At 71.1% G+C, this 56,768-nt stretch carries 53 protein-coding genes and 2 pseudogenes (1 of these 55 running past the window's edge); 36 read left to right on the top strand and 19 right to left on the bottom strand.

Features of this window, described 5'->3' with window-relative positions:
- Positions 1-348: 348 nt before the first annotated feature.
- Entirely contained in the window at positions 349-705 is a 357-nt protein-coding gene (locus ABZS66_RS05250; protein WP_354755341.1) for a helix-turn-helix domain-containing protein, read from the bottom strand.
- Between the two features lie 85 nt (positions 706-790).
- Here ABZS66_RS05250 and ABZS66_RS05245 point away from each other — a divergent pair, with 85 nt between their 5' ends.
- A complete protein-coding gene (locus ABZS66_RS05245) occupies positions 791-1,150 on the top strand; it encodes an integrase core domain-containing protein (RefSeq protein ID WP_354755400.1) in 360 nt (119 codons plus the stop codon).
- Positions 1,151-1,794: 644 nt separating this feature from the next.
- Here ABZS66_RS05245 and ABZS66_RS05240 read toward each other — a convergent pair.
- Genes ABZS66_RS05240 through ABZS66_RS05230 form a run of 3 tightly spaced genes read right to left on the bottom strand, consistent with a single transcriptional unit; the run spans position 1,795 to position 4,433 of the window.
- Positions 1,795-2,601 carry a hypothetical protein gene (locus tag ABZS66_RS05240; protein WP_354755339.1) on the bottom strand — a complete coding sequence of 269 codons (807 nt, stop codon included), beginning with the start codon at positions 2,599-2,601 and terminating at the stop codon, positions 1,795-1,797.
- Positions 2,598-3,098 (bottom strand): hypothetical protein, encoded by a 501-nt coding sequence (locus ABZS66_RS05235; RefSeq protein ID WP_354755338.1) that lies wholly within the window; start codon positions 3,096-3,098, stop codon positions 2,598-2,600. The genes ABZS66_RS05240 and ABZS66_RS05235 overlap by 4 nt, the downstream gene beginning before the upstream one ends.
- 33 nt (positions 3,099-3,131) lie before the next feature.
- Complete coding sequence (locus ABZS66_RS05230) at positions 3,132-4,433, bottom strand: ISAs1 family transposase (protein ID WP_354755336.1); 1,302 nt, start codon at positions 4,431-4,433, stop codon at positions 3,132-3,134.
- 654 nt (positions 4,434-5,087) lie between these two features.
- Between ABZS66_RS05230 and ABZS66_RS05225 the strand changes: the two genes are divergently transcribed.
- From ABZS66_RS05225 to ABZS66_RS05205, 5 genes are all read left to right on the top strand, one after another.
- The gene (locus ABZS66_RS05225; RefSeq protein WP_354755335.1) at positions 5,088-7,961 is read left to right on the top strand and encodes a family 43 glycosylhydrolase; all 2,874 of its coding nucleotides are present in this window, start codon (positions 5,088-5,090) and stop codon (positions 7,959-7,961) included.
- 77 nt (positions 7,962-8,038) lie between these two features.
- On the top strand, positions 8,039-10,432 hold the full coding sequence (locus ABZS66_RS05220) for a family 43 glycosylhydrolase (protein ID WP_354755333.1): 2,394 nt from the start codon (positions 8,039-8,041) through the stop codon (positions 10,430-10,432).
- 35 nt (positions 10,433-10,467) lie between these two features.
- On the top strand, positions 10,468-11,100 hold the full coding sequence (locus ABZS66_RS05215) for a hypothetical protein (RefSeq protein ID WP_354755331.1): 633 nt from the start codon (positions 10,468-10,470) through the stop codon (positions 11,098-11,100).
- Between the two features lie 7 nt (positions 11,101-11,107).
- Positions 11,108-13,237, top strand: a complete 2,130-nt coding sequence (locus tag ABZS66_RS05210) for an immunoglobulin-like domain-containing protein (RefSeq protein ID WP_354755329.1) — start codon at positions 11,108-11,110, stop codon at positions 13,235-13,237.
- Between the two features lie 84 nt (positions 13,238-13,321).
- Positions 13,322-14,353: a hypothetical protein gene (locus tag ABZS66_RS05205; protein WP_354755327.1), complete on the top strand. Its 1,032-nt coding sequence runs from the start codon at positions 13,322-13,324 to the stop codon at positions 14,351-14,353.
- A 306-nt stretch (positions 14,354-14,659) separates the two neighbouring features.
- Here ABZS66_RS05205 and ABZS66_RS05200 read toward each other — a convergent pair whose 3' ends face one another.
- From ABZS66_RS05200 to ABZS66_RS05190, 3 genes are read right to left on the bottom strand one after another with little or no spacing between them, the layout of a single operon-like run.
- Positions 14,660-16,633 carry an FAD-dependent oxidoreductase gene (locus tag ABZS66_RS05200; RefSeq protein ID WP_354755326.1) on the bottom strand — a complete coding sequence of 658 codons (1,974 nt, stop codon included), beginning with the start codon at positions 16,631-16,633 and terminating at the stop codon, positions 14,660-14,662.
- 24 nt (positions 16,634-16,657) lie between these two features.
- Positions 16,658-17,188, bottom strand: a complete 531-nt coding sequence (locus ABZS66_RS05195; protein WP_354755324.1) for a nuclear transport factor 2 family protein — start codon at positions 17,186-17,188, stop codon at positions 16,658-16,660.
- A complete protein-coding gene (locus tag ABZS66_RS05190) occupies positions 17,181-17,546 on the bottom strand; it encodes a hypothetical protein (protein WP_354755322.1) in 366 nt (121 codons plus the stop codon). Before ABZS66_RS05190 ends, ABZS66_RS05195 begins: the two co-directional genes overlap by 8 nt.
- Positions 17,547-17,629: 83 nt before the next feature.
- Here ABZS66_RS05190 and ABZS66_RS05185 point away from each other — a divergent pair, with 83 nt between their 5' ends.
- The 7 genes and pseudogenes from ABZS66_RS05185 (at position 17,630) to ABZS66_RS05155 (ending at position 23,462) form a co-directional block, all read left to right on the top strand.
- Positions 17,630-18,832, top strand: a complete 1,203-nt coding sequence (locus ABZS66_RS05185; protein WP_354755321.1) for an acyl-CoA dehydrogenase family protein — start codon at positions 17,630-17,632, stop codon at positions 18,830-18,832.
- Complete coding sequence (locus tag ABZS66_RS05180; protein ID WP_354755319.1) at positions 18,829-19,857, top strand: LLM class flavin-dependent oxidoreductase; 1,029 nt, start codon at positions 18,829-18,831, stop codon at positions 19,855-19,857. Before ABZS66_RS05185 ends, ABZS66_RS05180 begins: the two co-directional genes overlap by 4 nt.
- Positions 19,857-21,014 (top strand): acyl-CoA dehydrogenase family protein, encoded by a 1,158-nt coding sequence (locus ABZS66_RS05175; RefSeq protein WP_354755317.1) that lies wholly within the window; start codon positions 19,857-19,859, stop codon positions 21,012-21,014. The genes ABZS66_RS05180 and ABZS66_RS05175 overlap by 1 nt, the downstream gene beginning before the upstream one ends.
- 23 nt (positions 21,015-21,037) lie before the next feature.
- Positions 21,038-21,247 (top strand): annotated as a pseudogene (locus ABZS66_RS05170) (acyclic terpene utilization AtuA family protein); the annotation flags it as partial.
- Between the two features lie 25 nt (positions 21,248-21,272).
- A pseudogene (locus ABZS66_RS05165) lies at positions 21,273-22,373 on the top strand (acyclic terpene utilization AtuA family protein); the annotation flags it as partial.
- Positions 22,374-22,375: 2 nt separating this feature from the next.
- Positions 22,376-22,693: a hypothetical protein gene (locus tag ABZS66_RS05160; RefSeq protein WP_354755405.1), complete on the top strand. Its 318-nt coding sequence runs from the start codon at positions 22,376-22,378 to the stop codon at positions 22,691-22,693.
- Positions 22,680-23,462 (top strand): enoyl-CoA hydratase-related protein, encoded by a 783-nt coding sequence (locus tag ABZS66_RS05155; RefSeq protein ID WP_354755315.1) that lies wholly within the window; start codon positions 22,680-22,682, stop codon positions 23,460-23,462. The genes ABZS66_RS05160 and ABZS66_RS05155 overlap by 14 nt, the downstream gene beginning before the upstream one ends.
- A gap of 4 nt (positions 23,463-23,466) precedes the next feature.
- Here ABZS66_RS05155 and ABZS66_RS05150 read toward each other — a convergent pair whose 3' ends face one another.
- Genes ABZS66_RS05150 through ABZS66_RS05120 form a run of 7 tightly spaced genes read right to left on the bottom strand, consistent with a single transcriptional unit; the run spans position 23,467 to position 31,008 of the window.
- Entirely contained in the window at positions 23,467-24,270 is an 804-nt protein-coding gene (locus ABZS66_RS05150; RefSeq protein ID WP_354755313.1) for an SDR family NAD(P)-dependent oxidoreductase, read from the bottom strand.
- Positions 24,267-25,292: an LLM class flavin-dependent oxidoreductase gene (locus tag ABZS66_RS05145; RefSeq protein WP_354755311.1), complete on the bottom strand. Its 1,026-nt coding sequence runs from the start codon at positions 25,290-25,292 to the stop codon at positions 24,267-24,269. Before ABZS66_RS05145 ends, ABZS66_RS05150 begins: the two co-directional genes overlap by 4 nt.
- The gene (locus ABZS66_RS05140; RefSeq protein WP_354755309.1) at positions 25,289-25,597 is read right to left on the bottom strand and encodes a DUF4387 family protein; all 309 of its coding nucleotides are present in this window, start codon (positions 25,595-25,597) and stop codon (positions 25,289-25,291) included. The genes ABZS66_RS05145 and ABZS66_RS05140 overlap by 4 nt, the downstream gene beginning before the upstream one ends.
- Positions 25,598-25,599: 2 nt before the next feature.
- Positions 25,600-27,015: an acyclic terpene utilization AtuA family protein gene (locus tag ABZS66_RS05135; protein WP_354755398.1), complete on the bottom strand. Its 1,416-nt coding sequence runs from the start codon at positions 27,013-27,015 to the stop codon at positions 25,600-25,602.
- 2 nt (positions 27,016-27,017) lie between these two features.
- Positions 27,018-28,529, bottom strand: a complete 1,512-nt coding sequence (locus tag ABZS66_RS05130) for an AMP-binding protein (protein ID WP_354755307.1) — start codon at positions 28,527-28,529, stop codon at positions 27,018-27,020.
- Positions 28,526-29,791 (bottom strand): cytochrome P450, encoded by a 1,266-nt coding sequence (locus ABZS66_RS05125; protein ID WP_354755306.1) that lies wholly within the window; start codon positions 29,789-29,791, stop codon positions 28,526-28,528. The genes ABZS66_RS05130 and ABZS66_RS05125 overlap by 4 nt, the downstream gene beginning before the upstream one ends.
- Positions 29,788-31,008 (bottom strand): cytochrome P450, encoded by a 1,221-nt coding sequence (locus ABZS66_RS05120; protein WP_354755304.1) that lies wholly within the window; start codon positions 31,006-31,008, stop codon positions 29,788-29,790. The genes ABZS66_RS05125 and ABZS66_RS05120 overlap by 4 nt, the downstream gene beginning before the upstream one ends.
- 148 nt (positions 31,009-31,156) lie before the next feature.
- Between ABZS66_RS05120 and ABZS66_RS05115 the strand changes: the two genes are divergently transcribed.
- The 6 genes from ABZS66_RS05115 (at position 31,157) to ABZS66_RS05090 (ending at position 36,543) form a co-directional block, all read left to right on the top strand.
- Positions 31,157-31,525, top strand: a complete 369-nt coding sequence (locus tag ABZS66_RS05115) for an acyclic terpene utilization AtuA family protein (RefSeq protein WP_354755302.1) — start codon at positions 31,157-31,159, stop codon at positions 31,523-31,525.
- Between the two features lie 355 nt (positions 31,526-31,880).
- A complete protein-coding gene (locus ABZS66_RS05110) occupies positions 31,881-33,062 on the top strand; it encodes an ABC transporter substrate-binding protein (protein WP_354755300.1) in 1,182 nt (393 codons plus the stop codon).
- A gap of 83 nt (positions 33,063-33,145) precedes the next feature.
- Positions 33,146-34,036 (top strand): branched-chain amino acid ABC transporter permease, encoded by an 891-nt coding sequence (locus ABZS66_RS05105; RefSeq protein WP_354755298.1) that lies wholly within the window; start codon positions 33,146-33,148, stop codon positions 34,034-34,036.
- Entirely contained in the window at positions 34,033-34,980 is a 948-nt protein-coding gene (locus ABZS66_RS05100) for a branched-chain amino acid ABC transporter permease (protein ID WP_354755296.1), read from the top strand. The genes ABZS66_RS05105 and ABZS66_RS05100 overlap by 4 nt, the downstream gene beginning before the upstream one ends.
- Positions 34,977-35,834, top strand: a complete 858-nt coding sequence (locus tag ABZS66_RS05095; RefSeq protein WP_354755294.1) for an ABC transporter ATP-binding protein — start codon at positions 34,977-34,979, stop codon at positions 35,832-35,834. The genes ABZS66_RS05100 and ABZS66_RS05095 overlap by 4 nt, the downstream gene beginning before the upstream one ends.
- On the top strand, positions 35,827-36,543 hold the full coding sequence (locus ABZS66_RS05090) for an ABC transporter ATP-binding protein (RefSeq protein WP_354755293.1): 717 nt from the start codon (positions 35,827-35,829) through the stop codon (positions 36,541-36,543). The genes ABZS66_RS05095 and ABZS66_RS05090 overlap by 8 nt, the downstream gene beginning before the upstream one ends.
- Positions 36,544-36,583: 40 nt before the next feature.
- Here ABZS66_RS05090 and ABZS66_RS05085 read toward each other — a convergent pair whose 3' ends face one another.
- Positions 36,584-37,336: an FCD domain-containing protein gene (locus ABZS66_RS05085; protein WP_354755291.1), complete on the bottom strand. Its 753-nt coding sequence runs from the start codon at positions 37,334-37,336 to the stop codon at positions 36,584-36,586.
- Positions 37,337-37,435: 99 nt separating this feature from the next.
- Between ABZS66_RS05085 and ABZS66_RS05080 the strand changes: the two genes are divergently transcribed.
- The gene (locus ABZS66_RS05080; RefSeq protein ID WP_354755289.1) at positions 37,436-38,224 is read left to right on the top strand and encodes an enoyl-CoA hydratase/isomerase family protein; all 789 of its coding nucleotides are present in this window, start codon (positions 37,436-37,438) and stop codon (positions 38,222-38,224) included.
- A 17-nt stretch (positions 38,225-38,241) separates the two neighbouring features.
- On the opposite strand, the gene ABZS66_RS05075 is transcribed toward ABZS66_RS05080, so the two are convergent.
- From ABZS66_RS05075 to ABZS66_RS05065, 3 genes are read right to left on the bottom strand one after another with little or no spacing between them, the layout of a single operon-like run.
- Positions 38,242-39,003, bottom strand: a complete 762-nt coding sequence (locus tag ABZS66_RS05075; RefSeq protein WP_354755287.1) for a crotonase/enoyl-CoA hydratase family protein — start codon at positions 39,001-39,003, stop codon at positions 38,242-38,244.
- Between the two features lie 6 nt (positions 39,004-39,009).
- Entirely contained in the window at positions 39,010-39,768 is a 759-nt protein-coding gene (locus ABZS66_RS05070; protein ID WP_354755285.1) for an SDR family NAD(P)-dependent oxidoreductase, read from the bottom strand.
- A 32-nt stretch (positions 39,769-39,800) separates the two neighbouring features.
- A complete protein-coding gene (locus ABZS66_RS05065) occupies positions 39,801-40,958 on the bottom strand; it encodes a thiolase family protein (RefSeq protein WP_354755284.1) in 1,158 nt (385 codons plus the stop codon).
- A gap of 84 nt (positions 40,959-41,042) precedes the next feature.
- On the opposite strand from ABZS66_RS05065, the gene ABZS66_RS05060 reads away from it, so the two are divergent.
- From ABZS66_RS05060 to ABZS66_RS05005, 12 genes are all read left to right on the top strand, one after another.
- Complete coding sequence (locus ABZS66_RS05060) at positions 41,043-42,188, top strand: acyl-CoA dehydrogenase family protein (RefSeq protein WP_354755282.1); 1,146 nt, start codon at positions 41,043-41,045, stop codon at positions 42,186-42,188.
- Positions 42,185-42,712, top strand: coding sequence for a hypothetical protein (locus ABZS66_RS05055; protein WP_354755280.1), 528 nt, complete (start codon positions 42,185-42,187; stop codon positions 42,710-42,712). Before ABZS66_RS05060 ends, ABZS66_RS05055 begins: the two co-directional genes overlap by 4 nt.
- A gap of 5 nt (positions 42,713-42,717) precedes the next feature.
- Entirely contained in the window at positions 42,718-43,491 is a 774-nt protein-coding gene (locus tag ABZS66_RS05050; RefSeq protein WP_354755278.1) for an SDR family NAD(P)-dependent oxidoreductase, read from the top strand.
- Positions 43,488-43,952, top strand: coding sequence for a nuclear transport factor 2 family protein (locus tag ABZS66_RS05045; RefSeq protein ID WP_354755276.1), 465 nt, complete (start codon positions 43,488-43,490; stop codon positions 43,950-43,952). The genes ABZS66_RS05050 and ABZS66_RS05045 overlap by 4 nt, the downstream gene beginning before the upstream one ends.
- The gene (locus ABZS66_RS05040) at positions 43,949-44,695 is read left to right on the top strand and encodes an SDR family oxidoreductase (RefSeq protein ID WP_354755275.1); all 747 of its coding nucleotides are present in this window, start codon (positions 43,949-43,951) and stop codon (positions 44,693-44,695) included. Before ABZS66_RS05045 ends, ABZS66_RS05040 begins: the two co-directional genes overlap by 4 nt.
- A 10-nt stretch (positions 44,696-44,705) precedes the next feature.
- The gene (locus ABZS66_RS05035; RefSeq protein WP_354755273.1) at positions 44,706-45,746 is read left to right on the top strand and encodes an LLM class flavin-dependent oxidoreductase; all 1,041 of its coding nucleotides are present in this window, start codon (positions 44,706-44,708) and stop codon (positions 45,744-45,746) included.
- A gap of 65 nt (positions 45,747-45,811) precedes the next feature.
- Positions 45,812-47,461 (top strand): AMP-binding protein, encoded by a 1,650-nt coding sequence (locus ABZS66_RS05030; RefSeq protein WP_354755271.1) that lies wholly within the window; start codon positions 45,812-45,814, stop codon positions 47,459-47,461.
- On the top strand, positions 47,445-48,611 hold the full coding sequence (locus tag ABZS66_RS05025) for an acyl-CoA dehydrogenase family protein (RefSeq protein ID WP_354755269.1): 1,167 nt from the start codon (positions 47,445-47,447) through the stop codon (positions 48,609-48,611). The genes ABZS66_RS05030 and ABZS66_RS05025 overlap by 17 nt, the downstream gene beginning before the upstream one ends.
- Positions 48,611-49,471, top strand: a complete 861-nt coding sequence (locus ABZS66_RS05020) for a CoA ester lyase (protein WP_354755267.1) — start codon at positions 48,611-48,613, stop codon at positions 49,469-49,471. The genes ABZS66_RS05025 and ABZS66_RS05020 overlap by 1 nt, the downstream gene beginning before the upstream one ends.
- Positions 49,468-49,938 (top strand): MaoC family dehydratase, encoded by a 471-nt coding sequence (locus tag ABZS66_RS05015; protein WP_354755265.1) that lies wholly within the window; start codon positions 49,468-49,470, stop codon positions 49,936-49,938. The genes ABZS66_RS05020 and ABZS66_RS05015 overlap by 4 nt, the downstream gene beginning before the upstream one ends.
- Positions 49,935-51,404: an aldehyde dehydrogenase family protein gene (locus tag ABZS66_RS05010; protein ID WP_354755263.1), complete on the top strand. Its 1,470-nt coding sequence runs from the start codon at positions 49,935-49,937 to the stop codon at positions 51,402-51,404. The genes ABZS66_RS05015 and ABZS66_RS05010 overlap by 4 nt, the downstream gene beginning before the upstream one ends.
- Entirely contained in the window at positions 51,392-52,600 is a 1,209-nt protein-coding gene (locus ABZS66_RS05005; protein ID WP_354755261.1) for a CoA transferase, read from the top strand. The genes ABZS66_RS05010 and ABZS66_RS05005 overlap by 13 nt, the downstream gene beginning before the upstream one ends.
- A 30-nt stretch (positions 52,601-52,630) precedes the next feature.
- Here ABZS66_RS05005 and ABZS66_RS05000 read toward each other — a convergent pair whose 3' ends face one another.
- A complete protein-coding gene (locus ABZS66_RS05000) occupies positions 52,631-53,392 on the bottom strand; it encodes a glucose 1-dehydrogenase (RefSeq protein ID WP_354755259.1) in 762 nt (253 codons plus the stop codon).
- 141 nt (positions 53,393-53,533) lie between these two features.
- Between ABZS66_RS05000 and ABZS66_RS04995 the strand changes: the two genes are divergently transcribed.
- The 4 genes in view from ABZS66_RS04995 to ABZS66_RS04980 are tightly spaced (at most 29 nt apart) and all read left to right on the top strand, a layout consistent with a single transcriptional unit that may run on beyond the window.
- Positions 53,534-54,715 (top strand): acyl-CoA dehydrogenase family protein, encoded by a 1,182-nt coding sequence (locus ABZS66_RS04995; protein ID WP_354755257.1) that lies wholly within the window; start codon positions 53,534-53,536, stop codon positions 54,713-54,715.
- Complete coding sequence (locus ABZS66_RS04990) at positions 54,712-55,500, top strand: amidohydrolase family protein (protein ID WP_354755255.1); 789 nt, start codon at positions 54,712-54,714, stop codon at positions 55,498-55,500. The genes ABZS66_RS04995 and ABZS66_RS04990 overlap by 4 nt, the downstream gene beginning before the upstream one ends.
- Positions 55,497-56,645, top strand: a complete 1,149-nt coding sequence (locus ABZS66_RS04985; protein ID WP_354755253.1) for an acetyl-CoA C-acyltransferase — start codon at positions 55,497-55,499, stop codon at positions 56,643-56,645. Before ABZS66_RS04990 ends, ABZS66_RS04985 begins: the two co-directional genes overlap by 4 nt.
- A 29-nt stretch (positions 56,646-56,674) precedes the next feature.
- Positions 56,675-56,768, top strand: the beginning of a protein-coding gene (locus ABZS66_RS04980; protein ID WP_354755251.1) for a ferredoxin. 116 nt of this gene lie beyond the right edge of the window; only the first 94 of its 210 coding nucleotides appear in the window; it begins with the start codon at positions 56,675-56,677; its stop codon lies beyond the right edge, outside the window.

Below are 56,768 nucleotides of genomic sequence, written 5' to 3'. Positions count from 1 at the left end.
ACGTTGATGTGTGTCAACAACGTGAGGCGCGGGGCGGCCGGGTTCGGCGCCGATCGTTGCTGATCGCGCTGCACGGTGGGCTGTTCCGAGCCGATACGGATGACTTCGCCGGCGAATCGGTTCGAGACAGTACCCCGGCGATGTGCAGGGTGCCGGAGGCGGCGCCGATGCGGAGCCCATGTCGGCCACCGGGGCGATGCCGGGCAGGCTGTGCCCCCAGCCGCGCCCCGACCGGTCAACAAGTCCGGGCTGCGGCCGCCGGGTCCATGGTTGTGCCGGTTTCCCGGTTGCCGTTCCTGTGCGCCGGGCCCGCCGGAGCAGGGACGCCGACGGCCGTCGGGTCCTCGATCACGTGGTCGAGGACCAGGAGGGCTCCGCCGCGTGACCTCGATGCCCACGGCGCCGACGCCGGTGCTCGGCGCGATGCCACGCCCCGTGCGGTCGGCGGCCCCGGACTGCCCCGCCCCGATCTCGCACCAGCCGACGTGCCAGCAACTCGTCGACGAGGCTGGAGACCGTCGCCTTGTGCAGACCGGTCGCCGCCGCGATTGCCGCCTGCGAGCGTGGACCCGTGGCCCGGATGCGCCGCAGTGTGCGGGTCAGGTTGGCGCGGTGCAGCGCAAGCTGGTCGATCGGCTCGGTGGCCGAGCCGGCCACGGCCGGTTCCCTGCCAGGGCCCCGGCAAAGTCGTTTAGCCACCGTCATCGACCTGGCCTCGCGCCGCGTTGTCGGGTGGGCCGTCGCTGAGCACCTGCGCACCGACCTCGTTGACACCGCCCTCACCTAGGCCCTGCATCGGCGGCGGCCCGCGTCAGGGCTGATCTTCCAGTCCGACCGCGGCTGTCAGTATCGAGCGATCCGCTACAGCCAGCGGCTCGCCGACGCCGGCGCCGTCGCCTCGGTCGGCTCCAAGGGCGACTCCTACGACAACGCCATGGCCAAGGCGTTCAACTCCCTCTACAAGGCCGGACTCGTCCGCAACAAAGGGCCCTGGCGCGGGCTCGACGACCTGGAGATGGCCACCGTCGAGTACATCGACTGGTACAACAACCGGCGCCTGCACGGCGAACTCGGCCACATCCCACCCGCCGAACACGAAGCCCTACACGCGATGACCCATCCGGTCACCGCACCCCTGGAAACCAGATAACCCACCCTCCAGCAAACCCGGGGGCTTGACAGCCCGAGGCGTTATGCACCACCGAGACGATCGGTCTGCGTGACCCCGACCTGGAGCAGATCGAGGCTCAGATCGCGTTGGAGCGTGCGGCCGGGCGGGTGCCCGGCGGCTGATGCGACGCACGGCGGCGGGCCGCCCGTGACCTGACGAGGACGACGACGGCTGCGGCCGGCGGGTCAGGAGGCAGAGCAGGCACAGGGCGGCCTGCCCGATCGCCGACCAGCGGGCGGGCAGCATCGCCGGGGCGGGCACGGGACCGTTGAGCCGGCCGTTGCGGAGCAGGTCCTGTGCGATGTCGATGGACGTGACGTCGGTCGGCGGGTCGAGGATCACGTCCGCTGCGGCGGCGCCGGGGCGAAGTGCGAGCACGCGGACGTGCCGGATGCCCCACGGGTCCGTTTCGCCGGTGGCCGCGTCGACGTCGGACACCGACTCGTACCGCACGACGACCAGTGCGTCGCCGTTCCAGCCGAGGGCGCGCACGGCCGCGCCCGTCAGGTCGGGCAGGGTCGGGCCTTCGCTGTCGGTACCGTCGCCGGCGTCGATGAACGAGGCGCGCCATCGCCGGGCGTCGCGCTGGTCGTGGTTGCACTGGAAGGGGCACTCGTCGGCGGTCAGCAGCGCGAGCGTCGCGCCGTCCGAGGTGTAGGCGCTGGTGCCGGCCAGTCAACGGCCGCCGATGTCGCGGGTCCACAGTCGGCGGCCGGTGGCGTCGTAGGCGCGCAGCTCGGTGCCGCCGGTCGGCGTGCCGTGACGAACCCGTGCCCGTCGGGGGCGAACGCGGCCGCCCACGCCGTGGTGGACCAGTCCCGCCGAAGCCTGTCGTCGATGGGCGTCACAGCGCCGCCGGCCAGGTCGACCAGGACGTACTGCGCCGGCGGGCCGGCGGTCAGGTAGCCGCCGGCGGCCTGCAGCACCAAGACGGCGCCGTTGTCCGGCCGCCAGGCCACCACCTGTGCGCAGCAGCTCGTCGCGCTGCCGACGTAGTCGCGGCTGCGGCCGGTGCGCAGGTCGGTGACCAGCAGCCGCCACCCGGGCGGGTCGCCGACCTCGACGGTCTCCGCGAGCAGGTTGCCGTCCGGCGACAGCTGCACGTCCTGCCCGGCGCGCCCGCCGTGGTCGGGGAAGCGCAGCGCGCGGTAGTCGCCGTTGCGGCCGAGCACGGCGAGCCTGCTGCTCTCACCCTCGAAGACGTCCTCGTCCAGTCCCAGGCCGTCGCCGCCGAACAAGACCGAGGCCGCGCCCGGCGGCGCCATCTCGACCGTCGCCTGCCAGAAGTATGGCAGCTCGACGCTGCGCGGGACGGCAGCGCCGCCGGGTTCGGCACCGGGACCGGACAGCACGGCCACGACCGCACCGAGCAGCGCCACCGCGGCGACGGGGACGATCCGGCGCCGGTGCCGAACCCGGCCGCGGGTCACGTCGACGGTGACGGTGATGGCGTCCGCGATGGGCGGTTGCCGAGCTGCGTCGCGTAGGCCTCCACGTCCCAGGAGGTGACGGTGGCCTCCGCGTCGAAGATCACGGTGTAGGGGCCGCCTTCGTGGGGGTTGTCGTCGTGGCGGAAGGGCGGGAAGAAGTTGCTGTCGAGCAGCCACTTGCCGGTGCATTGCGGCACTTTGCCCCACTGGTTGAAGGCCTTCCCGCGCACGCTGAACGACAGCGTGCCGGTGCCGGAGCACCGCGCCCGGAAGCGGAAGTCCCATTCACCGGAGGGCATCGGCTGCTCCAGCATGATGCCCTCCAGGTGCAGGGAGTCGGTCATCGTCGAGTGCCACTCGCCGACCAGTTTCTCGTACGACGCGGGTGTCTGATCCGTTGTCGGCACCGGCACCGGCACGGGCTGCGGCTGCACGGGCTTGCCGCACGCCGTCAGCGCGACGAGCGAGACAAACGCGACCGACGCAAGAGTTCGCATGTTCCTCCGAACGTGCACAGCAGGAGATCCTAGTTAGGTGATGCCGAGTAGGGCGAGTGGGCGGTTGGCGTCGCGGGCGTGGTGGCGGTTGGCGGCGGCGATGTTGGTGGCGCCGGCGAGGCGGAGGGCGCCGATGGCGGCGTTGCGGAGGGTGGCCATGACCTGTGGTCCGGTGCCGGTGCGGATCTGGGATCGGTCTTCGTCGTAGGTGACGTCGCGGACCCAGTGGGTTTTGTTCTCGATGGACCAGTGCCCGCGGATCCAGTCGGCGAGGTGGAACGGTTTTGCTTGGTGGGCAAGGAGATCGGTGATGGCATAGACGGTTTCGGTGCTGAAGCGTCGCGGTTCGTCGAGCCGGCGTCGGCGCCGCCGGATCCGTATCGCCTGGGCGGCGTGGGGGAAGTCGATGCCGGTGGACACGGACAGGATCTTCAGGGTGCGGATCTCGCGGCGTCCGTGGCCGCGTGCGGTGTCGCGGTCGGCGTCGGGGACCAGGTTCCAGGGCAGCGCGGCCAACTGGTGGTGGAGGCTGGGCTGGTTGCCCTTGACGGTCAGGACCCAGTGCGCGCCTCGCCGGTTGAGGTAGGCGACGTGGTCTCGCTGGCAATGCAACGCGTCTGCGGTCACCACGACACCGTGCAGGTTGTCGAGCTGGTCCAGCAGGGCGGTGAAGCGGGTGATCTCGTTGGTCTTGGTGTCAACGTCGACGCTGGCCAGGACGACACCGGTGTGCTGGTCGGCTGCGGCCAGGACATGCCGGGCGGTGGTGTCACGGGATCGTGAGCCGCGCAGGGTCTTTCCGTCCACGGCGAGGGCCTGCCTGCAGCCCGGTGCTGGTGCGGGAATCCTTGCGGCGAGCCAGGTTCCGATCGCTGTGGCGAGCAGTTCGGGATCGACGGCCTGCAGCAGCCGGCGGATCATCGCCTCGGACGGTCGGCGGTCCGCAGCGATACCCAGCAGCACCGCCGTATCGGTGGGAAGATCCGCGACCCATTCGCCGATCGCGGTATAGGAGCGGTAGCCGGCCACGACCGCGCAGACCGCTGCGGTGCCGACAACTGTGAGTTGATGACGGATGCCGCGGCGGGCGCGTGGATCCGGCACTCGGGCCAGGGCTGTGGGCAGGCCGTAGGCCAGCTCCTGCGCGCAGGGCCCGGCCGGTGCGGCCGACAACGAGGCGATCAGCAATCGATCAACAAGGCGTAGAGGACCTCGATGATCTTCTGAACCGGTCATGCCCGCCCTGCTGCCTCCAGCACGGGCGCGTCTATACCAACCATCCCAAGCCGGACACCCATCACGACTTTGCCGGGCCCTGGGTTCCCTGCTGATCATCAATGCCGCCCCGGCGTGGCAACCGGGAACCGCGCCGGGGCACTGCGGCGTTGGCTGTCGCGGCAATTGAATTTGCGCGGCGCGTGCCGGCGCTTCGAGGGGTGATACCCGGACGAACGCGCGACCGTCCGGCCGCTGCCTGCATAACACAAATTCGAGAATCTCTGTCTCCTGGCGACCGTCCGGGCGCCACCGGCATAACAACAATACTTCCACGAAAAATGTGTTACGGCTGGGCGGTCTGCCGGGTCGCCCAGCAAATTGACGTCGGCGCGCATTCCACAATGAATCGACGTGGTTAAGTCTGGTGCCGGCGTATGCCCAGTTCAAGGCGGAATCGAACGCGTAGAGGACTGCCATGCGGCAGGCGTGCGGCGTGTGGGAGCGTTTCCAGAATTGCCGAACAACTGTTTCGCACAAATTTCCACACGGTATCGACAATCTCTTGACTTCTTGATGTTAGCGGTCACATCATGAAGGCCCGCCGCATTCGTGTCCGGAGCGATCGTCCTGTCGGTGCCCATCGACCTGGTCTCTCCGGCCGGTGCCCCGTGTCCGAATCACCCCGGAGCCGCCGCTATGTTCATAGTGTTCGCCGCCGCATTGAAACGCATTGCCGCCGCGCCCGGCCGTAGGCGCACGATTCCGTCCGTCATGGTCGGGGCGCTGCTGTGTGCCGGTCTGATGTCCGCCGGTGGCGCGGCGCACGCCGCGGACGGGTGGTCGCCACGCTCCTCCTACACATCGACCGACAAGGGCGACGGCACGTACTCGGTGCCGCTGCTGAACGCCGACGTGCCCGACATCAGCGTCGAGCGCGTCCCGGCCGCGGCCAACCGCGAGGGCCGCGACGTCTACTACATGATCAGCACGACGATGCACCTGAGCCCGGGCGCGCCGATCATGAAGTCGTACGACCTCGTGAACTGGGAGATCGTCAACTACGTCTTCGACCGGGCCAGCATCGGCGACGGCTTCTCCTTGCGCAACGGGCAGAACTCGTACGGCCAGGGCCAGTGGGCCTCGTCGCTGCGCTACCACGACGGCATGTACTACGCCGTCTTCAACACCAACAACCTCGGGGGCGCGTACCTCTACCGCACCGACGACATCGAGAACGGCGCATGGCAGCGGACCGCCCTGGGGCGCGCGCTGCACGACCCGTCGCTGTTCTTCGACGTGGACGGCACGCCGTACATCTTCTACGGCTCCGGCGGCACCAGCGCCGTGCGGCTCAACGCCGGCCTGACGGCCATCGCACAGGACTACCCGAACATCTTCACTGCGGCCGACTACGCCGGCCGGCCGTTCATCGGCGGCCTGTTCGAGGGCGCCCAGTTCTACTACATCGACGGCTACTACTACTGCGTCATCATCACGTGGCCGTCGGGCCAGGGGCGCCAGGTCGTCATGTTCCGCTCCCCGGACCTGCTCGGGCGGTACACCTCGGCCGGGGGCGTGAACACCTACGAGGCGCGTGGCGTACTCAACTCGAACGGCTTCGCCCAGGGCAGCCTCGTACCGATCGCCCGCCAGGGCGGCGGCACCGACTGGTACGGCATGTTCTTCCGCGACACGTTCCCGATCGGGCGCATCCCGGCGCTCATTCCCGCCACCTGGCAGGACGGCTGGCCGACCTTCGGCACCAACGGGGTCGTGCCCGTGAACGGCGTCTTCAACAAGCCGATCAAGCTCAGCCCGGAGCAGGAGGTGTTCGAGCGCCAGAAGGGCATCGTCGCCTCGGACGACTTCGACAACGACGCGCCGCACAAGGCGTACATGGACGAGCAGTGGACGATCCCGGCGGCGCCCACCTACGACGCGTCGCTCATCGGCGTCGAGCTGGTGCAGAACCCGGGCTTCGAGGCCGGGACCGTCGAGCCGTGGGCAGCCCAGTTCGGCGCTTCCCTCGCCCTGGACACCACCGACCCGGCGGCCGGGGCGACGGCGCTGCGGGTCAGTAACCGCACGCTGAACGGTTCGGGTCCGAACCAGTCCCTGAACGGCAAGATGCAGCAGGGCCTGACCTACACCGTGTCGGCGAAGATCAAGTACACCTCGGGTCCGAGTACCATCCAGTTCAACCTCGCCGCGGACTGGGGCTCGGGCGTCCAGGTGATGGCGTCCAGGAGCGTGCCGGTCGGACAGTGGACGACGGTGACCGGCCAGTACACGGTCCCGGCGACGGCGAACATCAACAACTTCAAGTTCGCCGTGGAAACGCCGTGGGCCAACCCGCAGCCGGCGTCGTCGAGCGTCGAGTACCTCATCGACGACGTCTCGATCGTCGGGCAGCCGGTGACGACCGAATACCCGACCGAGGCGGAGATCGCCCCGAACGGCTCCCGGCTGGACACGGTGTGGGAGTGGAACCACGCCCCCGACAACCGCTACTGGTCGCTGACCGACCGTGACGGCTGGCTGCGGCTGACGAACGGCAAGGTCGTCACCGGCAAGTACATCTACACGAAGCTCTCCAACCGATCCGAGCTGGCCTGGCTGGAGGAGGCCCGGAACATGCTCACGCAGCGTACGTTCGGGCCGCGGCAGTCGGCCGAGACCAGGATGGACATCGCCGGCATGAAGGACGGTGACGTCGCCGGCCTGGCCGCCTACAACCGTGGCTTCTCGTACGTGGCGGTCAAGCGCTCCGGCGGCGTGAACACGCTGGGCGTCGTCAACCGGGGCCAGCCGTTCGCCGTCGACCTCGACCAGACGACGCTCGAGAGCTTCGTGCCCGGCACGACAGTGCCGCTGGGCAACGCGACCCAGGTGTACGTGAAGGCGGACCTCGACTTCGCCTCGCCCGTCGGACAGCTGTGGACGACGTTCTCCTACAGCCTCGACGGGCGGCAATGGAGCCAGCTGGGCAACCGCGTCGGCCCGCAGGCACTGGACGGCAGCCTTGCCCACTTCATGGGCCACCGGGTCGGCCTGTTCAACTACGCGACGCAGCAGACCGGCGGACGCGTCGACTTCGACTACTTCAACCTCAGCGACACGCTGAGCGCCCAGAACCGGCCGCTCGACACGAGCGCCCTCGACGCGGCCATCGCATACGCGGGGATGCTGGACCCGCGGTTCTACCCGCCGGACGCCTGGGCCGCGATGCAGGACGCACTCGCCGACGCGGCGGCGGCGCGCGCCGGGCAGTTCGGCACCCAGAACCAGATCGACGCCCCGGAACGGAAGCTCAGCTACCAGTTGGCCCGGCTCGGCGTGCTCAAGGCCGATCCCGCCCTGCCCGTCACGGTCTCGGCGCAGGCCCGGTGCGTCGCCGGCAAGGCGTACATCGCCGTGCAGGCCCGCAACGACCACGACGCGCCGGTGAACCTCACCCTGCAGACCCCGTACGGCGAGCGGTCGTTCACGGCCGTTGCGCCAGGCGGCAACGCGTACCAGCAGTTCGCCACGCGTGCTGGGTCGGTGCCGGCCGGCACGGTCACCGTCCGCGCCGTCGGGACCGTCGGCGGCAAAGAGGTGACGACGGTCCGGACGGCTCAGTACACCGCCGTCAGCTGCGCCTGACCCGCATCCGTTGCCCGGGGCCGGTCGACGGCCGGCCCCGTGGTACCGCACACCCCAGAAGACCAAGGAGGATGTACATGGTCCATCGCTTCCGAAGAGCGGCGGCCGTGGGTGCCCTGCTCGCCGCTGGCCTCGTCGCCGCGGCCTCTCCGGCCCGGGCCGCCGACGAGAACCTCATCGTCAACGGCGGGTTCGAGAACGGCCTCACGAGCTGGTTCGTGAACAACGGCAACGCCACCGACACCGCCACGCTCTCATCGACCTCGGACGCCTACTCCGGCGCCAGCGCGGTGCTGGTCACCAGCCGCACGACGACGGGATCCGGGCCGATGCAGGACCTCAGCGGCAAGGTGCAGGCCGGGCAGACCTACACCCTGAACGCGCGGATCAAGTACGAGAACCCCAACAGTCCCGCGACGAAGCAGTTCTTCGCCACGATGCACTATGGCGGCGGCACCTACACCAACCTGGTCAGCGTCACGGCAACCAAGGGCCAGTGGGCCCAGTTCGCCGGGACGTTCACGATCCCGTCCAGCCAGAACGTGTCGACCGCGCGGCTGTTCTTCGAGACGCCGTGGACGTCGACCCCGTCGTCGGCGCCCGACACCCACCTCATGGACTTCAAGCTCGACGACGTGTCCGTGGTCGGCGCGCCGCCACCCCCGGCGCCGTCGAAGACCATCGAGGTCGTCGGCAAGCTGCCCGGCGAGCACAACCCGCTCATCGGGCACAAGTTCGGCGCCGACGGGTTCGGCTTCGTGCACAACGGCCGGGTGTACATGTACATGACCAACGACACCCAGGGCTACGCACCTGACCCGGTCACCGGCGTCTCCGCGGCCATCAACTACGGCAGCATCAACCAGATCACGCTGATCTCCTCCGACGACCTCGTGAACTGGACCGACCACGGCGAGATCCAGGTCGCCGGCCCCACCGGCGCCGCGCCGTTCACCAGCAACTCGTGGGCTCCCGGCATGGCCCGCAAGGTGGTCAACGGCCAGGAGAAGTTCTTCCTCTACTACGCCAACGGCGGAGGGTCGAGCAACGTCGTCACCGGGGCGTCGCCGCTCGGGCCGTGGACCAGCGAACGCACGACCACGCTGATCAACGGCAGCACCCCCGGCGCGGAAGCCGTCGCCTGGAAGTTCGACCCGGCGCCACTCGTCGACGACGACGGCCAGGCCTACCTGTACTTCGGCGGCGGCCCGGCCGCGACGAGCATGCCGGCCGCCGAGCGCTTCAACAACCCGAAGAACATCCGCGCGATCGAGCTCGGCGACGACATGGTCTCCACGCAGGGGTCGGCCGTCGTGGTCGACGCGCCGGTTGCATTCGAGGCCGGGCACGTCTTCAAGCGCCAAGGCAAGTACTACCTCTCCTACTCCTCGCACTTCGGCGGCAGCGACTTCGGCGGCAACCAGACACCGCTGCCCGGCTACCCCGGCGGCGGCCAGATCGGGTACATGATGTCCGACAGCCCGATGTCGTGGCCCAAGGAGACGTACGCGGGTGTGCTGTTCCCGAATCAGTCGCAGTTCTTCGGCGCAGGCACGGGCGGCAACAACCACCAGTCGGTGTTCGAGTTCGAGGGCAAGTACTACTTCACCTACCACGCCCCGACGCTCAACAAGCGGATCAACGGCAACACCACCCAGGGATACCGCAGCCCCCACATCCAGGAAATGACCTTCAACCCGGACGGCACGATCCGGCAGGTCGTCGGCACCTACGCGGGCGTGGACCAGGTCCGCAACTTCAACCCGTACCGGGTGTTCGAGGCCGAGACGCTCGGCTGGAGCAAGGGCATCGCCACCGCCAAGATCGACGGCGGGTCGGCCCAGTTCGGTGCCTCGGCCCCGAACCTGGTCGTGCGTGACGTCGACAACGGCGACTGGACGGCCCTGTCGGCCGTCGACTTCGGCACGGGCGGCGCCAAGACCGTGACCGCGAAGGTGCGCACGCTGGCGGCCGGGGCGCGGATCCAGGTGCGCCTCGACAGCGTCGCCGGTCCGGTGGCCGGCACGATCCAGGCCGGCACGCCGAGCGGCGAGTGGGCCGAGGTGACCGCCGCCCTCGACGGCGCCACCGGCGTGCACGACGTCTACTTCACCTACGAGGGCCCGGCCGGCCAGGACCTGTTCGAGCTCGACTCCTGGAAGTTCGACCGCCGGGCCGACCTGCCGGTCACCGTGAACGCCCAGGCGCGGTGCACCTCGGGGAAGGCGTACGTCGCCGTGCAGGCCCGCAACGACCACAACGCTCCGGTGGACATCACGCTGGAGACGCCATACGGCACCCGGTCGTTCGCCGGCGTCGCGCCGGGCGCCAACGCCTACCAGTCCTTCGCCACGCGGTCGACCTCGGTAGCTGCCGGACCCGTCACGATCCGCGCCAAGGGGACCTTGGACGGCAACGATGTCACGACCGTCATCACCGCAGAACACACCGGCGCGAACTGCGCCGCCTGATCCCCCATCGAACGAGGAAGACAACGGAGCATCGCATGAACACAAGGAATCGCAAGCGTCTGCTCGCTGCGAGCGCCGCAGGCGCAGTCCTGGCCGGGACGATGGCGTTGCCGTCGCCCGCGATGGCCGAGGACGGTGACGGTGCCGACGTGCAGGTGACGGTCGACATCGAGGAGATCCGCGAGCCGGGCGTGCTCGCCCTGTCCATCGCGGGCAACTCCGTCGCGCTGTCCGAGGACGGTTCAACCCTGCTGGTCCGGCAGTTCGTCGGCACCCTGCCCACCGTGACCGTCACCGACACCCGCACCGCCGACGAGGTGCCCGCCGGTGCGGCCTGGGCCGTGCTGGGCAGCGCGACCAACTTCGTCGGCACCGCGGGCCAGGCCCCGATCAGTGCCGACCACCTCGGCTGGAAGCCGCACCTCATCGACGGTGGCGGGACTGGTCTGGTGACCGAGGGCGAAGAGGTCGTGACCGTCCTCGACGAGCCGACTCAGCCCGGCAACAACGTGGGTCTGACGGACCAGGAACTGCTGGTCTCGACGTACGACTCCGAAGCCGTCGCCGGTGACTCGTACTCCGTGAATGCCGACCTGTACCTGCGCACCCCGGCTGAGGTGGCCGCAGGCCAGTACACCTCGACGCTGACCCTGTCGCTGTTCGAGTAATGCACGAGTGGGGGCCGCGCCGCAGCGGCCCCCACTCTTCGATCGTTTCCGCCAAATGCGGCTAGACGGCACACCTCCAGTAAAGAAGGAAGACAGCATGCCGATGAAAGCTCGGTGGCGGCGGCACTTCACGGCGTCGTCAACGGCAGCGGTGCTCGTAGGCGTGGGCCTGGTTGCGGGGGGTGGCCAGGCAGCACATGCCGAGGTTCTTGCGGCGACCCAGGTCGCGGAGCAGGCATTGGCCGGGATCACCATTCCCGGCGCTGATGATGTGCGGGGGAATGTGACGTTGCCGACGGCGGTGGCGGTGGTGCCGGGTGCGGTGGTGCGGTGGACGTCGTCGCGCCCGGCCATCGTCTCGGACACTGCGGATGGTGCGGTCGCGGCAGGTGTGGTACATCGCCCGCCGGCCGGTGCCGCGCCGGCGGTGGTGACGTTGACGGCGTGCATCAACGTCGATGGCGTTGAGGCGTGCCGTGACTTTGCGCTGACGGTGCGCGCTGCGGTGCAGCCAGCCCAGTTCTCGCGGTATGGCATGGTGAACTTTGCCAGGTCGAACAGTCAGGCGGGACAGCAGGTCTACATGGCCTCGAGCGTCGGCAACGACGCGAGCCGCTGGGTGGCGGTCAACAACGGGCAGGTGGTCCTGCCGTCCACGAAGGGTATGCACGCCGTGCGCGACCCCTCCATCGTCCGTTCGCCGGACGGGGACAAGTTCTATCTCATCGCCACCGACCTGAACGTCGACGGCACGGCGTACGGGTGGCGAGGCTGGGACTGGGCGCAGAGCGATGCCAGTCGATACATTGAGGTCTGGGAGTCGACGGACCTGCGGACCTGGTCGGAGCAGCGGCATGTGCGGGTCGCTCCGGACGAGGCGGGAATGACGTTCGCCCCGGAGGCGATCTGGGACGGGTCGATCGGGGCGTTCGTCGTGTACTGGACGTCGTCGATGTACCGGGCCGGGACGTACTACACGCCCGACCGGAATGATCCGAACGGCCGCTACCCGCTCACGAGAAACCAGACCCTCTACACCACGACGCGAGACTTCGTGACGTTCACCCCGCCGCAGGTGATGATCGGTCGGCCCGGTCACGGGACGCTCGACGCCGTCATCATCAAGGACGACAAGGATGGGTACTACCACCGGCTCGTCACTGACCGCACGTCCACCGGCGTCGGGACCACCAAGTACGTCCCCTCGTGCGGCTCCGAGGACATCTACCAGGAACGGGCGACGTCGATCCTCGCACCGCCTGAGCAATGGGAGCTCGTCTCGAGCTGCATCACCCACGACGCGATGAACACCACGTATGCCGAGGCGCCGATGGTCGTCAAGGCAAACCCCGGAGACATGCGCGGGCAGGGCTACTACATGTACGCGGACCAGAAGTGGCTCGGCTCACCGTCGGGCACCCGCCTGGAGGAACAGCTCCACCCCTACTGGGGTGATCTCACCTCGGGCGAGTGGACGCCCATCAACTGGACGCAGAAGCCGAACTACAACCTGGCGCTCGGCGTCATCCGTCACGGGAACATCTTCGCGCTGACCCAGGCAGAGCACGCCGCCCTGCGCGGCGCGGACCTGTCGTCGATCGCGGTCCAGGCGCCCCCGGCCAAGACGACCTACTCCGTCGGTGAGTCCCTCGACCTGGCCGGACTCGTGGTCACGGCCGACTACACCGACGGCGTGCAGGCCGAGGCCCTGGCCCAGGGGTACGGCGGGTACTCGGTGTTGGGATACGATCCGGCCACGCCCGGGACGCAGACCATCACCGTGTCGTACACGGTGGTCGGCAGCACGAAGACCGCTTCGTTCCAGGTCGACGTCCAGGGGCCGACGCTGCCTGTCACGATCACCGCGCAGGCACGTTGCGTCGCCGGTAAGGCGTTCGTCGCCGTGCAGGCGCGCAACGACCACGGCTCGGCGGTGGACATCACCCTGCAGACCCCGTACGGTGAGCGGTCGTTCACCGGGGTCGCGCCCGGTGCGAACGCCTACCAGCAGTTCGCCACGCGGGCGGCTTCTGCCGCGGCCGGCGTAGTCACCGTGAGGGCCACCGGAACCGTGAACGGCAAAAGCGTGACATCCGAGTTCACCGCCGAACATCTCGGCGTCAACTGCGCCGGATGACTCCCGCATGATCCCTGCATAACCCCCAAGGTATGAGTCGGTGGGGGCCCGCAACGGCCCTCACCCCGTGGAAGGACTGTCGTCATGACCGTCACCCTGCTGCGCCGGTGTCTTGCCGTGCTCGCCGTCGTGCTCCTCGCTGTGCCGGTCACGCCTGGCGTCGCCGGGGCGGAACCTGCGGGGGCGACACTCACCTGGACGGTGCAGCCGGCCTCCCCGAGTGGTCCGGACGGGCGCCGGTGGATCGAGCGGACCCTCGATCCCGGGCAGGCAGTCACCGAGTATCTAGCGGTGCGGAACTTCAGCGACGCAGCCGTCGTGTTCTCCCTGAAGGCCGCCGACGGCTACCTCACCGACAAGGGACGTTTCAACATGCTTGCGTCCGACCGCCCCTCCGTCGACGGCGGGACGTGGATCGCGGTGCACGATAAGGTCACCGTCGGGGCGAAAGCGACGACGGTGGTGCCGTTCACCATCACCGTGCCGAAGGGCGCCGCCCCCGGCGACCACCCGGCCGGCATCGCGGCAACGATCACGAGCGCCGGCGGCACCGTCAACGTCGAGAGCCGGGTCGGGTTCCGGGTCATGATGCGGGTCACCGGCACGGTTACTGCGACGCTGCCGGTCAAGGACTTCAGCGCAACCTACACACCCTCGTGGAACCCGTTCTCCAGCGGCACGATCCGGGTCCGGTACACGGTGGCCAACGACGGTAACATCTGGACCGCCGGGAAGAGCCGGGTGACGGTCGCCGAACTGTTCGGCTTGACCGGCCAGGATACCACCACCGACGTCGAGGAACTGCTGCCCGGCGGCACTCGGACGGTCGAGTCCCGCATCGGCGGCGTATGGGCGCTCGGCCACCTCCGCACCACCGTCGAGGTGACCCCGTCAATGCTCGGCGGTGACCTGGCCGGCGCCGACATCCGCCGTACCTCGGCCACCGTGACGACCTGGGCGCTGCCCTGGTCGCAACTGGCGCTGGCGCTGCTCCTTGCCGCGCTCGTCCTCGGCATCCGGACCGTCCGCCGGCAACGCCGGCAGCGGCTCGCGCTGCTGCTCGACCGTGCCCGCGATGAGGGCCGGGCGTCGGCTGTCGCGGCGAAACATTCGTGACGGCTGCCGGATGGGGCCGGCGGCCACCTCGGGGTTGTGGGGCGCGCAGGCTCAGACGAAGGCACAACGGATTGGCGCGGATACCTGATCATGATGCAGGTCTTACGGCGTCCGGTTGGTGGGGGAGTGGGCCTGTCGGCAACGGTGGATCTGGCCGCGCGCAGGTTCGACGTCAAGTAAGAGGGCCGCTCTGCCGAGCGCTCCCTGAACTCGACTCCACCGCGGACGGCCCGCTCGCGTTGCGGCCCGGCTGACCACGGCCTGCGCGGCGGCCGCATGTCCCGACCTTGCCGGATAGCCTGTCGATCACGCGGATGCGGGTACCAGTAGCCGCGCCAGCGCGTACGCCTGCCGGGTCGCGAATACGAGCCGCCTGGGTGCGTAAGCGTCGCCGAGGATGTGGACCTCCGACCGCCGGTGCTTGAGCCCGGCGAACAGCGCCGAGTCCGAGACGCTGCCGCAGGCGAGCACCACCGAGTCGAAGGTCCCGAGCGTGCGGGTCCGCATCGAGTAGACGTTGCGGGTCTGCACAGTGTCGGCGCCGATGCCGACGACCTCCTCCATGAAGTGCATCCGGACGTCCTGGTGGCTCAGCCGGCCCAGGATGCCGCCGATGATGTAGCGGCCGAGCAGCGGCGCCGGGCCCTGCGTGGCGTACACCATCGTCACCTGGTGACCGCGCTCGGACAGGAAGTCGGCCACCGACAGTGGGGCCACATGGTCGTCCTGCGCGATGACCAGCACCCGGCGGCCGGGCCGCGCGGTGCCCAGCAGGACGTCGCGGATGTCCAGGACGTGAGCCCCGCCGACCCCCGGGATGGCCGGGGTCCGCGGCGAGGCGCCGGTGGCGACCGCCACGATGTCGGCGCCGGCGGCCAGCACGTCGCCGACGTCGGCGCGCCGGCCCAGTGTGACCGCCACGCCGAGGTGCGCCAGGCGCCGGCGCTGCCAGTCCAGGTACTGTTCGTAGCCGGCGTGCTGCGGTGCCTTGACGACGTAGCGCAGCTGCCCGCCGAGCTCGTCCGCCGCCTCCCACAGTTCGACCTCGTGGCCGCTCTCGCGGGCGAGCGCCGCCAGCTCCATCCCGGCGGGGCCGCCGCCGACCACGAGCAGCGTCCGCCGGCGGGCCGGCGCCGGCCACGGACCGTCGACCTCGTTGCTGGTGTGCGGGTTCACCGCGCAGCCGAACGGCAACCCTTCCACGTAACGGCGGCTGATGCATTCGTTGCCGCCGACGCAGGGGCGGATGTCCGCGAGCCGGCCGTCACGGGCCTTCAGCAAGAGGTCCCCGTCGGCGATGTGCGCGCGTGCCATGCCGACGATGTCGGCGTTGCCGGTCGCGAGGACCCGCTCGGCCACCTCGGGGCTGTTCACCCGCCCCGTGTGGATGACGGGCAGCCTGAGCGCGCGCTTCAGCTCGCCCGCGAGGTCGGCCCACTGCGCGGGCTCGTAGTAGGTCGGCTGGATGTAGCTCGGGTTGCCCCAGGGGCTGCCGACGACGCCGTGGACGTAGTCGATCAGGCCGGTCGACTCGAAGTACTGCGCGAGCTCGACACCGCCCTGCACGTCATATCCGCCCGGGAGCTCCTCCCGGATGTTGAGCCGGATCCCGAGCGTCATGGTGTCGCCGATGACCTCTCGGATCGCCCGCAAGGCCTCGACTGAGAAGCGGGCGCGGTTCTCCAGCGACCCGCCGTAACGGTCCGTGCGCTTGTTGGTCAACGGCGACAGGAACCACTCGTGGAGGTCGTCGTGGTTGAGGTGCAGCTCGACACCGTCCGCCCGGGCCGCCTGCGAAAGCTTGGCCGACTCGGCGTACTCCCGGACGAAGGCGGCGATGTCGTCCTCGTCCATGACGTGCGGCATCAGGTTGATCGTCGGCGCGCTCATCACGGGTGACGGGCCGTGGGGCATCCCGCCCTGGTGGACCATCTGCACGGTCACCGCGGTGCCGAGCGTGTGCATCGCGTCGCTGAACTGCTGGACGCGCTCGACGAACCACGGCAGCCGGAAGAATCCGGTGGTTGCCGCCCCCACACCGGTGGGCTCGAAGCCGGGAATGAGGGCGTTGCGCAGATGCGTGGACAGGCTGCCGATCCACGCGACACCGGCCCGGGCGCGCTGCTCGAAGTACGCGATGTTGCGGGCCGCTTCGTCGTCGGTGCCGAAGATGTTGCCGATGGCCGAGGCGTGCGGCGGCATCATGACCCGGTTGCGTAGCCGCATCGTGCCGACCGTGATCGGCGAGAACAGGTGGGGGAACCGCTCGGTCTGCATCATGGACCTACCTTCCTCATTCGGCGGTTACAGTCCGGCCGGCCAGTCCGCCGGTTTCCAGTCGGCCTCGGTCTCGCCTGTGCGCACGCGCAGCTTCGCGCCGAGCGCCTCGGGATACTGCCGCACGTCGACGAAGTACAGGTACGCCTGGGTGCGGGACAGGAACCGCCAGCCCTCGGGCTTCTTGACGTACGTGTCCAGGTAGCGCAGGGCGGTCAGCATCGGCCGGCCGTCGCGCCAGACCTCAGCGTGTGCGGCGACCCGGCCGTGGGCGATTGCGGGGTCGGCTGGGTCGAAGTCGATCACGTGGTCGTGGGTGAAGTGGTGGGTCGGACCGAGGACGGCGAACCGGCCGGCGAAGTAGTCGCCCACCGCGTCGACGCCCTTGCCTTTGCTCGGCCCGCTCGCCGTCTGCAGGCTGCCCTCCGTGGCGAAGAGCACCTTGACGCCGTCGAGGTCGCGATCGTCAATGGCGAAGCCGTAGCGGGCGACGAGGTCCCGGATCGCCTCGACGTCCTCCAGGCGGGTGAGCCGGGCCTCGACGTCGACGTCACGCATCGTTTGCCTCACCGGGCAGCGGGATACCGTGGAAGTCGCCGATCTGCACGTACACGTTGCGGTAGAACGTCTTGGCCTTGGCCTTCATGCGCTCGGTCGTGCTGGTGGCGCTGCGGTAGTTGGCGAGGTAGGCCGAGTCCTCGATGACGGAGATGTCCTCGAGCTCGTAGACGGCGAGGTAGTTCGGCCGGCCGTCGAGCGCCTTGTAGCGGCGCGCCCGCAGGAACCCGGGGACGCGGCCGACCTTCTCCGGGATGTGCTCCTCGTCGTACCAGGCGTTGAACTCCTCGTCGAGCGCCTCGGGGATGTCGAACATCGCGATCATCACGCCGGGCTGCCGTTGTGGTGCTGCGGTCACGTCCGCTCCTCTCGTCGTGGCCCCGTTGACTGTCGGATAATGGTATGTAACATTAGCATTGAATCTGGCGGTAGGGAGCGTCGATGACTGCGGTGGCGGAGACGACCGATGAGGACCTGGCTGCCTTGCGGCGGCTCGTCCACCAGTGGGGAGTCGACCGGGTCCGCCCGCGGTTCAAGGAGCTGGAGGACACGGGCGAGTTCCCGCGCGAGCTCTACCGGCAGATGGGCGAGCTGGGCTTCTTCGGCTGCTGCTTCCCCGAGTCGCTCGGCGGCACGGGCGCTGGGTTCCGGGCGCTCGCGGCCGTCGCCGAGGAGCTGGCCTGGGTCTACCCGCCATTGTCGGCCGGCATGAACCTGCAGGCCGCCACGGTGCCGCTGACGATCGCCAACTGGGGCTCGCCCGACCTGGTCGAGCGCTACGTGCCGCGGCTGGTGACCGGCGAGATCCTCGGCTGCAACGCCATGACCGAGCCCGACGGCGGCTCCGACTTCCTCGGCGCCATGCGCACCCGGGCGGTCCGCGACGGCGACGATTACGTGCTCAACGGCGCGAAGATGTGGATCACCAACGCCAACGTCGCCGACGTGGCGATCGTCTACGCCAAGACCGACCCGGCGGCCGGCCACAAGGGCGTCTCGGCCTTCGTCGTGCCGGCCGCGACCCCGGGATTCCAGCCGACGCGGGTGCCCTGCCGGGTGCTCGGCAGGCTCATGCCGACGAACGCGATCGCACTCGACGACGTGCGCGTCCCTGCCGCCAACCTCCTCGGCGCGGAGGGGCAGGGCTTCGTCGTCGCGATGAACGCTATGGACTTCGGCCGGCTCTCGGTGGCCGCCCGGTCCGTCGGGCTGGCACAGGCGTGCCTCGACGCCGCCGTCGCCTACGCCGACACCCGTGAGGCGTTCGGCGCGAAGATCGGCACGTTCCAGCTGATCAAGAAGCAGATCGCCGACATGACCTGCGAGGTGGCGGCGGCCCGTGCTCTGGTGGCGGGGGCTGCGGCGCGGTACGAGATGGGCGATATCGCCACCCGGGAGAGCTCGATCGCCAAGTACTTCGCCGGCGAGGTGTGCAACAGGGCGGCGCAGGCCACCGCGGAGATCTTCGGTGGCGCCGCGTTCAGCGACGAGCTGCCGATCAGCACGTACCTCAACTACGCCAAGCTGTGGCAGACCGGCGAGGGATCGGCCAACATCCAGGCGCTGCTCATCGCCGACGATGCGCTGGGCTGGAAGCGGATGGACCGCCACCGCACCGTCCTGCGCGCCGGGGTGGCGGCGTGAACGGGCTCCACTTCGGCATCCTGCCGACACCCATCTACGGTGCGGAGACGCCGTACCAGAAGCAGCTGGCCGAGCACCGCGAGCTCGTGCGCGCGGCCGAGGAGTTGGGCTTCGACCACATGGTGTGCGGCCAGCACTTCCTCGGCGCCGAGCTGCGCTACTACCAGCCGGTGCCCTACCTGACCTGGCTGTCCTCGGCGGCGCCGACGATGACCGTGGTCACCGGGATCATCCTGCTGTCGATGGCCAACCCGGTCGACATGGCTGAGCAGGTCGCCACGCTCGACGTGCTCACCGGCGGCCGGACCGTCTTCGGGGTCGGCCTCGGCTACTCGGAGCGCGAGTTCCGCGCGTTCGGCATCGACGGGCGGACGAAGGTGCGCCGCTTCGAGGAGGCTCTGTCCTTCATCCGCGACCTGTGGTCCGGTCGGCCGGTCAACCGCACCGGCCGGTTCTGGCAGGTCGAGGACGTGCTCCCGGCCGTGCAACCCACCCGCCCCGGCGGGCCGCCCGTGTGGGTGGGCGGGCAGTCCGAGGCCGCGGTCCGTCGGGCCGCCCGGCTCGGCGACGCCTGGTACGCCCCGCCGTTCCCGAGCCACGCCGGCCTGGCCGCGCTGCGCGCGGCGTTCCTGGAGGAGCGGGCGGCGCACGGCCTGCCGACCGACGGCGCCTTCCCGCTGCGGCGGGAGCTGATCGTCGCCGACACCCGCCGGGAGGCCGAGGAGTTGGCCCGCCGGCGAAGCGCGCTGCGGTACCAGACGTACCGGTCGTGGGGGCTCGGCGGCGAGCACACACCGACCGCGACCGCGCAGGCGGGTACCGGCGTCGGCATCGACGTCGAGCAGCAGTTCATCGTCGGCTCGCCCGACGAGTGCGTCGACCGGCTCGGCGCGCTGCGGGACGAGCTCGGCATGACGCACTTCATGTTCAAGGCCCACTGGCAGGGCCTGCCGCACGCCGACGCCATGCGACAGCTGGAGCGGTTCGGCATCGAGGTCCTGCCCAAATTGTGCGGGAGCGCCTGATGTCTGACGAGCCCTTTGAGCTCCCGCCGGCCTACCGGGACCTGCAGGCGCAGGCCCGGGCGCTCGCCGCGTCGGTGCGGCCGTTCGCCGCCGAGGCCGACGAGTCGTCGCGGGTCCACGAGGCGACCCGCGCCGCGCTGGTCCGCAGCGGCCTGGCCGGCGTCGTCGTCCCCGCCGCCTACGGCGGGCGGTTCGAGCGGGTCGACTCGCTCGCCGTCACGGTCGTGCGGGAGGCGCTGGCTGCCGAGAGTGCACACCTCGACTCGCTGTTCGCGATGCAGGGGATCGGGTCGTTCGCGATCTCGCACGCCGGGTCGGCCGAACTGCGCTCGCGCTGGCTGCCCCGGGTCGCCGCGCTGGAGGCGGTCGCGGCGCTCGCGCTGACCGAGCCTCAGGTCGGCTCCGACCTGCGCGCGATCGCCACCACCGCGAAGCCGGACGGCGACGAGCTCGTCGTGACCGGCCACAAGTCGTTCATCACCAACGCCGGCGACGCCGGGCTGTACTGCGTGCTGGTCCGCGAGGGCGACGGCTACTCCCTGGTGCTCGTGCCCGCCGACGCGCCGGGCCTCACCACCAGCAGCCCGCACCAGATCATCGCGCCGCACGTCCTCGGCGACGTCGTGCTCGACGGAGTGCGGGTGCCGGCCGGCAACCGCATCGGCGACCCGGGCGGCGGGTTCCGCCTGGTGCTCGCCACCCTTGCCACGTTCCGGGTCTCCGTCGCGGGCGCCGCGGTCGGCCTCGCCGATGCCGCGCTGGACGAAGCGGTCCGGCACGCTGCCGGACGGGAGCAGTTCGGCACGCCGCTCGCCCGGCTCGGCGGCATCCCTGGCGCGCTCGCCACCTGCTGGACCGAGATCGAGATGGCGCGGGCGCTCACCTACCGCGCTGCGGCCGCTGCGGCCCGTGACCCGCTCGCGAACCTGCACCTGTCGTCGCTGGCCAAGGTCGGCGCGACCGAGGTCGCCGGCCGGGTCGTCGACCGGGCGGTGCAGGTGATGGGGCGGTTCGGGCTGGTCCGGGGCAGCCGGATCGAGCGGTTGTACCGCGAGGCCCGGCCGATGCGCATCTACGAGGGCGCGACGGAGGTCATCCTCGACTCACTCGCCCGCAAGCTGGTCAAGGACCGCACCGCGGGGGAGGCGCGCCCGTGAGGACCGTGCGGCTCGGCGCGGGCATGGCGTTCTGGGGCGACAGCGTTCAGCCGGCCATCGACATGGTGCGGCGCGGCGACGTCGACTACCTCTGCTGCGACCACCTGGCCGAGCTGACGATGTCGATCCTGTCGAAGCAGCGGGAGAAGAACCCGGCCCACGGCTACACCCGCGACGTCGTCGACCTGCTCCGCGGCGCGCTGCCGGCCTGCGTGGCGAAGGGCGTCAAGGTCGTGACCAAAAGCCGGCGGCGCCAACCCGGTCGCGTGCGCCGACCGGATCGCCGAGCTGGTCAAGGAGCTCGGCCTCGGCAACGTGCGCATCGCCGTGGTCACCGGCGACGACATCCGGTCCGACATCGACCGGCTCATGGGCCTCGGCGTCCCGTTCACCAACCTGGACACCGGTGCCGAGCTGTCCACAGTGCGGGACCGGCTGACACACGCCTGCGTCTACACCGGAGCCGAGGGCATCGTCGAGGCACTGGGCCGGGGCGCCGACATCGTCGTCTGCGGGCGGGTCACCGACATCGCGCTGTACCTCGGCCCGCTCATCCACGAGTTCGGCTGGGCGCCCGACGACTGGGAGCGACTCGGCCGGGCGACCGCCGCGGCCCACGCGGTCGAGTGCGGCGGCCAGGCGACCGGCGGGCTCTACGCCGGCGGCTGGCAGGACATGCCCGGACTCGAGACGCTCGGCTACCCGATCGCCGAGGTCGCCGAGGACGGCTCGGCGGTCGTCACGAAGACGCCGGGCAGCGGCGGCCGGGTCGACGTCGGCACGGTCAGCGAGCAGATGGTCTACGAGATTCACGACCCGGCCAATTACCTCACCGCGGACGTGACGGCGGACTTCAGCGGGCTGACGCTCACCCAGGAAGGCCCCGACCGAGTCCGCATCGGCGGCGTCACCGGCCGGCCGCGCCCGGCCACGCTGAAGGTGAACATGGGCTACCGGGCCGGGTTCGTCGGCGCGGCTGTGTTCACGTACACCTGGCCGGACGCCTCCGCGAAGGCTCGGCGCGGCCTTTCGTTCCTGCGCAGCCGCCTGGCACGGGCCGGCTTCGTCCACGAGGACGACCTCGTGGAGTACATCGGCCACAACTCGATGTGGGGCAGCCGGATCCCGCCGCCCGACGATCCCGAGTTGCCCGAGGTCGTCGTGCGGTACGCGGCCCGCTGCCGCGACGCCGCCGAGGCCCGCAAGGTGTTCACCGAGAGCGTCCCCCTCTACAACAACGGCCCGGCGGGGGTCGCCGGCGTCGGCACCCGCCCACCGCTCAAGGAGCTGTTCGCGATCTGGCCGTGCCTGATCCCGCGGCAGCTCGTCACCCAGTCCGTGCGTCTGCTGGAGGTCTGAGAATGGTCCGCGTCGCCGATCTCGCGCACGGCCGCTCCGGCGACAAAGGCGACGTGTGCAACGTCGGCCTCGTCGCCTACGACGACGCCGGCTACGCGATCCTGCGCCGAGCGCTGACCGCCGAGCGGGTCAAGGCGCACTTCGGCGACCTGGTGAAGGGCACGGTCGACCGGTACGAGATGCCCGGGATCCGGGCGCTGAACTTCGTCCTCGCCGGGGCTCTCGACGGCGGCGGCACGATGTCGCTGCGCTCCGACCATCTCGGCAAGGTGATGTACGCCTGGCTGCTGCGGATGGAGCTGGACGGTGCGGACGCCTGACCCGGTCCTGGTGAGCCGCCGGGGGACGGTGGCGCTGGTGACCCTCAACCGGCCCGAGGACCGCAACCCCCTCGACCGCGACAGTGCCGCAGCCCTGCGCGACGTGTTCGGCACGCTGTTCGAGGACCCGGCGGTGCGCTCCGTCGCGGTGACCGGCGCGGGACCGGCCTTCTGCGCCGGCGGCGACCTTCGGCAGATGGAGCGCTTCGGCCGGATGCCGGTCGAGGAGGCGTACGCCTGGCCCGAGGCGATCGTCGACCTGCACAAGCTCATGCTGCGGGCGCCGAAGCCCGTACTGGCCGCCGTCAACGGCCCGGCGTACGCGGGCGGCATGGGCCTGGCCGGCATGTGCGACGTCGTCCTGGCCACGCGCGGTGCCCGGTTCGCGATGCCCGAGGTCAAGGTCGGTCTCTTCCCGATGATCATCGTCGCGCAGCTGGCCCGGTCACTGCCCCGCAAGCTGCTGCTGGAGATGATGATGACCGGCGAGCCGCTGAGCGCGGACGACGCGCACCGGGTCGGCTTCGTCAGCCGGGTGTACCCCGACGCTGACGCACTGCTCGCCGGCGTGGACCACTACGGCGAGCTGTTCGCCCGCACCAGCCCGCAGGCGGTGCGGCTGGGCAGGGCGGCGTTCCAGCTGCTGTCGGAGATGCCGGCCGGTGCCGCGATCGACGCCGCCCAGTTCCTGAACCTGCCGCTCTTCCTCGGCGCCGACCTGCGGGAGGGTACGGCGGCCTTCTTCGAGCACCGCCCGCCCCGCTGGTAGGCGCTCACGGCAGGCAGCGCTCCACGCGGGCGTGGCGGGCCCGCACCTCGGCGGCGTTTTCCGGGTTCGTCAGCAGGTACGGCCGGTCCGCCTCGACGGCGGCGACAATCTGCGCCGCCGCGTCGTCCGCCGAGATCGACGGCGCCGCGTTGGTGAATGTCGGCGGCGTCACCGGGGTGCCACCGCCCAGCGCCACCGGCCGGTTCCGCTCGGCCTCGCGGATCCGCGTGGCAACCGGGCCCGGGCACACCACGGTCACGCCGACGGTTGGGGCGACCGCGTCCAGCTCGACCCGCAGCGTCTCGCTGAGCCCGACCACGGCGAACTTGCTCGCCGCGTACGGGGCGTTGCCGCCGCCAGCGATCGGCGCGAGGCCGGCGATCGAGGCGACGTTGACGACGTGAGCGCTGCCGCGAGCGAGCAGCATCGGCAGGAACGCGCGCAGCACATTGGCCGGCCCGATCAGGTTCACCTGCAGGATCCACTGCCAGTCGGCGGGACGCTGCTGCCACGTCGGCACGCGGGGGCCGACCACACCGGCGATGTTGCAGACCAGGTCGGCCCGGCCGAAGCGGGCCTCGACGGCGGCCGCGAAGCCGTCGACGGCGGCCGGGTCGGCGACGTCGAAGGCGGCGGCGAGCACCGAGGCCGTCCCGGGCAGGCCGGCCACGGTGCCGTCGAGGGCGGCCGCCTCGACGTCGGTGAGCGCGAGGTCGAGCCCGCGAGCCGCGAGCCCTGTGGCCAGGGCCCGGCCGATGCCGCTCGCCGCACCGGTAACGACCGCGACCATGCCCGGTTCGAGCCTCATGCCGCGCCGCCCCGGTTCGCCGCGAACAGCGGCATGACCTGTGTGCCGAACTGCTCCAGCTGGCGCATCGCCTCGGCGTGCGGCAGGCCCGGCCAGTGCGGCTTGTAGACGAAATGGGTCATGCCCAGTTCGGTGCGCAGCCGGTCGAGCTGCTCCGCGCACTCCTGCGGCGGGCCGAGGACGAACCGGTCGGCGATGTCGGTGCGCACCTGTTCGCCGCCCGCACCGACCGGTGTGTTCTCGCCCTGCAGGCCCCATTTGCGGTAGATCTCGTACCGTGCGCGGTAGCGCTCCAGCGCCGCCGCGAGCCCGGCCTGCCGGGTCGGCGCGATGAGTAGCTCGCGGCGTACCGGAAACTCGCCCGCGACCGGCCGGCCGGCCTCCTGCCGGGTCCGCAGGTACAGGGCACGCAGCCGGGCCAATTCGTCGTGGGTGGGGAACGGCGGGGCGTACCAGGCGTCGCCGAGTCGCGCCGCGCGCTGGACCGCGCCGGCCGCCTGGCCGCCGATCCACACCGGCGGGCCGCCGGGTTGCAGCGGCAGCACCGCCGGTCGGGCCTCGGTGACGCTGAAGAACCGGCCGTGGAAGTTGACCGTCTCGCCGCTCCACAGCCGCCGGATCAGCGCCAGAGACTCCTCGAACCGGGCGACCCGGGTGCCGGGCGCGACCCCGAACGCAGCGAACTCGTGGTCGCTGTAGCCCAGGCCGACGCCGAAGACCGCCCGCCCGTCGCTGAGCACGTCGAGCGTGGCGAGCTGCTCCGCGGTCTCCACCGGATTCACCAGCGGCAGCAGGATGATGCCGGTGGCGGTGCGCAGCCGCGGACCGAACCGGGCCATGTGGGCAAGCCACGGCACGGGCTGGAAGTAGCGCAGCTCGGCGCCGAGGAAGTGCTGGCCGGCCACCATCACGTCGAAGCCGAGTTCGTCGGCAGCCTGCACGAGCTCCTCGTGCTCGCGCCGCTGGACCCGCGGGTCGGACGCTCCACTGTGGATGGTGGTGAGCAGGATGGCGCACTTCACGCGAGGACTCCGGCGGCCAGCGGGGTGTGCAGGTGAGCGCCGAACAGGTCGGCGCAGAACCGGTCGGTGCTCGACGACCAGCGCAGCAGCGACACCTTCGCCGCGAGGATCCTCTCGTCCCAGTAGATGCCCTTGACGGTGTCGGGCGCCACGCCGTACGCCTCGGCGACCCCGGCGGCGGTGAGCAGCCGCGAGCCGCGTGCGAGAGCGAACATCGCCGGGTCGTCGAAGAAGATGTCGACCGTCACCGTGAACGGTCCGGCGTTCTTGCTGCGGATGATCGCCGCGCAGTCGTACAGCCGCACGGTTACACCCCCTCTCGGCGATCGTCGCGGCCGCGCGGGAACCGGGTCACGGCCGCCGGGAACGGCGCGACCGGGTCGGTGAGCGGCAGCAGGTGGTAGATCGAGAACGAGTAGACCTCGGAGACCGGGATGACCACCGGCATGAAGGGCGCCGCCGCGTTCCCGGCCGTCGTCTTGCGCTGCGGGTACGGGCCGATGAAGAGCCGGATGAACCCGAAGTACGCGGCCTCCTCGGCGAGGGCTCGGTCCTCGGCCACCACGTCGAGGACGACCGCGGCCTCGTGGCCGGTGACCATCTTCTCCGGCTCGGCCGGGCCGAGCACGCCGTCGAGGCCGAAGATGCGGGTCGACACCCGCAGCCGGCCGTCGTCGATCGCGCCGGCGAAGCGCACCGACTCGCGCAGGGTCTTCTCGGCCGCGTCGGTCCAGTCGCGTACCTGCGCGAGCAGCGCGGGCTCGCGCACCCCGAGCATGGAGATCGCCCGGAACCCCTCCCGCTTCGCGCCTTCCAGCAGCACCGTGTACGGCCGCTCGATCCACCGGGCGCCGGTGCACCGCACACCGGTGACGGTCGGCTCGTAGCGGGCGTCGGCGAGGTCGAGGCAGCCGCCCGGGTTCTCCTCCAGCGTCGGGTGCGCCCGCTCGTAGAACGTGTGCGACACGAGCGAGCGGACGCTCGCGGTGGCGGCCGGGTTGGGCGAGCGGACCTCGAAGCCGTCGGCGTCGAGGCTCGCCCAGATGCACTGCCCGGAGTCGCCCGGCGACAGCGCGAGCCCGCCGCACTCCAGCAGCTTGCCGGCGTGCGCGGCGACCGCGGGCGGAATACCACGCAGCATCGGCAGCGCCATGAACAGCCCGATGTCCAGGGCCCGGCCGGTGATGACGCCGTCAACCCCGCGCTCCAGCGCCGCCATCACCGGCTCCGGGCCGATCAGCGCCACGATCCGGTCGGCGGCCTCGACGTCGGCGACGCTCAGCCGGCCGGCCGGCCCGGCGCCGTCGGAGGCCGGCACCACCTCCGCGCCGGCAGTGAGGGCGGCCGTCAGGTACGGCTTCGCCAGCTCCGAGCGGACCACGCCGATCGAGACGTCCCAGCCCTCGGCCGCGCACAGCGCGTCGAACTGGGCCAGGCAGGCCTCCAGGTGGGCGTCGGCGCCGGCGATGCCGAACGAGAACACGAACGGCACCCCGTGCGCGAGCGCCGCCTTGACGTAGGGTCTGACGTTCGCGGCCTGGTTCGCGGCGACCTGCTCGCCCGAGCCCAGCCAGTACGGCCCCCAGTCGCTGCCGGTGCCCTGGGCGACGACGACGTCGACGCCCCAGCCGAACGCCGTCGCGATGTGCGTCTCGATGTCCGCCGCCGGTGCGATGTGGTTGACGAACCCGAGGATCCGCACCGGCTGATGTGGTTCTGTCATGCTCACGTCGCCTCCGTCGCGGCAATCTGGGCGACCAGCCGGTGCTTGAGCACCTTGCCGGTCGCTGTGCGGGGCAGCGACGCCACGATGCGGGCGCGCCGCGGGCGCTTGTAGCCGGCGAGCCGGCCGTGGGCGTAGGCGAGGACGTCCGCCTCGGTGAGCGCGCGGCCGGGGCGGGGCACGACCACGGCGGTGACGACCTCTCCCCACGACCGGTCCGGCAGGCCGACGACCGCGACGTCGGCCACGTCGGCGTGCTGGCGGAGCACCTCCTCGACCTCGCCCGGGTTGACGTTCTCGCCGCCGGAGATGATGAGGTCCTTGATCCGGTGCGTGACGAACAGGTAGCCGTCGGCGTCGAGGTAGCCGCCGTCGCCGGTGCGCAGCCAGCCGCCGGGGCCGTACAGCTCGGCGGTGGCGGCGTCGTCGCGGTGGTACCCCGGGGTGTTCTGCGCGGACCGGGTCCAGATCTCGCCGGGCCGGCCGGGCGGCAGCTCCGCGCCGGTGCGCGGGTCACGCACCGAGATCGCCACCCACGGGTACGGGCGGCCGACCGACCCGGTGCGCGGGTCGAGCGGGTCGACCTCGCCCGCGTCGAGCTGGGTGATCGCGCCGGTGGTCTCGGTCAGCCCGTACACATGCAGCAGGCGGCAGCCGAAGACGTCGGTGGCGGCCCGGCGGGTGCGCGGGTCGATCGGCGCCGCGCCGTAGATGATCGTGTGCAGGTCCGGGAGTCGCGTGGTGCCGGCGAGCGCACACATCCGCTCGATCATCGTCGGCACCAGGAACGTGTGCGTGATCCGCTCGGTCCGCAGCGTCACCAGCAGATCGGTGGGCGCCGCCGACGTGGCCACGATCGTCCTGGCCCCGGCGTGCAGCCCGGCGAGGCCCCAGCCGAGCCCGCCGACGTGGAAGAGCGGGGTCGCCAGCAGGCTCACCGAGCCGGCGCCGAGGTCCCAGGCCAGTGCCGCCCGTGGTACCTTCGCGGCGAGATTGGCGGCGGTCAGCAGCACGCCCTTGGGCGCGCCGCTCGTGCCCGAGGTGTAGATCTGCAGCACGACGTCGCCGGGTGCCGGCTCGGGCCGCCGCGCCTCGGCCGGCGGGTGCTGGTCGGCGAGCCATCGCTCGTACCAGTCGGACGGGCCGATCCGCAGGTGCGCCCGGCCGCTGGTGCGCTCGAGCAGTGCCGCCGCCGGGCCGGCGTACGCCTCACCGCTGACGAGGGCCGTCGCGCGGGCGTCGCGGGCAACGGTCAGCAATTCGTCCTCGGTGAGCCGCCAGTTCATCGGGACCAGCACGAGCCCGGCGCGGACGCAGCCGAGCAGCAGTTCGAAGAGCTCGATGCCGGGTGGCAGCAGGGCGAGGACCCGGTCGCCGGGCGCGCATCCGGCGGCGACGAGCCCGGCGGCGACACGCTCCGCCCGGTCGTCGAGCGCCGCGAATGTGAGCGACCGGTCGCCGAACACCAGCGCGGGGTCCTGCGCCCGGCCGCCGAGCCACCCGTACGAGGTCATGCCCGGCTCACGCCGAGGTCGGTCGGCAGGTGCTGGATTGCCCGGAGCATCGCGCTGCCGCCGTAGGCGATGTCGCCGGCGCGCAGCCGCGCCCGGGGGAACCGCGTGACGAGCGTGGTGAACACGATCTCGCCCTCGAGCCGGGCGAGCGCCGCGCCGAGGCAGTAGTGCGGGCCGAAGGCGAGCGACAGGTGCTCGGCGCGGTTGGGGCGGGTGATGTCCAGCCGCCCCGGGTCGTCGAACACCTCAGGGTCGCGGTTGGCGGCGCCCATGACGACGATGACCGTCTCGCCGGCGTGGATCGGCTCGCCGGAGATCTCGAAGTCGGCGGTGGCGAGCCGGGGCAGGTAGTGGTGCGGGCTGTCGTAGCGCATCAGCTCGTCGATCGCGCCGCGCACCAGACCCGGGTCGGCGACGAGCATGTCCCACTGCTCGCGATGCCGCTGCAGCGCCAGAAACCCGTTGCCGAGCAGGTTCGTGGTGGTCTCGCTGCCACCGAAGAGCAGCACGAGGTACGTGGCGATGAGCTCGTCCTCGGTCATCGCCTCACTGTCGCGGCCGTCGAGGAGCAGCCGCGCAAGTTCCGGGCCCTCGCCGGTTGTCCGCACCCGGTCGATCATGGCGGTGAGGTAGCCGATGAACGCGTCGAGCGCCGCATCGGCGCGGCGCAGCGAGCCCTCGTCGACGCTCATGAACGCGGCGATGGCCGTGGACCAATCCTTGATCATTTCGCGGTCGTGCTGCGGCACGCCGATGAGGTCGCAGATGACCCGGACCGGCAGCTGGTCGGCCAGCTCGGTCTTGAGGTCGGGGTCGTCGTGCGCGAGCATGTCGGCTACGAGGTCGTCGACGTGTGCCTGGATCGCGTCGCGCAGCTCGGCGATCCGCCGCGCGGTGAACGCCCGCGACGAGATCCGCCGCAGCCGGGCGTGGGTCTCGCCGTCGGTCCGGCTCATGAACAGCGCCTCGAAGTCCATGATCTTGAAGAAGATCTCGTGGTGCGCGAGTGGCAGCCGGGAGATGATGCCGTCGGGCAGCGTGCCGTGCCGGTAGCCGTTGTTGCTCAGCGGGTAGGCGCCGCCCATCACGGCCTTCACGTCGCGGTGGCGGGTCAGCACCGTGGCCGGGCCGCCGGACCAGCGCACGATGCCGGTGCCCCGCTGCCACCGCTCGTACATGGGGTACGGCCAGGCGATCGTCGCCGGGTCGGCGGCGAAGAACGCGGTGATCTCCTCGTCGCGCTGGGCCAGCGTGGCGGTCATCGCAGCACCAGCGCCTCGCCGCGGCGCGGGCCGGGCGTGAACGTCGCCGGGATCCGCCGCCAGCCGGTGTTGGTGCCCTGGTGCGGGTACGGTTCGACGCGGTCGAGGTCGATCACGTAGTCCGGCATCCGTCCGAGGACCTGACCGATCAGCTCGCGGGCCATCGCGCGGCCCAGGTGGGAGCCGGCGCAGCGGTGCACGCCGACGCCGAAGGCGGTGTGCCGGTTGGGCCACCGCTCGATGTCGAGTGTGTCGGGGTCCTCGAATTGGCTCGGGTCGCGGTTGGCGGAGGCCCAGGCGAGCAGCACCCGGTCACCGGTGTGCACCGGGCAGCCGTGGAACTCGGCGTCCTTGGCCACAGTCCGCGCGAGGGCCTGGGTGGGGGAGAAGTACCGCAGGAACTCCTCGATCGCCCGCTCCTGCTTCTCGGGATGCTCGATCAGCGTCTGCCGCACGTCCCGGTGCTGGTAGAGCCATACGAGGGTCTGGCTGACCAGGGACGCGGTGGTGCCGACGCCGCCGGCGAGCAGCAGCTCGACCATCGAGAAGACCTCTTCGTCGCTGACCGGGCGGTCGTCGACCTCCTGGTGCACGAGGTAGCTGATGACGTCGTCACGCGGCTCGGCCCGGCGTGCCGCGATGACCTCGCGCATCTGCTGCGAGCAGTAGGGCATCTCGACGGTCGTCGCCTTGACGTACTCGTCGCTGCCCGGCACCGCGGTCAGCGTCGCGTGGTGCAGGAACGAGTAGCGGTGCCAGTCGGCCACCGGCAGGCCGAGCCAGTCGACGGTCACGATCGACGGCACGCCGATGACCTGCGAGAAGTCGCACTCGCCGGTCTCGATGACCTCGTCGATGAACCAGGTCGTGTACTTCTCGACCAGCCCGGTCATGCGCTGCACGGCCACCGGCGACGTGATCGGGTTGATCAGTTTGCGCCACTTGCGGAACTCGGGCGGATCGATCTCGATCGGGATGTGCAGGTGCATCGGCGTCTTCGGGATGACGACGGTGAGCCCCTCGCCGCCGTAGGAGTTCCGCGCCGACGAGAAGACCTCGTCGTCGCGGGCGGCATCGAAGACGCTGTCGTAGCCGGACATCACCCAGTAGCCGCCGTGCGCCTCGGTCCAGGCCACCGGGCACTTCTCGCGCAGTGCCCGGTACGACCCGACGGGGTCGCGCGAGTGGGCCTGCGAGTTGTGATCGAACTCCGCCACCAGTCGTTCTATGTCTTCGGTCATGAGGTTCCGCCTCCAGCCTTACCCCGCTTGACGTGATAATGGTTATCCTAGATTTCTACCGTGTCAACGCCGGGCGCGCCAGGAGGCATGCGGATGTCCGAGGATCTTCCACGTTGCGGTTCGGTTGTGGCCCGGCGTCCGCCAACGACCGGCTGAGCAGGCCACGGCGCTGGCCCAGCTGCGCCGGCTCGCCGACCCCGCCGCCGGGCAGGACGAGCGCATCGGGGCGCTGGTCCCGCTGCTCACCGGCGACCTCGGCCGCGGCGGGCGGGTCGTGGAGCCGACCGTCGAGTGCCTGGAGGCGGACGCGCAGATCGTGGTGGGCGGCAGGCTCGCCGACCCGTCGCTGTTCGTCGGGCCGATCTGCCACGCGGCTACCCGGCGGAGATCCGGCTGCGCCTCGCGGTGCGCGGCTTCTCGCTCGACTGCGTGCGGGCCGCCACCGACGAGGTCGAGTACCTCTACTTCGGCTCGGCCGGCGGCGGGGTCGTGATCGGCGTGGCGCGAGCGCTTCGGGTCGCTCGTGCTCGGCGACGTCACCCGCTACGAGATCCCGTCGGCCCTCGGCGGCCGCAGCGTCGGGCTGGCAGCGCATCCCGACCTGGCTCACCCCGGGGAGCGCGCCGGATCGCCGGTCGCGCCATAAACCGCCGCGTGCCGCCGGAGCCTGGACATCCGGACTGTTCGATGGCAATCGACATAATATGCCCGAGTCCGCTTTACCCTTCCGTAACGCGCCTGCGCAACGTCTTTAACGCAGCCCTAGACAAGTGTGAGCTCGGCCTCTACCTTTAACGCACCATGACAATCATGCGCATGATATTCAGTTAGTCGGGTGGAGGATAGCGATGAGCGGACGACTCGGGGGGCTCCTGCGGGGCGGCACCGCCCTGTTCACAGCCGGTTTACTGTTGACCGCCGCGGCTTGCGGCGACAGCGCGGGCGACACGGGCTCGAGTGGCTCTAGCGCCAGCCTGCCGAGCGAGATCAAGGTCGTCTCCACGAATCCGGAGACCGGTGCGGCGGCGTTCGCCGGCCTCGCCGCCAACAAGGGCTACGAGGTCGCGATCCAAGAGATCAACGATCAGCACTACCTGGGCGCGAACACCAAGCTCGTTCTGGACAAGCAGGACACGACAGGCAAGATCCAGACCGCCGCCAGCCAGGCGACGTCGGCCGTCGCGGACAAGTCGTACACGGCGATCTTCGGCTCGGTCTCGAGCCAGGAGTCAGTGGCGCAGGCGCCGATCGCCGACAAGTCCAAGATGCCGATCATCTTCACGCAGGCCGGTAGCGACGGCGTCGTCATCGGTGACTACACCTTCCGGGTCACCCCACCGATGAGCAGCTACTACCCGAAGATCGCCGACTACATCAAGGCACAGCACATCACCAAGCTCGCGATCATCTACGCCGCCTGGACGCCGACGCTCAAGGAGATCGGCGAGAAGACCCTGCCGGGCCTCGCCTCCCAGGCCGGGTTCACGGTGGTGTCGAGCATCGGCACGCAGCAGACCACACAGGACTTTACCGCGCCGATCTCGCAGGCCCTGGCGAAACAGCCCGACGGCATCGCCATCCTGCAGGTGGGCGCGGCGAACCCGACCGCGATGACCCAGCTGCGCCAGGCCGGCTACAAGGGCCCGGTGCTCGGCAACTCCGGCGCCAGCGCCGGCAATCTCACCCCGGCCGGGGCCAACGGCGCCGGCATGACCTGGGTCGTGGACTACAGCTCGCAGAACAAGACCGAGTCGTCGGACAAGTTCGTCGCGCTGTACCAGAAGAAGTTCCCCAGCGAGACGCCGCTCAACTACGCCGCCGAGGCGTACGACGCGGCGTGGCTGCTGGCCCGGGGCATCAAAGAGGCCGGCAGCGCCGACCGCACGGCCATCATGCAGGGCATGAAGAAGACAGCCTCGGCCGGGTTCACCGGCGCCATGGGCCAGCTGAAGTTCGAGGGTAACGACCTGCGACTGCCCGGCGTGGTGGTGCAGTGGGACGGGACCAAGGAAATCCTGGTGACAGGGTGACCGCGACCACCAGCCCGAATTGACCCCGGTGCGGCGGCGTTGAGTACAGCGCCGCCGCACCGCCCGACCACTCAGGACTCGAGATGCTGCAGGACCTGATCAACGCGGTGGCACTGGGATCCATCTACCTGTTGTTCGCGCTCGGCATGAGCCTGGCGTGGGGAACCATCGGGATCCTCAACTTCGCGCACGGCTCGATCTTCATGTTCTCCGCCTTCACGGCGTACCTGATCGTCAACGCGGTCAAGCTGCCACTCGTCGCGGTCATCCTCATCGCGGCCATAGCCGGCGCGGTGATGTCCGTGGCCGTGCAAGTCCTCGCGTTCGAGCCGATCCTGCGCCGGGCCAAGGACTCCCGGGCGGCGGAGATGCAGATCCTGATCGGCGGTATCGGCGTCGCCGGGGTGCCGCTCGCCATCGCGCAGCACTACACCAAAAGCAACCCGTTCGGCTTCACGAACAGCAGTTTCAAGGTCGACACGTTCGACCTCGGCGGCGTGCGGATCACCAGCGTCCAGATCATCATCATCGCGCTGGCCCTCGTGCTCGGTGTCGGGATCGCGCGCTGGCTGCAGGTGTCGCGCCACGGCCTGGCGCTGCGCTCGATCGGCGTCGACCCCGAGGTCTCCTCGATCATGGGCGTCGACCGCCGGCGCCTCGCGCTGACCACGATGACGATCGCCGGAGCGCTCGCGGGGCTCGCTGGCGCGCTGCTCACGTACAACCTGGGCGCGCTTACCCCGGAGAGCGGCGAGACGCTCATCCTCAAGGCGTTCGCCGCCATCGTTGTCGGCGGTGTGGGCAGCATGGCCGGCGTCGTCGTCGGCAGCTACGTCCTCGCGATCGCCGAAACCGTCGTGCTCACCCAGACCTCCGGACTGTGGGTCGACGCCGTGTCGTTCGGTCTTATCTTCCTCGTACTGATGTTCCGCACCCAGGGCCTGTTCGGCCGCCGGGAGGTACGCCGGACATGACGAACTTCTACGACGCCAACCTGGTGCTCATCCAGAGCACCTTCGTCGGCCTGCTCATGGCGCTGAGCATCCAGGTGCCGCTGCGGATGGGCGTGTTCTCGTTCAGCGGTATCGGCTGTTACGGCGTCGCCGCCTACGGCGCGGCGATCCTCACCATCCGCTACGAGACCGACCCGCTCGTCACGATCCTGCTGTCGGCACTGGTCTGCGGGGTGCTGAACCTGCTGCTCGGCATGATGGTGAACCGGCTCGGCGGCCTGTATCTCGGCATGGCGACGGTGGCGTTCGACATGATCGTCAGCGTGGTCGCGACCAACGGCGGCGACCTGACCGGCGGCCCGACCGGCCTGTTCGGCGCGATCACCGACATCACGATGACGCAGGTCGTCGTCATCTGTGGGGTCGTCGTCGTGGCGCTGGCGCTCACCGAGCGCGGCCGGCTCGGTCGCCGGGTCGACACCGTCCGCGAGGACCCGGAGCTCGCCGCCGCGATGGGCATCCGCGTGCGCGACTACCGGCTCGCGTCCTTCGTCGTGAGCGGCGTCCTCGGCGGGGCAGCCGGCGCGGTCAACTCGCTGCTGCGCAGCACGGTCAGTCCGACCGACATCGGCTTCTCGCTGGTCGTGCTCGCCCTCACGATGATCATTATCGGTGGCGCCCGCTCGTGGCTCGGCGCGCTCATCGGCGCGGTCATCTTCACCTGGCTGCCCAGCGTTCTCGAGGTGGTCGGGCAGTGGCAGACCATCATCTACGGCGTGATCGTGGCGCTTGCCGCGGTCTACGTGCCGCGCGGCCTGGTCGGCCTCGCCACCGACGGCTGGCGGAGGCTGCGGCGACGGCAACCCGCGGATACGGTCGCGGTCGCCGACGACACCACGCCGGACCGCGAACTGGCGGCGCTGGAAAACCTGGCACAGGACACGAGCATGGGGCGAACGTCATGACGCGGGCAGGGGACTCCACCCGGGCTGCACAGGCGGCAGGGGCCACGGAAGCGGCCGGGGCGACGCAGGCGGACCGGGCCACCGAACCGGCCGGGAACGACCCGGTGGTGCTGGAGGCACGTGACGTCGCGGTTCACTTCGGCGGGGTGAAGGCCGTCGACGGGGTGTCGTTCCGGCTCACCGCCGGCAAGATTTTCGGCGTCATGGGCCCCAACGGCTCGGGGAAGAGCACGCTGCTCGGCGCGATCACCCGGCTCGTCCCGCTCACCCGCGGCGAACTGCGGCTGGACGGCGAGCCGTTCCACCACGTGCCGGCCGCGGGGGTGGCCCGCCGCGGCGTCGCGCGGACCTTCCAGACGGTCCGCCTGCTGTCCGAGCTCACCGTGCTGGAGAACGTCCAGCTCGGCGGGGACCTGCGCGCCGAGGGCCCGTGGTTGCGCCGGGTGCTCGGGCGCGGCGGCGCGTCGGGCGCGGTCCGGGACGCGATCGAGCGCACCCGCCTCACCGGGCTGGAGCACGTGCGTCCGGGCGAGCTGTCGTACGGTACGCAGCGGCGCGTCGAGATCGCTCGTGCCTTGGCCATGCGGCCGCGACTGCTGCTGCTCGACGAGCCGACCGCCGGCATGAACCAGAGCGAGCGCCGGGAGATCGCCGGCCTCCTGCGCCAGCTGCGCGGCGAGGGGCTCACCCAGCTGCTCGTCGAGCACGACGTCCAGATGATGATCGACACCTGCGACTACGTGCTGACGATGAACTTCGGCGCGCTCATCGCCGAAGGCTTGCCGGACGCCGTCGTGCGCGATCCCGCGGTACAGCAGGCATATCTCGGGAAGAAATGGGGCAGCCATGCTTGAGATCAACGACCTGCACGCGGGCTACGGAAAGGTCTCCGCGGTCCGCGGGATCAGTCTGTCGGTCCGGCCCGGCAGCGTCACGCTCGTGCTCGGCGCGAACGGCGCCGGTAAGACCACGACGCTGCGGACGGTCGCCGGGCTGCACCCGCCGGCGTCCGGCGAGGTGGTGCTCGACGCGGCCCGGATCACCGGCATGGCGGCGCACAAGTTGGTGCGCAAGGGCATCGTCCTGGTGCCCGAGGGGCGTCGCGTGTTCGCGCCGCTGACGGTGCAGGAGAACCTGCGCCTCGGTGCCTACACCGCGCACAACCGGACGAAGGAGAACCTGGAACGGGTCTACGCGATGTTCCCGATTCTCGCGGAGCGCCGCGACGGCGCAGCCGGCCTGCTCAGCGGCGGCGAACAGCAGATGCTCGCGTTCGGGCGGGCGCTGATGTCCGAGCCACGCGTCATGCTGCTCGACGAGCCGTCGATGGGGCTCGCGCCGGCCATGGTGGAGCTCGTCGCCGAGCACGTACGGCGGATGGCCGACTCCGGCATCGGCGTGCTCATGGTCGAGCAGAACGCCGAGGTCGGGCTGGAGGTCGCCGACGAGGTCGTGGTGGTCGCCCGGGGCGAGGTCGGCTACAGCGGACCCGCTTCGACGGCGCGGTCGCACGCCTCGGTGCTCCGCGCGTTCCTGGGCGAGGCGGCGCTGGCCGGTGCATGAGTGCCGTCCGGTGGGGCGGCCCCGGCGGCCGCCCCGTGCGTCAGCCCATGCGGTCCCAGCGGATCACCTGGTCGAGCACCTCTGGGAACTTGCGCTCCGCGTAGGTGACGTAGGCCTGGATGTGCTCGCGCATCCGGTCCTCCGAAGCCGCGGCGTCGTGTGCCAGCAGCGCCTGGTAGATCTCGTCGTGGGCCTTGAGGATCGCGACCCGTCGCGGCGCCGGGTAGTCGATGCCGATGACGGTGCCGTCCATGATGCCCAGCAGCGAGTCGACGATGTAGCCGAAGAGCGGGTTGCCCGAGGACCAGGCGATGATGTCGTGGAAGCGCTTGTTGGCCTCCAGGAACGTCATCTGGTCGTCGAGGTTCTCCCGCATCTGCTCGATCGTGCCGCCGAGGTCGGCGAGCGACTCGTCGTCCATCCGCTCGGCCGCGAGGCGGCTGATCATCGGCTCCATCGCGGTGCGCACCTCGACGATGCTGCGGAACGGCGCGTCCTTGAGCTGCATGAGCAGCACCAGGGTGCTGGCCAGGTGCGACGCGTCCGGGTCCTGCAGCACCGGGCCGCCACGCGGGCCGGGCTTGAGCGCGATGACGCCCTGGAACTCCAGCAGCCGCAACGCCTCGCGCAGCGTGCCGCGGCCCGTCTGGTACTTCTCCAGCATCGTGCGCTCGGGGAGCAGCAGGTTGCCGGGCCTGAGTCGGCTGGCGATGACGTCACGCATGATGCGCTGAGCCACCAGCATGGCGGCCTTCTGCGGCCGGGTGGCGCCGTTCATCGATGCGGATCTCACCTCACTGCTCATAGTAGGCCAGCCTTATCTCTCGGTGGGAACTCATTGATGACGACAGTTTGACATTTCAAGATCCATGTATAACATTAGCATAGATTGGTGCCGAATGAAAGGACCTACAAGGTGGCCGACGTCGACACCGAGTGGCGCGGCGACGCGCTCTGGATCCGGCTGAACCGGCCGGAGCGCCGCAACGCCTACGACGCGCCGATGGCCGCCGCGATCGGCGCCGCCCTGGAGGACGCGCCCCGCGCCCGGGCGGTCGTCATCACCGGCTCCAGCGGCAGCTTCTGTGCCGGCGGCGCCCTGACCACGCTGAGCCGGCCGACGACGGGGGAGATGCGCGCGCTGTATGCGACGTCGATCCGGCTCTTCGACGCGATCCGGTCCTGTCCCCGGCCGGTGATCGCCGCGGTCAACGGGGCGGCGGCCGGCGGCGGCAACGAGCTCGTCGTCGCCTGCGACCTCGCGGTCGCGGCGCGTTCCGCCACGTTCGGCCAGACCGGGCCGCGGGTCGGCAGCGCGCCGGTCACCGGTGCCACCAACGTCATGGGCGTGCAGATCGGCGAGAAGCGGGCGAAGGAGTTGGCGCTGCTGTGCCGGCGGTACTCCGCCGAGGACGCCTGGCGCATGGGGCTGGTCAACGCGGTGGTCGACGACGACGCACTGGAGGACACCGTCGACGGCTGGGTGGACGAGCTGTCGGCGCTCAGCCCGCGCTACCTGGAGATCACGAAGATCAGCTCGAACATCTGGTGGAACGCGGCCCGCGACTCGTTCAGCACCGGGGTCGGCATGCTCGTGCAGGCGCTCGCCAGCCCCGATCTGGCCGAGGGCGCGACCGCGTTCCTGGAGAAGCGCCGGCCCCGGTTCCCGCCGCCGGAGTGAACCGCCGCGAGCGGCGCTCAGCGCCCGCGCCACACCGGCTTGCGCTTCTCGCGGAAGGCCGTGGCGCCTTCCTTGGCGTCCTCGGAGGCACGGACCGGCTCGCTGATCGCGCGCTGGCGCTCGAACACCTCGTCGGCCGGCCAGCCCCGGGACTCGGCGAGGATCCGCTTCGTGGCCCGCACCGCGAGCGGGCCGTTCGCGGCGATCGCGGCGGCCAGTTCGACCGCCACGGCCAGCGCCCCGCCCGGTTCGGTCAGCCGGTTCACCAGCCCCGCCTCGGCCGCGCGCGGCGCGGGCACGAAGGCGCCGGTCAACGCCCACTCGGCGGCCAGCTGGGAGGGCACGCGCGCGGGTAGCCGGATCAGGCCACCCCCGGCGGCGACGAGCCCGCGGCGGACCTCCGGCAGCCCGAACACCGCCTCCCGGGAGGCCACCACGAGGTCGCAGGCGAGCACGATCTCGAACCCGCCCGCCACCGCATACCCCTCTACCGCGGCGATGAGCGGCTTCTCGGCGGGCCGCTCGACGATGCCGGCGAATCCGCGGCCCGGCACCGAGGGCCGCTCGCCGGCCAGGAACGCGGCCAGGTCCATTCCGGTGCAGAACGACTTCCCGGCGCCGGTGAGGATGCCGGCGGTCAGGTCGTCGCGGCGGTCCAGTTCGTCCATAGCCGCGGCGATTCCCTCGGCGGCCGCCGTGTTGATGGCGTTGCGGACCTCGGGCCGGTTGACGGTGACGACGAGGACGCCGTCGACCTCCTCGGTGAGCACGACGGACATGCCGGCCTACCGCGGTGCCATGCGGATCGCGCCGTCGAGGCGGATCGTCTCGCCGTTGAGCATCGGGTTGTCCACGATGTGCCGGGCCAGCCGTGCGAACTCCTCCGGACGGCCCAGCCGGGCCGGGTGCGGCACCTGCGCGGCGAGCTTGTCCTTGATCTCGTCGGAGAAGCGGCTGAGGATCGGCGTGTCGAACACCCCGGGCGCGATCGTGCAGACCCGGATGAGGCGGCTCGCGAGGTCCCGGGCGGCGACGATGGTCATGCCGACGACCCCGGCCTTCGCCGACGCGTAGGGGATCTGGCCGACCTGCCCCTCCCAGGCGGCGACCGAGGCGGTGAGCACGCAGACGCCGCGCTCGCCCTCGACCGGTTCGTTCGCGGCCATCCGCGCGGCGGAGAGGCGCAGGACGTTGAACGTGCCGACGAGGTTGAGCCGCACCAGCGACTCGTAGAGCTCCAGTGAGCCGGGGCGGCCGTCGCGCTCGACGAGCCGGACGGTGCCCCCCTTGCCCGCGCAGTGCACGAGCGCCCGCAGCGGCCCCAGCGCCACCGCCGTGTCGAGCGCCGCGTCGACGGCCGCCGGGTCGAGCACGTCGGCGGGCGCGAACGTCGCGCCGATTTCCTTCGCCACGGTCTCCCCGGACGAGGTCGGCAGGTCGAGGACGACCACGGCGGCGCCCGCGGCGATGAGCTCACGCGCGGCCGCCAGCCCGAGGCCGGACGCGCCCCCGGTGACGACGGCACTTGCTCCGGTCAGATCCACCGGGTCCTACCTTTCTGCCTGTGGGGTCGTGGTCAGCCGATGCGTTCGACGAGGGTCGCGTTCGCCATGCCGCCGGCCTCGCACATGGTCTGCAGGCCGAGCCGGCCGCCGGAGGCCGCGAGGTGGTTGAGGAGCGTCGTCATGAGCCGGGCGCCCGACGCGCCGAGCGGGTGCCCCAGCGCGATCGCGCCGCCGCACGGGTTGAGCTTCCCGTCGGGCACGCCGAGTTCCTGCTGCCAGGCCAGCGGTACCGCCGCGAATGCCTCGTTCACCTCGAAGGCGTCGACGTCATCGACGGACACGCCGGCGCGCGCCAGGACGCGCCGCGTCGCCGGGATCGGACCGGTCAGCATGAGCGTGGGATCGTCGCCCACGATGCTGGAGGCGACGATCCGGGCCCGCGGGCGCAGCCCGAGGTCGGCGGCCCGCGCCTCGCTCATGAGCAGGAGCGCGCTCGCGCCATCGGTGATCTGCGACGAGTTGCCGGCGGTGACCTTCCAGTCGAGGTCGGGGAAGCGGGCGCGGTGCTCGTCGGTGGCGAAGGCCGGCCGCAGCTCGCCGAGGCGGGCGACGCTGGTGTCCGGCCGGATCGTCTCGTCGGAGGCGAGGACGCCCTCGATCGGCACGATCTCGGCGCCGAAGTCGGCCTTCGCGGCCCGCTCGTGGGAGCGTGCCGAGTACTCGTCGAGCTGCGCCCGGGTCAGTCCCCAGCGGTGCGCCACGAGCTCGGCCGAGACACCCTGCGGTACCAGATCGGGAAAGCGCGACCGGACCGCCGGCCCGAACGGGTCGGCCCCCATGCGCGCCGAGCCCATCGGCACCCGGCTCATCGACTCGACCCCGCCCGCGATCGCCACGTCGTAGAGGCCGGCCACGATGCCGGCGGCGGCGAACTCGATCGCCTGCTGGCCCGAGCCGCACTTGCGCTCGATCGTCACGGACGGCACCGAGACCGGGAAGCCCGCGGCCAGCCAGGCCTGCCGGCCCGGCGTGGCGGACTGCTCGCCCGCCTGGCTGACGCAGCCGACGAGCACGTCGTCGACGATGGCCGGGTCGATGCCGGTGCGGTCGATCAGTGCCGCCAGGACTCTGGCGAGCAGGTCGACCGGGTGGACGCCGGCCAGCGCACCACTGCTCTTGCCGCGACCCATCGGCGAGCGGACCGCGTCGATGATGACGGCTCCAGACATGACCCCTCCCGCACTTGACGAGCTATCCCTGAATACGAATATCATGTTTAGCACGGAGATGGTCCTGGCGGAAGGCGGTGTCGCATGGAGGATCGCGATCATGTGCGGGCGGTCGCGGCAGCCGTGGCCAGGGAGCGGTACGCACCGAAGGCGGCCGAGTGGGACGCGGCGCGCACGGCGGTGCCGGTCGACGAGCGCCGCTACCTCGGCTCGCTGGGCTTTCTCGGCATCGCACTCCCCGAACGGTACGGCGGCGCCGGTGCGCCGCTGCGCGACGCGCTCGTCGTCGTGGAGGAGCTGGCGAAGGAGTGCCGCCCGGCGGCGTTCCAGGTGTTCGAGGCCAATACCGGGCCCGCCCAGGTGGTCAACCTGCTCGGCACGGACGAGCAGCGCGAGCGGTTCCTGCCCGGGATCATCCGCGGCGACAACACGATGGCCGTCGCGATCTCGGAGGCCGACGCCGGTTCCGCGGCGACCGACCTGACCACGCGGGCGAAGTGCGTCGACGGGACCTACCTGCTCAACGGCGCCAAGCGGTGGATCTCCAACGGCGGTGAGGCCGACTATTACCTGGTGTACACGCGGCTTTCCGACGAGCGGGGTGCGAAGGGGGTCGGGGCGCTCATCGTGGAGGCCGACCGGCCGGGCGTCAGCTTCGGCAAGCAGGAGCGGCTCATGGGCTTCCGCGGCATCCCGTCTGCCGACATTCTCTTCGACGACGTCGAGGTACCGCAGGCCAATCTCCTCGTCGCACCGGGCGGATTCCGCAAGCTGTTCACCGCCTTCTCGATCGAGCGCCTCGGCAACGCCACGATGAGCCTGGCCATCGGGCAGGCGGCGCTTGACCGCACCGTCGCCTACGTGCAGCAGCGCCGCCAGTTCGGCAAACCGCTGATCGAGTTCCAGGCGGTGCAGATGGCCCTCGCCGACATGGTCCTTCAGGTCGAGGCGGCCCGCCTGCTCATCGACCGCGCCGCGGAGCACGCCGGCATCGGCCTGCCCGTGCCGTTCGAGGTGTCGGTCGCCAAGGCCACCGCGAACGAGATGGCCAAGCGGGTCACCGACCTGGCGATGCAGCTGCACGGCGGCAACGGCTACACCGAGGAGTACGGCATCGAGCGGCTGCACCGCGACGCGCACGGCTGGGCGCTCGCTGGCGGAACCCCGACGATGCAGCGCATCAGGATCGTGTCCGAGCTGCTCGGACGTACCTTCGACCAGAGGCGGTGACAGTCGTGGGCCGGATCGGCGTCGACGACCTCGAGGACCTGCGTTCGCTACGCATGGACGATGACGGGCGCACGGAGCTGCTGCGCGTCGCCACGGAGTGCGTGTTCGTCTTCAGCGAGCCCGGCGGCTGGCCCGGCGGAGTCGTGATGAGCTTCCTGTTCGAGGAGGGGAAGTTCTGGCTCACCGCGGTCGCCGGCCGCACGCACGCCGAGGCCCTGCGGCTCGACCCGCGGGTGACGGTGGTGGTGTCGAGCCAGGGCACTCCGTTGCAAGGCCGCCGGATGGTCGCGGTCCGCGGCGTCGCCGTGGTGCACACCGACCGGGCCACCAAGGAGTGGTTCCTGCCGCGGTTCGCCGCGAAGGTGGGCGCGGCGGCGTCCGAGGAGTTCGTCCGGCTGCTCGACAGCCCGAAGCGGGTCGTGTTCGAGGTGACGCCCGTGCGGATCGCCGCCAGCCACGACTCGCGCAAGATGCCCGGCGACGGCCGCGGAGGGCCGCGCGCAGAAACCAGCACGGAGGAGTAGGAACTATGGTTCGTCGATTCGACAGTCGGGTCGCCGCTGTCATCGGTGGCGGATCCGGGATGGGCCGGGCCATTGCGCAGCGGCTGGGCGCCGAGGGCGCGTTCGTCCATGTGGCGGACCTGTCCGGCGACGCGGCCAAGACCGTGACCCAGGAGATCGTCGACGCAGGCGGCAAGGCGAGCGCCGAGCAGCTCGACGCCACCGACACCGAGGCTCTGGCGGCGTTCTACGCCCGGGTCGAGGACCAGCACGGGGTGCTGCACGTGCTGCACCACCAGGTCGGCATGCCGGGTCCGGCCGGCATCGACGTGTCGCTCGCGGACTGGCAGCGCAACATGGACGTCAACGTCAAGAGCGCGTGGTACGCCACGACGCTGGCGATGGGCCTGCTGCGCCAGGCCGACCGGAAGGGCTCGATCACGATGACCGCGTCCACCTCGGCGCTCATCGGCTCGCCATACAGCCCGATCTACTCGCTGACGAAGGGCGCGCTGGTCGCGTACACGCGGGCCCTGGCGCTCGTCGGCGCGCCGGACGGGATCCGGGTCAACATCATCTGCCCCGGACCGGTCGACACGCCGATGCTGCCGCAGTTCTTCGGACGGGAGCCGGGTGCCGACATCGCCGACCTGATGGCCAACTTCATCGCGCTGGTACCGCTCGGCCGCCCGGCGCAGCCGGCCGAGATCGCCGGCGTGGTCGCGTTCCTGGCCAGCGACGACGCCGGCTTCGTGACCGGCGTGACGATCCCGGTCGACGGCGGGCTGGTGGCGAAATGACCGCGCCCGTCGCCGACCCCGATCTGTCCGCCCGGGCCGCGCAGGTGCTCTACGCGTACGCCCGCGCCGTCGACGAGGGCGACCTGGACGCCCTCGAACGGCTCGCATACGAGGACGTGGCGCTCACCCGGGTCGACGGCACCCGGCATGGCCGGAAGGCTTTCCTCGACCTGTACCGCGGGTTCCGCGACGCCAACCTGCGCGGCAGCAAGCACGTCGTGACCAACGTGCAGGCGTTCCCGGAGGATGGCGGGCCGCTCGTGCGGGCGCGCGCGTACTTCGCCGCGACGATGTTCGATGCCGACGGCACCCGGGTCGTCGTCGGACAGTACGCCGACACGATGCGCGACGACGGCGACGGCCTGCGCTTCGTCCACAAGCGGATCACCGTGGAGCGGGTCGTCCCGCTGGCCGCCTCGACCGCGGAGTGGGCCGGCGTGACACCCAAGGCCGCGTCGTGAGCGGTTCGCAGCGTGGCGGAGAGGCCGGAGGTGTCGTGGTCACCGGGGCGGCGCGCGGCATCGGCGCCGCCATCGCGGCCCGCTTCGCCGAGGCCGGCTACCGGGTGGTGGGCGTCGACCTCGACGGCGCCGGGCTCGGCGAGCACGCCGTCGTCGGCGATGTGCGCGACGAGGCGGTGCTGGAGAAGGCGTGCGCGCTGGCGGGCGGGGCTCCGAGAGGGCTGCGGGCGTTCGTCGCCAACGCGGGCGTCACGGCGCCTGGCGCCTCGGCGGACTACCCGCTCGCGGACTGGGACCGGCTGATGGGGGTGCACGCCACCGGCGCCTTCCTCGGTGCCCGCACTGCGGCCCGGCACATGGCCGGCGGCGGCAGCATCGTCATGATCTCGTCGGTGAACGCGCGGTTCGGCTTCGCCGAGCGCGCCGCCTACTGCGCCGCCAAGGCCGCCGTCGAGGGCCTGGTCCGGGCGCTCGCCGTCGAGTGGGCGCCGCGCGGCATCCGGGTCAACGCTGTCGCGCCCGGCACGGTGGCCACCCCGATGCAGGCCGACATGATGCGGGCCGGGTACGCATCGCCGGAACTGTACCTGTCACGAGTGCCGCTGGGCCGGTTCGGCCGCCCCGGCGAGATTGCCGACGCCGTCGAGTACCTCAGCTCGGAGCGCGCCAGCTACATCACCGGCGTCACGCTGCCGGTCGACGGCGGCTGGCAGGCCCTCGGGCTCCCCGTTCAGGCCTCTTAGGAGAACCACCATGGTCCAGGTCGGCCTACTGCTCAGCGACGTGCCCGCCAGCGTGCCGCCCGCCCAGCAGTTCCACGACATCCGGCGCATCGTCGCCGCTGCGCAGCACAACGGCTTCACCTACATCGCGATCGGCCAGCACTTCCTCTACGGCGACCTGCGCTGGCTGCAGCCGGTACCGCTGCTGGCCCGCCTCGCCGCGGACGTCGACCCGCACGTCCGGCTGGTCACCCAGATCCTCGTGGCGCCGCTGTACCACCCGGTGCACCTCGCCGAGGAGATCGCGACCCTCGACATCGTCACCGAGGGCCGGCTGGTGTTCGGCGCCGGGCTGGGCTATCGCGCGGAGGAGTTCGACTATCTCGGCGTGCCCTACAAGCAGCGGGCGTCGCGCTTCGACGAGATCCTGGAGCTGCTGCCGCGACTGTGGAGCGAGGACGAGGTCACGTTCCACGGCCGGCACTGGACGCTGGAGGGGGTCAAACCGCACATCCGGCCGGTGCAGCAGCCGCACCCGCCGCTGTGGATCGGCGCGCACAGCCTGCCGGGCGCGCGGCGCGCCGCGAAGTACGGCGACGGCTACGCCTGTCCGCCGGAGACCCCGATCGCGGAGATCGTGGAGCGGTACCGCACGGTGCGCGACGGCTGGGCCGAGCGGGGCAAGCCGTTCACACCTCAGCCGTTGCGCCGCAACATCCTCGTGGCCGACTCCACGGAGGAGGCGGTCGTCGAGTACGCCCGGGTCGCGCAGGGCCGCTACATCACGTACGCCCAGCGCGGGCTCGACGTCATGACCGGCAGCGGCATCGAGGACGACTTCGCCAAGGCGGTCGCCGGCCACGCGGTGCTGGGCACCGACGACGAGGTCGCCCGGCGCCTCGTCGACCTCGTCACCACGCTGCCGGTCGACCCGCTGCTGGTCCGGCCGCAGTGGCCCACGATGGACGCCGACGAGACCATCGCCGTGATCAACCGGCTCGGCAAGACCGTCGTCCCCGCGGTGCGCGCGGTGACGCCGACGACCGTCCTGCCGGCGCTCGGCGACGTGTGACCATTGCGTTTCGTGTAGATGCATATCATAATCATGATTAAGCTACGGGCGGAGGAGTGGGCCGGATGACCAGGACCTACACTGACCTGCACCCTACGTTCCCCGACCGTCGGACCTGGACGCTGCCGCACGTCCTGCGCACGCGGGCGGCCGAGCGGCCCGGCGCGACGTTCCTCGTCACGCCCGAGGAGGGCCGGCAATGGACCTACGGTGAGACCCTGGAGGCCGCCGAGCGGGTGTGCGGCGGGTTTGCCGCTGCCGGCGCGGTGGCCGGCGATCGGGTGCTCGTCATGGCGGCCAACTCGTCGCAGTTCGTGCGCACGTGGCTGGGCACCGCGGTGGGCGGGCTGGTCGAGGTACCGATCAATACGGCCTACGAGGGCGAGTTCCTGCGCCACCAGGTCGTCACGGTGCGTCCCCGCTGGGCCGTGATCGACGACGTCCACGCCGCCCGGTTCGTGGCGATCGCCGAGCACGCCCGCGCGGTGGAACGTTTCTGGGTGGTCGACACCGGCCGGCGGGAGGCCGCCCTGGCGGCGCTGCGGGCCGCCGGCTGGGTCGCCGAGCCGTGGGAGGAGCTGGAGCGGGCCGACCGGCTCGTCGTGCCCGAGCCCGGGCCGCACACGCTCGCGTCGATCTTCTTCACGTCCGGCACCACCGGCCCGTCCAAGGGCGTGGCAATGCCGCACGCGCAGATGTACTTCTTCGGCGACGAGGTCGTCTCGCTCACCCGGCTCACCTCCGCCGACACCTACCTGACCGTCACGCCGCTGTTCCACGGCAACGCGCAGTTCATGGCGGCCTACCCGGCGCTCATCGCCGGCGCCCGGCTGGTCGTGCGGCCGCGGTTCAGCGCCAGCCGGTGGGTCGACCAGCTCCGCGAGAACGGGGTCACGGTCACCAACTTCCTCGGCGTGATGATGGACTTCACCTGGAAGCAGCCGCCGCGCCCGGACGACGCCGACAACCCGCTGCGGGCCGTGTTCGCCGCGCCCACCGCGTCGTCCATCGTGGACGAGTTCGCCAAGCGCTTCGGCATCGAGGCGTTCGTCGAGGTGTTCGGGCTGACCGAGACGTCCGCGCCGATCCTGTCGCCGTACGGCGAACGTCGCCCCGACGGTGCCGCCGGGCTGCAGGTGGCGGACTTCTTCGATATCCGCCTGGTCGACCCGGTCACCGACGAGGAGGTGCCGGTCGGCGAGATCGGCGAACTAGTCGTGCGGCCGAGGCACCCGTGGACGTGCAGCCTCGGCTACTACGGCATGCCGGAGAAGACCGCCGAGGCGTGGCGCAACCTGTGGTTCCACACCGGCGACGCGCTGCGCCGGGACGCCGACGGCTGGTACTACTTCGTCGACCGCTACAAGGACGCTCTGCGCCGCCGGGGCGAGAACATCAGCTCCTACGAGGTCGAGCAGGCGATCCTCGGTCACGAGGCGGTGCTGGAGTGCGCGGTCGTCGGGGTGGCCGCCGACCAGGAGGCCGGCGAGGACGAGGTGCTCGCAGCGCTGGTGACCGCCCGGCCGGTGCCGCCCGCGGAGATCTGGGCCTGGTGCGAGGGGCGCATCCCGGCGTTCGCGATCCCGCGGTACCTCCGCTTCGTCGACGCGCTGCCGAAGACCCCCTCGGAGAAGGTGCGCAAGGCCGCGCTGCGCGAGGACGGCATCACCGCACAGACACACGATCGGCAGGTGGCACATGGACTTCAGCCCTGACCCGCTGCACGCGGAGATCCGCGACGCGGTCGCGCGAGTCTGCGCCGACTTCGGGGACGACTACTGGCTCGCACACGACGAGTCCAAGGAGTTTCCCTGGGAGTTCTACCACGCGATCGTCAAGGGTGGGTGGCTCGGCCTGACGGTCCCTGAAGCGTACGGCGGCGGCGGGCAGGGCGTCGTCGAGGCGGCCATCGTCGAGCAGACCATCGCCGCGTCGGGCGCCGGGATGAACGGCTGCAGTTCGGTGCACATCGGCATCTTCGGATTCGAGCCGATCATCCGGTACGGCAGCGAGGACCTCAAGCGCCGCTTCCTGCCCCGGCTGGTCACCGGCGACCTGCATGTGTCGTTCGCGGTCACCGAGCCCGACGCGGGCACCGACACGACGAACATCTCGACGTTCGCGACGAAGGTCGAAGGCGGCTGGTCGATATCCGGCAAGAAGGTGTGGATCACCAAGGCGCAGGAGGCGGAGCGGCTGATGATCCTGTGCCGCACAGCGCCGCGCGCCGCGAACCCGAAGAAGACCGCCGGCATGACGCTGTTCTTCGCGCCGCTGGACCGTGACCGGGTCGTGGTGCGCCCGATCCCGAAGCTCGGCCGCAACGCCGTGGACACCAACGAGCTGTTCATCGACGAGCTGTTCGTGCCCGACGAGGACGTCATCGGCGAGGTCGGCGACGGCTTCCGCACGATCCTGGCCGGGCTCAACGCCGAGCGGGTCATCTCCGCCAACGCCGCGATCGGCATCGGCCGGGCGGCGCTGCGCCGGGCCACCGCCTACGCCACCGAGCGCAAGGTCTTCGGCCGGCCGATCGGGCAGAACCAGGGCATCGCGTTCCCGCTCGCCGAGGCGCTCATCAAGCTCGACGCGGCGGACGCCATGTGCCAGAAGGCGGCCTGGCTCATCGACAACGGCCTGCCCTGCGCCCGGGAGGCAAACGCCGCGAAGTTCCTCGCCGCCGAGGCCGGGTTCTTCGCCGCCGACGCCGCCCTCAGCGCGCACGGCGGCTACGGCTACGGCAAGGAGTTCCACGTCGAGCGCTACTTCCGCGAGGCGCGGCTCATGCGGATCGCCCCGATCAGCCAGGAGATGGTGCTCAACTACGTCGCCGAGCACGTCCTCGGCCTGCCCCGGAGCTACTGATGCGGCCGTACCGTTCGATCCTCTTCGTGCCGGGCCACAAGCCGGCGTGGGCCGAGAAGGCCGTGGAGTCCGGCGCCGACGCGATCGTGCTGGACCTGGAGGACTCGGTCCCGGCCGCCGAGAAGCCCGCGGCGCGCGCGACCGTCGCCGCGTCGGTCGCGCGCGTGCGCGAGTTGGGCGCCGACGTCTTCGTGCGGCCCAACGCGCTGGCCACCGGGCTCATGGGCGGCGACCTCGAGGCGGTGGTGACCGGCGGGCTCACCGGGCTGTTCCTGCCGAAGATCGAGTCGGCGACCGACGTCCTCCGGGTCGACACGCTCGTCGCGCACTTCGAGACCCGCAACGGCGTCTCGGGCCTGTCGTACATTGTCCCGGTTGAGACGGTTCGGGCCATCCACGACTGCCGGGAGATCGCTCACGCCTCGCCGCGGATGGGTGCGATGATCGGCCCGACCGCCGAGCACGCCGACATCGCCCGCGAGGTCGGCTTCGAGTGGACGCCCGAGGGCCTGGAGACGCTGTACCTGCGCAGCCGGGTGCTGCTGGCCTGCCGCGAGGCCGGCCTGCACGCGTTGACCGGCCTGTGGGAGAACCTGTCCGATGTGGACGGTCTGCGGGAGTTCGCACGGGCGGGCCGGCGGCTCGGCTTCCGCGGCATGATCGTCATCCACCCGAGCCACGTGCCGGCGGTGAACGACGTCTTCACGCCATCGGTTGAGGAGGTCTCGTTCTACCGCGGGCTCGTCGCCGCCTACGAGGAGGGCGCGCGGCAGGGCGAGGGCGCGGTGCGGTACCGCGGCCTGCACATCGACAAGGCGCACTACGACAAGGCGATCCGCTGGCTCCGGGAGGTAGCGTGAGGGGTCTCTACTTCGAGGAGTTCGAGGTCGGCCGGGTCTACCGGCACCCGTTCACCCGCACGGTCACCGAGATGGACAACATCCTGTTCACCTCCCTGACGATGAACCTGCAGCCGTTGCACCTCGACGAGGAGTTCGCGAAGCGGACCATCCACGGCCGGCGCGTGATGAACAGCCTCTTCACCGTGGCGCTCATCGGCGCGTTCCATGTGCCGGAGCTGACCATGGGCACCACCCTGGGCAACCTGGGCTACGACCGGATCGAGTTCCCGCACCCGGTGTTCCACGGCGACACCCTGCGCGGCGAGACCACGATCCTCGACAAGCGCATCTCACGCAGCCGCACCGACTCCGGCATCGTCTGGTTCGAGCACCGCGGCTACAACCAGCACGACACGCTCGTCTGCCTGTGCAAACGGGTCGGACTGATGATGACCAAACCGGCTGAGGAAGGCGTCGCGTCATGACCTCGACAGCTGTCCCGCTCACCAGCGACCTGCGCGACTGGATACCGCCGTACCGCGACCTCACCATCGGCGGCGCCCCCGTCGAGCCGCGCGGCGAACGCTGGGACGTGTACAACCCCGCCACCGAGGCGGTGATCGCGACCGTCGGCGGCGCGTCCGCCGAGCAGGTCGACGCCGCCGTCGCCGCCGCCCGCGCGGCGTTCCCCGGCTGGGCCGCGCTGTCCGGCGAGGAGCGCTCGCGGCACATCCACCGCTTCGCCGACGTGCTCGAGAAGGCCGCCGACCGGCTGCTGCCCTCGATCGTCAACGAGGTGGGCACGCCGGTGTCGCTTGCGTCCTTCCTGCAGGTGCGCATGGCCGTCGACTACCACCTGCGGTGGGCGGCCGAGGCTGCGAAGGTCGACCGCACCCAGCACCTGGGCCGCTTCGAGGAGCCGGTGCCGACGGAGAGCGACGTCGTCTACGAGCCGGTCGGCGTGGTCGCCGCGATCACCGGTTACAACTACCCGCTGAACCTCGCGGTCTTCAAGTTTGGCGCGGCGCTCGCCGCCGGCTGCACGGTCGTGCTGCTGCCGTCGCCGCGGACCCCGCTCACCACCCTGTTCCTGGGCGAGCTGGCCCGCGAGGCCGAGCTGCCGCCCGGCGTGTTCAACGTCGTCATCGGCGGCGCCGACGTCGGCCGGCGGCTGTCGTCCAGCCCGGGCGTGGACCGGGTGTCGTTCACCGGGTCCGACGGGGTCGGCGCGCAGATCATGGCGCAGGCGGCGCAGGGGCTCAAGGGCGTGACGCTGGAGCTGGGCGGCAAGTCCCCGAGCATTGTGTTGCCTGGCGTCGACGTGCGCCGCGTCGCCGTGGAGATGCACCTGCGGTGGTCCCGCAACGGTGGCCAGGGCTGCGCCGCGCTCGCCCGGCTGCTGGTCCACGAGCAGGTCTACGACGAGTTCCTGGAGGCGAGCGCCCCGGCGTTCGAGCAGATGGTGGTCGGCGACCCCTGGGACCCCGCCACGAACATCGGCCCGATGATCCGGCCCGACCACCGCGACCGGGTGCTGAGCTTCCTCGGCGAGGGGACCCGGCTGCTGGAGGTGACCCGGCCGCTGCCGGAGCGGGGCTGGTTCGTCAACCCGGTCCTGCTGGGCGACCTGCCGCCCGACGCGCGGGCCGTGCAGCAGGAGATCTTTGGCCCGGTCGCGGTGCTGCTGCCGTTCAAGGACACCGAGGACGCGATCCGCCTCGCCAACTACACGCAGTACGGCCTGGCCGCCAACGTCTGGTGCGACGACCCGGCCGAGGCACGGCGGGTCGCCTCCCGGGTCCGCGCCGGCACCGTCTGGATCAACGGCGGCGGCGCTATGCGGCCCGACGCGCCGTTCGGGGGCTTCGGCCGCTCCGGCGTCGGGCGTGAGCTCGGCGAGTGGGGCATGCGCGAGTATCTCGAGCCCAAGCACATCCAGTGGCGGATCTGATGGCCGGGCCGCTGTCCGGGGTCCGGGTCCTGGAGCTCGGCACCATGTACGCCGCGCCCACCGCCGGGCGCATGCTACGCGACTTCGGCGCCGACGTGGTGAAGGTGGAGGACCCGGCGACCGGGGACTACGCGCGGCAGTGGACGCCGCAGAAGGACGGTCAGTCGCTCGGCTTCGCGCGGCTCAACGCCGGCAAGCGGTCGATCGGCGTCGACCTGCGCGACCCGCGCGGGCAGGCGCTCGTGCGGTCCCTCGCGGCGGAGGTCGACGTCGTCGTCGAGTCGTTCCGGCCCGGGCGGCTGGAGGAGTGGGGCCTCGGGTACGACGACCTGCGCGCGGTCAACCGCGGCATCGTGCTCACCCGCGTGTCCGGGTTCGGGCAGACCGGCCCCTACCGTTCGCGGCCCGGCTTCGGCACGGTCGCCGAGGTCGGCAGCGGCTTCGCGTACATCAACGGCTGGCCCGACACGCCGCCGACGTCGCCGCCGTTCGGCTTCGCCGATTCGATCGCCGGCATCTCGGCCGCGATGGGCACCGCGATGGCGTTGTACCGCAAGGCGTCGACCGGCGAGGGGTCCGAGGTGGACGTCGCCCTCTACGAGCCGCTCATGTTCATCGTCGGCGACATGCTGCTGCAGTGGCAGGCATTGGGCGTGGTCCAGGGCCGGGTGGGCAACGGCACCGGCTCCGCCTCGCCGCGCGGGGTCTACCGGGCCGGCGACGGGCACTGGCTCGCGATCGCGGCGTCGAACCAGGGCATCGCCAAGCGGCTCTTTGCCGCCATGGGGCGGGCCGAACTCATCGACGACCCACGATACGCGACCAACGCCGCGCGGATTCGGCACAACGGCGAGCTGCAGGAGATCGTCTCGGCCTGGGTCGGCTCGATGCCGCGGGCGGACGCGCTGAAGATCCTCGACGAGTACGAGGTCGTCGCCTCGGCCGTCAACGACGCGCGCGACATCGTCGACGACCCCCATTTCCTGCACCGCACGCTGGTGAAGCTGACCGGCAGCGCGGTTCTCGGCCCGCTGCTCATGCCGGGACCGGTGCTGCACCTGCGCGGCTATGCCGGGCCGGTGTACGACGGCGTGCCGGCGATCGGCCAGCACACCGCGGAGGTGCTCGGCGAGCTGGGCGTGCCGGAGGCCGAGCGGGCCGCACTGGCCGACGCGGGCGTGATCTCCCTGTCGTGAGTGGCGGCCACCGCGCCGTGATTCCGGGCGTCAGCGCTGGCCGCCGTCGACCTGGATCACGGCGCCGGTGGTGTACGAGCTGGCGGCACTCGCGAGGTACACCGCCGTGCCGACGATCTCGTCCGGCTCGCCGCCGCGCCCCAGGGCGAACGTCTGGGCGCGTTCGGCGAACGCCGCCGCGTCCCACGACCGGCTGACGTCGGTGAGGAACGTGCCGGCCATGATGGCGTTGCAGCGCACCGACGGGCCGAACGCGTGCGCGAGACCCACCGTCATCGCGTTGAGGCCCGCCTTCGCGGCGGCGTAGGGGACGATGTCGGCGCGCGGGCGCACGGCGCCCATGCTGGAGATGTTGATGATCGAGCCGCCGGCGCCGGCGGCCATCCTGGTGCCGACCAGGGCGGCGAGCCGGAACGGTCCCTTGAGGTTCACCCCGATCACCTTGTCGAACAGCTCCTCGGTGACATCGTCGACGGTGTCGTAGAGCGGCGACATGCCGGCGTTGTTCACCAGGACGTCCACCCGGCCGAACCGGTCGTAGGCTGCGTCGACCAGCGCGTCGAGCTCGGCCCAGTGGCCGACGTGCGCGGCGTGCGGGAAGGCGGCCACGCCGTGGGCCACGGCGACCTCGGCGGCGACGGCGGCGCACGCGTCAGGCTTGCGGCTCACGACCACGACGTCGGCGCCGGCAGCGGCCAGGCCGTCGAGCATCGCGCGGCCCAGGCCGCGGGTGGCGCCGGTGACCAGCGCGACCCGTCCCGCCAGGCCGAACGCCGAGTTGTCGAATGCCACGCCGACCTCCATGTCCAGTTTAACGGTATTTGTCATGATTTCCAGCCCTTGACCTGGGCCAATCCATTGCTATGGTAATCATCAATTATGGATCGCGTCGGCGCAACAGCGTGGACGGCGGTTCGCGGAGAGGCGGAGCGCATGCAAGGTCTGGGGCAGAGTGCGGAGCAGCACCAGCTGCGTGAGCTTGCGGCGCAGGTCGCGCGCGAGGTGTACGAGCCGCAGGCGGCCGCCTGGGACAGTGACCGCTCCGGTCTGCCGGCCCGCGAGGTGCACCGGCTCGCCGAACTCGGCTTCCTGGGCATCGCCCTGCCCGAGCGCTACGGCGGGCAGGGCGGCTCGCTCGTCGACGCGCTCATCGTCATCGAGGAGTTGGCGAAGGTCTGCCGGCCGGCGGCGTTCCAGGTGTTCGAGGCCAACGTGGGGCCGATCCGCGTCGTGGAGCACTTCGGCACTGCCGAGCAGCGGGCCCGCTATCTGCCGCGGGTCGCCCGCGGCGAGGTGACGATGGCGATCGCCATCTCCGAGCCCGACGCCGGCTCGGCCGCCACCGACCTGCGCACCGCCGCCCGCCGCGACGGCGACGAGTGGGTCGTCAACGGCACCAAGCGGTGGATATCCGGCGGCGGCCACGCCAACCACTACCTCGTCTACGCCCGGCTCAACGACGAGGCCGGCGCGAAGGGCATCGGCGCGCTCATCGTCCCGGCCGCCACGCCCGGCCTGACGTTCGGCGCGCCCGAGCGGCTCATGGGCTTCCGCGGCATCCCGTCGGCCGACCTGATCTTCGAGGGTGCGCGGGTGCCGGCCGGCAACCTCGTCGTCGACGCTGGGGGCTTCCCGAAGCTCTTCAGCGTCTTCTCCATCGAGCGGCTCGGCAATGCCACGATGAGCCTGGCCATCGCGCAGGCCGCGCTCGACCGGACGATCGACTACGTCCAGCAGCGCCAGCAGTTCGGCCGGCCGCTGGTCGAGTTCCAGAACGTGCAGATGACGGTCGCAGACATGTCGATCCAGGTCGAGGCGGCCCGGCTGCTCATCCACCGGGCAGCCGCCAACGCAGAGGCCGGCCTGCCGGTGCCCTACGAGGTGTCGATTGCCAAGTGCTACGCCAACGAGATGGCGAAGCGCGTCTCCGACCTGGCGATGCAGCTGCACGGCGGCAACGGCTACACCGAGGAGTACGGCATCGAGCGCCTGCACCGCGACGCCCACGGCTGGGCGATCGCCGGCGGCACGCCTGCCGTCCAGCGCATCCGCATCGCGTCCGAGATCTTCGGCCGCTCATTCAACCAGCGCCCCGCCCAGGCGGCCCGGCCATGATCATCGACGCGCACGCCCACGTCTGGCCCGACCACATCGCCAAGCGGGTCCTCGCCGATCGGCCCGTCGGCCTCGACGCCCGCCACGACGGCACCCTCGACGGTCTGCGCCGCACCATGGACGAAGCCGGCATCGACCGGGCCCTCACCCTCGGCATCGCCAACGTGCCGCAGCACGTCGCCCGCACCAACGAGTTCATCGGCTCGGTGGATCGCACCCGGTTCGTGCCGTTCGGCACCGTCCACCCGGGACTGTCCGTCGAGGACAACCTGCGGCACCTGCGCGACAACGGCATCCCGGGGGTCAAGCTGCACCCGCTCTTCCAGGACGTCTCGCTGGGCGACCCGCGCGTGGTCGACCTCGCGCGGGCGCTCGCCGAGGCCGGCATCGTTGTCATCACCCACGCCGGCGCGGGTGGCGACGCCGCTGCCAACGAGCGCGGCGCCCCGCACCACCTGCGTGCGCTCGCCGACGCGGTGCCGGGGCTGGCCGTGATCGCCTGCCATTTCGGTGGCTACCATCGGCTCGCCGAGGCCGAGCGCTCCGTCGTCGGCTCGCGGGTCTTCCTGGAGACGTCGTGGCCGCCCACCACCGGTGACCTCGACCGGGACGCGGTGCGTGCCCTGATCGAGCGGCACGGGGCCGACCGGGTGGTGTTCGGTTCGGACTGGCCGATGACCGACCCCGGCACCGAGATCGCCGCGGTCAAGGCGCTCGGCCTGCCACCCGAGGCCGAGCGCGGCATCCTTGGCGACAACCTCGCCCGGTTGCTGGGGTTGCAATGAGCGCATTCATCGTCGCGGCCGTCCGCACGCCGGTCGGCAAACGCAACGGCGGGCTGTCCGCCGTCCACCCGACGGACCTTGCCGCGCACGTGATCCGGGCCTTGCTCGCGCGGGCCGGTGTCGACGGCGCAGCGGTCGACGACGTCATCCTCGGCTGCGTCGGTCAGGTCGGCGCGCAGGCGTCGAACATCGCCCGCAACGCCGTGCTCGCCGCGGGACTGCCCGAGTCGGTGCCCGGCACCACGCTGGACCGGCAGTGCGGCTCGTCGCAGCAGGCACTGCACTTCGCCGCGCAGGCCGTGCTGTCCGGCGTGCAGGACCTGGTGATCGCGGGCGGGGTCGAGGCGATGAGCCGGGTGCCGCTCGGCTCGGCCACGCGGGCCGGCGCCGCCGCCGGGCTCGGCCATCCGCGCGAGGGCAGCACCGGGTGGTCCGCCCGGTACGGCGACCAGGAGATCAGCCAGTTCCGGGGTGCCGAGCTGATCGCCCGCAACTGGGGCCTGTCCCGGGCGCGGCTGGAGGAGTTCGCGCTCGCGTCGCACCAGCGCGCGGTGGCCGCCGCCGGCCTGTTCGACGAGGAGATCGCCCCGGTCGGGCCGGTCTCGCGCGACGAAGGGCCGCGTCCGGACACCTCCGCCGCGAAGCTGGCGGCGCTGCCGGCGCTCAGCGACGGCGGCGTGCTCACCGCCGGGGTCGCCAGCCAGATCTCCGACGGCGCGGCCGCGCTGCTGGTCGCCTCCGACGCCGCGGTCCGCAGGCACGGCCTCACCCCGATCGCGCGCGTGCACACGATGTGCGTGGTCGGCAGCGACCCGGTCATGATGCTCGCCGGGCCCATACCGGCCACAGCCGCGGCGCTGTCCCGGTCCGGGCTGGCGATGCGGGACATCGGCGTGTTCGAGGTCAACGAGGCGTTCGCGCCGGTCGTGCTCGCCTGGCAGGCGGAGACCGGTGCCGATCCCGCCCGCACGAACCCGCTCGGCGGCGCCATCGCGCTCGGGCACCCGCTCGGTGCCACCGGCGCACGGCTGATGACCACGATGGTGCATCACATGCGCCGCAGCGGCATCCGCTACGGCCTGCAGGTCATGTGCGAGGGTGGCGGCATGGCCAACGCGACCCTCGTCGAACGGGCGCCATTATGAGGTACACCGCCAAGGAAAAGGAGTCGGTCATGCGAGCCCACGTCGATCTCAACGTCTGCCAGGGCCACGGCGTCTGTCACATGAGCGCGCCCGACGTGTTCGAGCTGGACCCGGAGGACGGGC

The organism is Dactylosporangium sp. NPDC005572 (genome assembly GCF_040605515.1).
In the GTDB taxonomy this organism is placed as follows: Bacteria; Actinomycetota; Actinomycetes; order Mycobacteriales; family Micromonosporaceae; genus Dactylosporangium.
Note: the sequence above shows the minus strand (reverse complement) of the source record. Positions and strands in the feature narration are given on the sequence as shown.

Coding starts and splice junctions, on each gene's coding strand:
- ABZS66_RS05250 (WP_354755341.1), bottom strand. CDS start 705: ATGACGGTGGCTAAACGACTTTGCCGGGGCCCTGGCAGGGAACCGGCC.
- ABZS66_RS05235 (WP_354755338.1), bottom strand. CDS start 3,098: ATGCGAACTCTTGCGTCGGTCGCGTTTGTCTCGCTCGTCGCGCTGACG.
- ABZS66_RS05230 (WP_354755336.1), bottom strand. CDS start 4,433: ATGATCAGCAGGGAACCCAGGGCCCGGCAAAGTCGTGATGGGTGTCCG.
- ABZS66_RS05225 (WP_354755335.1), top strand. CDS start 5,088: ATGGTCGGGGCGCTGCTGTGTGCCGGTCTGATGTCCGCCGGTGGCGCG.
- ABZS66_RS05220 (WP_354755333.1), top strand. CDS start 8,039: ATGGTCCATCGCTTCCGAAGAGCGGCGGCCGTGGGTGCCCTGCTCGCC.
- ABZS66_RS05215 (WP_354755331.1), top strand. CDS start 10,468: ATGAACACAAGGAATCGCAAGCGTCTGCTCGCTGCGAGCGCCGCAGGC.
- ABZS66_RS05205 (WP_354755327.1), top strand. CDS start 13,322: ATGACCGTCACCCTGCTGCGCCGGTGTCTTGCCGTGCTCGCCGTCGTG.
- ABZS66_RS05200 (WP_354755326.1), bottom strand. CDS start 16,633: ATGATGCAGACCGAGCGGTTCCCCCACCTGTTCTCGCCGATCACGGTC.
- ABZS66_RS05195 (WP_354755324.1), bottom strand. CDS start 17,188: ATGCGTGACGTCGACGTCGAGGCCCGGCTCACCCGCCTGGAGGACGTC.
- ABZS66_RS05185 (WP_354755321.1), top strand. CDS start 17,630: ATGACTGCGGTGGCGGAGACGACCGATGAGGACCTGGCTGCCTTGCGG.
- ABZS66_RS05175 (WP_354755317.1), top strand. CDS start 19,857: ATGTCTGACGAGCCCTTTGAGCTCCCGCCGGCCTACCGGGACCTGCAG.
- ABZS66_RS05160 (WP_354755405.1), top strand. CDS start 22,376: ATGGTCCGCGTCGCCGATCTCGCGCACGGCCGCTCCGGCGACAAAGGC.
- ABZS66_RS05150 (WP_354755313.1), bottom strand. CDS start 24,270: ATGAGGCTCGAACCGGGCATGGTCGCGGTCGTTACCGGTGCGGCGAGC.
- ABZS66_RS05135 (WP_354755398.1), bottom strand. CDS start 27,015: ATGACAGAACCACATCAGCCGGTGCGGATCCTCGGGTTCGTCAACCAC.
- ABZS66_RS05130 (WP_354755307.1), bottom strand. CDS start 28,529: ATGACCTCGTACGGGTGGCTCGGCGGCCGGGCGCAGGACCCCGCGCTG.
- ABZS66_RS05125 (WP_354755306.1), bottom strand. CDS start 29,791: ATGACCGCCACGCTGGCCCAGCGCGACGAGGAGATCACCGCGTTCTTC.
- ABZS66_RS05110 (WP_354755300.1), top strand. CDS start 31,881: ATGAGCGGACGACTCGGGGGGCTCCTGCGGGGCGGCACCGCCCTGTTC.
- ABZS66_RS05105 (WP_354755298.1), top strand. CDS start 33,146: ATGCTGCAGGACCTGATCAACGCGGTGGCACTGGGATCCATCTACCTG.
- ABZS66_RS05100 (WP_354755296.1), top strand. CDS start 34,033: ATGACGAACTTCTACGACGCCAACCTGGTGCTCATCCAGAGCACCTTC.
- ABZS66_RS05095 (WP_354755294.1), top strand. CDS start 34,977: ATGACGCGGGCAGGGGACTCCACCCGGGCTGCACAGGCGGCAGGGGCC.
- ABZS66_RS05090 (WP_354755293.1), top strand. CDS start 35,827: ATGCTTGAGATCAACGACCTGCACGCGGGCTACGGAAAGGTCTCCGCG.
- ABZS66_RS05075 (WP_354755287.1), bottom strand. CDS start 39,003: ATGTCCGTCGTGCTCACCGAGGAGGTCGACGGCGTCCTCGTCGTCACC.
- ABZS66_RS05065 (WP_354755284.1), bottom strand. CDS start 40,958: ATGTCTGGAGCCGTCATCATCGACGCGGTCCGCTCGCCGATGGGTCGC.
- ABZS66_RS05060 (WP_354755282.1), top strand. CDS start 41,043: ATGGAGGATCGCGATCATGTGCGGGCGGTCGCGGCAGCCGTGGCCAGG.
- ABZS66_RS05050 (WP_354755278.1), top strand. CDS start 42,718: ATGGTTCGTCGATTCGACAGTCGGGTCGCCGCTGTCATCGGTGGCGGA.
- ABZS66_RS05045 (WP_354755276.1), top strand. CDS start 43,488: ATGACCGCGCCCGTCGCCGACCCCGATCTGTCCGCCCGGGCCGCGCAG.
- ABZS66_RS05035 (WP_354755273.1), top strand. CDS start 44,706: ATGGTCCAGGTCGGCCTACTGCTCAGCGACGTGCCCGCCAGCGTGCCG.
- ABZS66_RS05030 (WP_354755271.1), top strand. CDS start 45,812: ATGACCAGGACCTACACTGACCTGCACCCTACGTTCCCCGACCGTCGG.
- ABZS66_RS05025 (WP_354755269.1), top strand. CDS start 47,445: ATGGACTTCAGCCCTGACCCGCTGCACGCGGAGATCCGCGACGCGGTC.
- ABZS66_RS05020 (WP_354755267.1), top strand. CDS start 48,611: ATGCGGCCGTACCGTTCGATCCTCTTCGTGCCGGGCCACAAGCCGGCG.
- ABZS66_RS05010 (WP_354755263.1), top strand. CDS start 49,935: ATGACCTCGACAGCTGTCCCGCTCACCAGCGACCTGCGCGACTGGATA.
- ABZS66_RS04995 (WP_354755257.1), top strand. CDS start 53,534: ATGCAAGGTCTGGGGCAGAGTGCGGAGCAGCACCAGCTGCGTGAGCTT.
- ABZS66_RS04990 (WP_354755255.1), top strand. CDS start 54,712: ATGATCATCGACGCGCACGCCCACGTCTGGCCCGACCACATCGCCAAG.
- ABZS66_RS04985 (WP_354755253.1), top strand. CDS start 55,497: ATGAGCGCATTCATCGTCGCGGCCGTCCGCACGCCGGTCGGCAAACGC.